This is a genomic window from Sphingomonas faeni, from assembly GCF_024273235.1.
Taxonomy (GTDB): Bacteria; Pseudomonadota; Alphaproteobacteria; order Sphingomonadales; family Sphingomonadaceae; genus Sphingomonas; species Sphingomonas faeni_A.
The window spans coordinates 1-51,304 of the sequence record NZ_JANBVH010000034.1; the positions used below are offsets into that span (position 1 = coordinate 1).

The following is a 51,304-nucleotide window of genomic DNA, read 5'->3' on the forward strand; positions in this document are numbered from 1 at the left end:
TAATCGGTACGCAAAAGATTGTCCTAGCGGGTGAGTTTGCGGATTACGTGGAGAGCTTCGACTTTAAGATATTTAAGTCCTTATCCCCGCGGGAAGTGATCACACAGCACCAAACGACTCCGTATTATTTTGAACGCTTCGGCGGAGATCTTCCTGCGCGACCTCTTCCGGAGAAGCCGCCTGAGGCCGTACAGGCGCATGAGCAAAGATACGTCGAGCATCTTCTGGCTGCGTACGCTGACCATACGAAAGCAGCAGTTGCGGATATTGCCGCGCTTAAGCAGTGGAAGCCGCTTGGCGAGCATTTTAATCGTCAACGCGAAAGCTTCTACCATGCCGAGGCGTTCAGGGTCTTTCTGCGCGAGAAGGTGGATCCAGGCACGTTCGAAAGCCTGCAAGATGAAATTCTGAGTGGCGTGATCGACACGGCAGAGGGGAAGCATCCCGACGGGTTTGAGCGAGTGAAAGCAGTCACTCAGGCTTCGCAGCATGTTCCTCTTGACGCTCACCCGCTAGGCTCGAGTGCATTCGTCAAAGACCGGCACGGCATATGCCACCAGCTTGCCAACGAAGACCGCCTTCAGTGGACGCCGCAATGAGCACAGGGTCACTGACGTTCAACGGACCGTTTGAAGCGGGAATGCGCGCGGTCGCCATTCTGGCCGCAGCATTTCCGCGTGAGATCGATATCCAGCGCCTGACAGCATTTGACTATTTGCTCGTTCACACCGAACTTCTTGGTGGACCGGAAGACCTACATCCTGAGACGCCTATTTCAACACCGGCCACTCAGGTCCGTCGAGGCATCGTATTGGACGGGCTTCATCTGATGATGACGCGCGACCTTGTGGCCCGATCTGCTTGCAAAGGGGGGATCGTCTATCAGGCGGGTGAGATGGCCGAGACATTCTTGGACTCGCTCCAGTCACCATATTCTACGGAACTCAAGACCCGTGCCGAGTGGCTGGTGCGTCATCTAGCACCATATAACGACGACGAGTTTGACCGTCTGATGCGCCGATTCTTCGACCAGTGGGTCATGGAGTTTCAGAATGTCGAGCAGAGCTTGGGCGGGGCTGTATGACCGCACGGCTGCGTCTTTGTGCATTGAGTTATCACGGTCCGTTCCGAAAGGCAGCGGTTGTAACCTTCAAGCCTGGCATGAACGTCATCTACGGCGCGTCGAACACCGGAAAGTCGTTTATTGTAGATACGATAGACTTCATGCTTGGCGGCAAAGGACCTCTCCGGGATATACCAGAGAGGGTTGGGTACAAGCACGTCCTTCTCGCCATGGAATCAACTGAGGGCGAGCAGTTTACCCTAGCGCGGGCTGTCGATGGTGGTCCCTTTGTGCTCTACGATGGCTTGTTCTCTGAAGAGATGCCTGTCGAAGAGGGCACGACGCTTGCCGACCAACACAACGAGAGACGGGTAGATAATCTATCCGCGTTCTTGCTCGAGAAGCTTGGCCTTGCGCATAAGCGGGTGCGCCGGAACAAGAAGGGCGACACAAACAGCCTGAGTTTTCGCAACCTCGCGCGCCTTGTTGTCATAAATGAAGAAGAGATTATCCAGCAGCGATCACCGCTTTCTGACGGCGGGTACGGCATGGGCGACACTGCAAATACGTCGGTGTTTAAGCTTCTGCTAACAGGCGTTGACGACACATCTTTAGCGGCAGCCAGAACTCGGTCGCCCGAGGACCAAACCCGGGATGCGCAGATCTCGCTCCTCGACCAGCTCATCGCCGACTACCGGAAGCAGGTGAAAAATCTTGCGGGATCAGAGGAGCTGCAGGATCAGTTGGATCGCCTTGAGGGCGCTATGGAGGGTCAGAGCGAGCAGCTCGCTATCTCGGAGACCAGTTTCCGAAAAGCTTCGACGGACCGTCGCGACATCGCCAAACGGGTAGAGGACGGACGGAACCGCCTTGCTGAGATCACGGTCCTTCTTGAACGCTTTACGCTCTTAGGTGCGCACTACCGATCCGACATAGCTCGGCTTGAGGCAATCGCCGAGGCCGGAACGCTGTTCGGGGCTTTAGGCCAAGTCGATTGCCCACTCTGTGGAGCATCACCCGAACATCATGCTCATAGGGATGATTGCGGTGGAGATGCTAGCCTCATCGCTTCTGCGGCCCGGGCCGAAATTGCCAAGATCGCTTCCCGACAGGCTGATCTGGAATCGACGATAAGTTCGTTGAGGACCGAGGCTGTATCGTTCGAACGAAGGTTGCCAGGGCTCGAGCAGCGTCTTTCCTCACTCGCAGGCGAGATCGACCGGGTTGTTGCTCCGAATCTGAAGCAGCTTCGTTCCAGCTACCGGCAGCTCGCGGATAAGACTGGCGAGGTTCGCGAAGGCATCGCTATTCATCGGGGGCTGCTCGACTTTGAAGATCGCAAAACTAAGCTTGAGCGCGAAACCGCCGATGGGGGCGGCGGGTCTGGCACAGCTGATGTAGATCTATCGACAAGCACGGCCGATAAATTCGCGACCGTAGTTCGCGGTGTGCTCAAAGCCTGGCATTTTCCCGATGTTGATCGCGTCCATTTTGATATGAAAGTCCGGGACCTCGTCATCAACGGAAAGGCTCGAACCTCATTCGGCAAGGGCCTTCGTGCCGTTACACAGACTGCCTTCTCCGCCGGCTTGCTCGAGTACTGTGTCACGCAGAAAACACCACATCCTGGCTTTATCGTCGTGGACTCGCCTTTGCTTTCGTACAGGGAGCCTGACGGTGCTGCGGATGATTTGCGCAGCACAGATCTAAACGATCATTTTTATTCCTATTTCGATGCTTGGGGTGACGATCGACAGATCCTTATCATCGAGAATACAGATCCGCCCGCCAACGTGATGGCCAGTCCGCAGGCTACGATGTTTACCGGGCTCCAGGGCGTGGGGCGTGCTGGTCTATTCCCAGAGCCGGACGTGTCGCACGATACGCCAGGTGCGACACCATAGGCGCTCGGGAGGTTGGTGTGCCACGTGGCACACCCCCTCAACCAAACCGACACCGGAATATGCATCCTCGCACAAAACCGTAAAGGCAGATGTAGATCGTTGAATGGTCGGGTTGTGACGTTTGGAGCGGACGTCACTGAAGTGCTTAGGCGATTAGCGCCACTTCGGGAGATCGATCTCACCTGGGCCAAGCAGGATCACTTCGGCTTCGTTATCTGACGCCGCGGTTTTGCGCTCCGCCCCTTCGCGAACCTTGTCCATGTTGTGCTGGACAGTGCCAAGCCACCCTCGCTCGACGCTTGTGCGCTGGACATCAGCAGGAGGTGAACCGAGATAAAAATCGAGTGCCTCACGCGTGACAATCACGGAACGCCTCTTACCCCCAATCTTGAGATCAACTCTCACCCCGCCCGTGACGATCATGGGCCGGCTAGGAGGGTCAGGCTGAAGGGCTTCGAAGATGTTCATTTATTTCTAATGCGCAAGGGCTGCTATGTATCCGCTGGGTAGCGCGTCTATCGGCCTCCAATCGAGCGCGACTTCTGCAATATCTGATCCTGCGCCATTTCGCGGACACGCTGCGCCTGTTGCTGCTTCACCTCGATGCCGGCGATCCACTCGCCGCGGCTGATCCGAGCCGCCACGTCCTCTTTGCGCTCAGCCACGAACTCGCGTTGCTTCACAGGCTGGCCCGGGAATCGCCCTTCTGCGACCGTCGTGGCGAACGCGACATGGCTTTGCGCCTTGCGCAGCTCGGGGTCTTTCGCGTTCTGGACGGCGGTCTGCCGGCGGAATCGCTCGGCTAGATCGACGCGCGGGTCGACCTGTTCTTTGCTATCACGAGCCTGGTTAGCGGTGCGGGGCGTCGGTTGCGTCACCCCCGACACCCCGGCCTGCCGGGCCTGTTCGCGATCGGCTGCGGCTTTGGTTTTCTCGTCGGGCTGATACCCGTCGATCCTGATCCCTTGCGCCGAGGCGGCAAGGTAGGCGGCGCGCTTGAACTCTTCGTCTCCGGTGATTTTGAGCGACGTCCAACCATTTTCCTTCGCGAGCCTCACAAGGTCAGGCAGTGACTCCGGACCCTTCGCCTTGATGCGATCGGGGGTTATCGTCGCGATCGGCTCTTTGTCGTGCGCGCTGCGATAGAGCTTGTTGCCGACGCGCAGGAAACGGGACTCGAGATCGGCCGGGACTTCCATCGGCCGCCTACGACGGTTGTCGCCATCGATGCCGGCGCCGGCAGCTTCGACCTTCTCAACCATGTCACCGCTCCTGTTCGATTACACCAACGACTTCGTTTCCGCGCTGCTCGGCCGACACGTCGATGAGCATGTCGGGATGGTCTTCCGTCACGACGCAATCCATCGCAAACGACAGCGGGTCCGGATCGGTGAGCTGGTCGAACGTCGGCATCGCGCACTCGGGAAGATCCTCGTCATCGCGAACCGTCTTCGGGATAGGTAGCACCACTGGTGCCGCCATGACGCGGCTGCGAAACAGGGCGTCCGCATAAAACCGTATCTTGTCCCCGTGGATTGGCGGGATGCCGCCTCGTAGCAACAGCAGCTCGCCGTCCGGAAACTGCATCAGTTCCTGCGGGAGCAAGAGAGCGCGGCGCTGGTCCGACATGGACTTGGAGCGGTTTGCCAGGATGCCGTGGATCGTAAGCGACTTTGTGACGGATTCCTGCCCGACATAGCCGATGCGCTCCGACAGTTCATTCGCAACGCGCAGCTCTTTCGGTGTGAACGCGACCTCGACACCGCAGTTGGCAACGATTTCGTTCGCGACATGCTCGCCATAGACCGCGCGCAGCTGCGATCGGGACTGAATGACCGGCAGGAGGCGGATGCCGTAACCCGCGACGTAGGAGAAGGCGCTGGCGATCACCTGCGCACGGCCAATCCGAGCGAACTCGTCGAGGATAACGAGAACTTGGAGCGGCGTTTCGCTATCCGGCAAATCACGCACGTTCAGGTCGATGAGCTGTTGGAACAGGAGATTGTAAAGCGGCGCGACGCGATCCAGCTCGTCGGGAGACACGCCCAGGTAGATCGACATGGGCTTGGTGCGCAGCTCGCGCAGATCAAAGTCACTTTCTTCGGTTGCGGCATCGACCCGCGGGTTGAGCCACAGGCTCAATTTCGACGTGACGGTCTGGACGATGCCGGCGAACGTATTGTCGGCTCCCGACGTGAAGTCGGCGAGAGCGTTCCGGCATCCTTGCGACAGATCGAGCGCGCGATCGTCGAGAACCTTGCGAAAATAGCCGCGCGTGTCGCCGGTCGTCATCAAGCGATAGATTGAGCCGATGGTGAACGGCAGATCGGCAATCGCAAGGTATGCGCCAACACCCACGAACGCGGTCCGCGCCGAATCCGTCCAGAACGGCTCCCCGCGCTCGGGCGCCACGAATAGCATGGTCGCAATCTTCTGTAGCTCGATCACCACCTGGTCGGGATCGGTGCGATCGATATAGCCGAGCGGATTGTAACGGGCCGTGCGGCCTTCCGGGTCGGTCGGGTTGAAGAGATAGACGGCCTGCCCGAACTTTTGCCGGAAGCCGGCTGTCGCGTCCCAATTCTCGCGTTTCACATCGAGGACGACGACTGATGCCTGCCACGACAGGAGGTTGGGGATGACGATGCCGACGCCCTTGCCCGAGCGGGTAGGGGCCTCGACGATGCAATGCTCGCTACCCCCGAAGGTCAGGAACTTCCCGCCTTTCTTGCCGACCACGATGCCGTTGTCGGCGCGAAATCCGGCGCGCCGGATTTCGCCTTCCTTGGCAAAGCGAGCGGCCCCGTGCAGCGGGGGCTTCTGTTTCAGGAGCCACCACAGCATGATCCCGGTCAGCACCAGGCCGACGACCATGCCGGCGCCGAACGCCTTCAACACGACCGGATCGTGCCGATAATACCAGAAGAACGCCGGCATCCTGAACGGATCGAACTTCGCGCTTGGAAGCCCGAGATAGATCCACGCAATGACGCTCGCGACGAAGAAGGCGAGGACGCTTGCCACCGGAATTCCGGCCGCGAGGATGGTGCCCCGTTTAGGCTGCATGACGGCCTGCAGGGTCATAATAGATTTCGGTCATGCGGAACTCGCCGTCGACCTTCTTCATCTGGACCACGACGTCGACGAGGATTTTCAACAGCGAGCGTATGTCGTCGCGGGCGAGGTCCGCGCCGCCCTCGCTTTCCTTCACGAGCAGCGTCAGTTGCTCGAACGCCAGCTCGGCCGAGTCCGCGTGAATGGTGGTGATCGAGCCGGGATGGCCGCTGTTGACGTTGCGCAGATAGAAGAACGCGGTGCCGTCGCGCAGCTCTTGGAGCAAGATGCGATCGGGCCTCATGCGCAGCGCGCTTTCCAGCAGTTCCTTGGCCGTCACCTTGGCAGTGCCAGTGCCGTCCTTGCTATAGATCATATGCACGACGTTCTTGTGCGGCACCACCAGCTCGCGCGTGTCCTCGATCGTCAGCAAGCGTTCGTTTTCGGGGATGAGCTGAATCAGCCCCTTGGAGAACGTCGTCTTGCCGGAGCCAGTCGCGCCGGAGATGAGGATATTGAGCCGGCTGCGCACGGCCATCTCGAAAAACTCGACATGCCGTCCGGCATGGAGCAGCCCGAGCAGGCGTTCTTCCACCGTGCTGACCCGCTTACTGGCAACCTTCGTATCCGTGAACAGGCCGCTCGCCTCGAAATCCTGCATCGACAGCGTCTTCGTCGACGGCTTCCGAACCGTGATCGACACGGTGCCGTCGGGCACGACGGGCGGCATGACGAGTTGGACGCGCTCGCCGGTGGGGAAAACCGTTGAGCAGATCGGATTCTCGCGCGTCACATCCTGCGAAGTGAAGGCAGCCGCAGCGCGCGCCAGTTGGTTAAGCGCATCGAGCGTCAGATCATCCTCGCGCTCCCAGGTCCACCCGCCGCGCCGTTCCACGCCGATCAGCGTCGGTTCGTTGATGACGACTTCCGTCACCCCTTCATCATCGAGATAGCGGCGCAGTGGGCGCACAGCATGATCGAGGATCGCCGTGTTGCGGAAGGCCGCAACGGTCATCGGAGACCGAGACCGTAAACCTGCGAAAAGTCGAAATCCTTAGCGACGGTGATCGCCATCTCGGTCCCTTGATTGACGCGGACGATCGGCCGGATTTGTTGCGTATCCTGTAGCACCGACGAGGTGGTGTCGCCGGGGGTGCGAAACACGGTCGACCCTTCCGGGCTGACAGCTTGGCCGGCAATCTGCCCGCCCGCGTCGAGGACGCTGAAAAGCAGCGCCGCCCCAAACCGCTGCCAGAAGAACCGATCGATCTTCCCGGTGATGCCGGCGCGGCCGAGGGAGTCCGACGCCGGCGATCCAATGTCGATCGCCACGCCCCGCGGCGTGACGGCTCGCGTCCACATCGCGAACAGCCGGTTTTGCCCGCGCTGCAATCCGCCCTGATATTCGCCGAACACGCGCGTGCCCTTCTCGAGCAGCACGACCCTGCCGTTATCCGAGTAGATGTCGCGGGGGATTACGCATGTCGTGTAGCCCGGGACGGTGCTGTCCATTGCGGTTTGAAGGGTGCAGGGAATAATCGCCCCGGCGGTGACGAGGTAATTGCGATCACCAATCATCCGCGCTGTGGCGGTGCCGATCGCCGAGGTTTGCTTGAGAGTGTCGAGGGCCGTTGCCTTCGGCGCGGCGTTGTCGCCATCGCCTTGTCCGGCCTGGGTGCCGGCGTTCCCCGCACCACCCAGGCCGCGGCCGACACCTTGATCGCCGTTGTAGGCGATCAGCGTTGATCGGCGAGCATTGTCGCGCAGCGAACGCGCTTCGTTCGCGCGGCGCTCCGCTTCGGTCGCCTGGCGGGTTTGCTGTTGTGACGCCGTAGACGACCCGTAGGGCGTGATCGGCTGACCATCGGGGCCGATCGCCGGGACTTGCTCGCCGGCGAGCTGCACGGGCGCGTTCGGATCGCGCGGTGCCGTCGCCAGTGTCGGCGCGATTACAGTATTCGGATCGTAGGGCGCTTCGACCGCAGCCGGCGCTTTCTTAGGTTGGATCGCTTGCTGGTTGCCCGAGCCCGTGACGAGCGTCAGCACCGTGAAGATACCGGCAGCGCCGAGCGCGGCGCCGACGATCACCTTCTTGTTATCCCATTGCGACGCGTTGAGGGACGGGATGCGGCTCGGCCGATCGGCTGCGGGCGTGCGATCGATCTCGCCCATGTCGGGCGTTGCATCGACGTCGAATCTCTTGTCGGACACGTCAGTTCTCCGTCGTGCGTTCAACGACTTCCGAGGCCGTGTCCGTCTTGGGATCGCGGCCGTAGAAGTTCGGACTTTCGTTGTAGATGCACAGCACCACCTTACCCCGGCGCAGGCGCATCTCTTTGTAGATGCCGTGGACGACCACAAACTCGTCGCGCACATCGAACGAAGCGGTTGCTTCGCTACCGTCAGGATTGACGGTGAAGATGGCGGGGATTTCGCGCTGGTTCGGGAAGCGGAGGACCGTGAATTGTCCGTTGTCGCTGACTTCGGAGGGTTGAAGCGCCGAGGAGCCTTGGACCTTGTAATTCAGGTTCCGCTTGCCTTCGAGAACGCCAATGTCGAGCGCTGCTTTGATCGCTCCATTCTGCGCGCCCAAGGCGGCCGTGAGCTGCGCGCGCTGCTGCGCGAGGCGGGCTTGCAGCGCCTCATACTCCGGGTAGCGAAGCCGCACCTTGAAAAACGTCCCGGCCGATCGCGCGCCGGCGACCGCCGAAAGCTCGAAAGTATAGTTTCGCTTAGTGCCCTGGAAATCTGTCACAACGATCAGGTTCGTCGCTCCGGCACGCTCGCGCGGCTTCACGAATAGGGAATTGTCAGCCGGCGCGACCTCCCACGACACGGTATCGCCCATCGCGACGAACTTAATGACCTCGCCGGGGGCGAACTCGATCTGCGTCGCCGTCCGGAACGCGCTCCGGATTTGGATCACGTTGCCATCGGTATAATTGACCTCGCGGATGCGGGCGTCGGCGCCGAGCGAACGCGGCGTCTGTTCCGCCAGCGCCGGCAGCGGAGACAGCGCGCCGATCGCCGCGGCCAGGAGCAGGATGAGTTTCATCGCGTCGGAACCTCCGCATCAGCTCGGTAGGATTTCACCTGAAACCCGAGCGGGTTGGCATATCGGCCGGCTTCCGTTTCCGGCTTCGACAGCACATCGAACGTGATCGTCGCGATGGCGGGCGTCTCGATCACCTGCTGGTCGCGCTGCAACCGCTTCACGAATCGGACCTGAGCGACGTTGGGCGAGATGAAGGCAACAGAGCGGATCGCGACGAACACCGCGTCGTTGGCGGTGAGCTGGTTTTGCGGCGAGTCAGGATTGTCCTTCTTGTAGAAGGACGTCCAACGGTTCTGTTCCTCGCGCGTCGAGAGGGCCAGCACCTTGCGGTAGAACTCTTCGCGTGCCTGCGGAATCCACCCCTCGCGCGTCCGCACATAGTCGGCGAGGAAATACTTACGGATCGCCTCGTCATAGGTGATCGACTTGTCGCCACGGAGCCCTTGAGCGACTTCGGTCGCGCCGGTCGATTTATCGACGGTGACGACGTAGGGAACGACGGTCTTGAGCGGCGAAAGCGCCATGACCGATCCGACGCTGACGATCGCCAGCGCGCTGGTCACGCCGGCCACGATCCAGGCCACACGTCGCGAGCGGGTTGCGGCGACGAACCGATCCCGATCCCAGCTTTCCGCTTCCGCGAAATACGCCTTGAGGTCTTCTTCTTTGTCTTTGACACCGATCGCCATGTCAGCAGCTCGCGTATGAGGTCGGAAGGGCCGCTGTGGGGCTGGCTCCAGGCCCTATGGCGCTGATTGCCGGCACCTTGCCGCCTTGCGACGTGTCCGGCCCTTGCAGAGCCGGCGTCGCGCTTTCCGGGGGGAACAGGTTGGTCGTGGGAGGGGCCGACGGAGCCGGCCCGCTTTGAGGGCTAGGTGTGCCACGTGGCACACCCGCCCCATTTGGCGAGACCGCAACAGCGGGGGCGGAGCGATCCGGCAGCGTCGGAAGGATTGTGCCGTAGAGATTTGCGGGCCGCTTCTGCCGCCCGTTGCAGCGAGGGAGCTTGTCATCCTTCGCCGCCGCGGCTGGAACGGATGGGGTGAGACTCGCGAGAGCGAGAACCGCCAGGGCAGAGCCGAACTTCATTCCCAATCTCCTGATCTAGCTTGTGCGGCGAAGAGTGCCACCCCCGCCGCCCCCAGCGCTGGCACGGCCCCTCGCAAATGCGGAACTCGCTATCCTGCCCGGCGCGGCCGATAGCGCCCGACCGGCGGCCGGGATGATGTTGCCGGTCGCGGCGTGAGCGAATTGCGTAGCAAGGGAGGCACCACCACCACCAAGACCAGCAGCGAGGCCCGGTATTTGAAGGAAGAAGAAGAACCCCAAGATGTAGAAGGCGATGGCCTTCACCGCGATTGCGACGATATCGGTATTACCCGCCGTCGCTTCCGTGATGAACGTCTCCCCGGTTTGCTGGATGAAGACGGTCAGAAGCAGCGCGAACGCCACGAGCATCACATAGCTAATTACCGATCCGAGCCAGGCGAAGAAGAACGACCTTGTGGACTCGAAAAGCAGGGCAGCAACGAACAGCGGGCCAACCACAGCGAGCAGCGCAAGTGCAAAAAGCGCGAACGCGCAGATCGTAAAGCCCAGGGCGGTCGCCAGAAGGGCAAGCACCATGATGACTAGGCAATATACGCCGGTGAAGAATATCTCGATGATGTTGTTTGGCATACCGATCAGGTTTCGACCCGCAGCAGCGGTCCTCATGTCCTGAATCTGTGTGATGCGATCGACCGTTTGTGCCGACCCCTTGACGATGTTGTCGAAGAAGCCGCCGAGGCCGGTGACGTTGGGACCACCCACGGCGTTGGCGACGTCCTGAGGAAGGCCGTTCATCGTGAAGAGGCTGATAGATGCGCCGTAGAGCGTGGTTACGGCGAACACTAGAGCCGCCAACTTCATTCCCCGGAACACGAACTCGCGGAATGGATAATCGACGGCACCTCGCAGGATCGCGATGCCAAGGAGAATGATATAGATGGTGACGCCGACCCGAAGCGGCCCGGAAATCCAGCCGACCATGCCGGAGTAAGCGGCAATAATGCCAGCAAGAGCATTATTCAGCGCATCGAACATTCGAGTAAAGACGTCATTACCCACGTCAAAGTCCTTAAAAACACGCCAAGGCGACGGGCTAGATGCCCATCTCCTTCCGAAACTTTGCTCTTTGCTCGGTCGATCGAATATATTCGTTCGCACCTTCCGCGTTGTTGCAGTTAGAGACGATGACCGAAGGCCATGATCCCACGGGCCGCTGTGATTGCTTCCATGCCGCGCAGACTGAATTGATCGTCTGCAACTCGGCCCGATGCGCGATCAGGTATTGAGTATCGCGTAGGGGAAGATCGGAGCGCAGCCCCGATGCGTCCTGATCTTTTTCTGACTGTGTGCAGGCTACCAGCCCGCATACGAGCGCGAGGGGGAGGGAAAGGCGCGGGAAACGAGCCATCAGTTCAGGCCCATGTCCCGACGGAATGCGGCGCGGCTGTCTTGCTGCGAAGCAAGATACTTCTGGTAATCGCCTTCCGCCTTCGCGCGCCGTTGAATCTCGATCGCCTGGAGCGCCAGTTGATCGTTCATCATTTGCGCCTGTTCGAGCTGGAGCCGCGCCGTCATATCGGCGCGCTCGGCTGCCGAGGTCGAACCATTGAGGCGGGTGCGAAGCTCTTCCAGGCCTTGGCGCCGGCTCGTCACGGCGTCGCCAACGTTGCTCGCAAGACCGGTAGTCACCGCCGCCTCTCGCGCACCTTGTTCTGATGCCGCGCGCTGCTCGGCTGTGGCCGTTGGCGAGACGCGGCCGATCAAATCCTGATAAACTTCGTTCGCCTTGCCGCGCAGCCCGCCTACTACGTTGAGATCGCCGCTGGTGTAGCCGCCAAGGCTGTTCGACGACACGTTGCTGGTGCGTAGCACGTCGCTCTTCAGGCGGTTGGCGATGTTGCCAATGTCGGTCGCCTTGTTGAGGTCCTGGTAGAGCTTCTGCGCTTCCTGGATTTGAGCGGCACCCTGCTGGAGAACCTGCACGCCCTGCCGGACCTGTTCGATCTGCTGGACGATCGACGATGTGTCGATGACCGGGATGCCCTGCGCGTGCGCCGACCCGGCGAGCATGGACGCTGATCCTGCCAGCGCGACGGCGAAAACCTTCAAGTTACGCATGTCCCTTCTCCTTCTCAGCTTGGACGACGACGTTTGTGGAATACCGGGAGCCAGGCCGCGGGATCGGGGCCGAACTCCGCTGCTGCCGCGACGGCGATCGACGTCGTTTCGGCGCGCCCTGACAGCACCGCCAGCTCGTCATCGAGTCCGGTCAGGTCCAGTTCGACCACAACGCTGTCATGGCCTTGCTTGACGAGGAACTTACGGGACTCCGGCGACAACTCTTCGCGGATGAGCTGATATTCCGCCTCGGTCAGCGAGAAACCCTCAACATAGTCGCGGCGCGCCCCCTTTGGATTGGGGAGCATCACCTGGGTCGCGACCTGTTCGAGGATCGAGTGCGCAATGTCGCTCTTGAGCGCATCGGCCGGCGACTGGGTGGCGAACACCATCATCGCGTTGCGTTTGCGGTATGTCTTCAAGCCGTCTTGCGCGAAGCCCCGAAATGCTTCGTCCTGTAGCGCCTTCCAGAACTCGTCGATGGCGATGATCGTCCGCTCGCCGGTTAGCATCTTGTCGATGCGATGGAACAGGTAGAGCATCAGCGGCGCGCGGATCTCGGCATTATCGAGGAAATCCGTCATGTCGAACCCGATGAACCGCGCATCGAGCGTCATTTCGTCCGCCGTGTTGTCGAACACCCACCCCATCGAACCGCGAGACGTCCACTTTTCGAGACGGGCGCCGATGCCGCCAGCGTCCGCCATGCCGAGCATGGTCCGCAGCGCATCTAACGAGCGATCCTCCCGAGGGAGCCGCATCACCGCGGCTACGCCCTCGTCGATCATCCGCTCTTCCTGGACCGTGATCGGGCGCTGCTCGGCCCGGACGAGCTGACGCACCCATAGCGACAGCCAGGCGCGATCCTCCGCATTATTTTCGAGTGCCTTGAGCGGGGCGAAGCCCGTCGGGGTGCCGTTGGCGAGCGTCAGATACGTGCCGCCTGAGGCCAGGACGAAAATCTGCGCGCCGCGATCCTTGTCGATGAATATCTGGCGCGCGCCCGTCTTCTCGGCTTGCGCCATGAGGAAGTTGACGATGACCGTCTTGCCCCCGCCAGTGGGGCCGACCACCAGCGTGTGACCAATGTCGCGCTTGTGGAAGCTGAAGAAGTAGGGGCTGCGCGCGCTGGTCTTCATCAGCGCGATCGCATCGCCCCAGTGATTCCCGACAGGGAGGCCGGCGGGGTAGGTGTGGAAGGGAGAGAACGCCGCGAAATTGAGCGACGTGATCGGCGCCGGCCTTGCCCGCCACGCGAAATTGCCGACGAGCTGGCTCCAATACGCGGCTTCCAGCGCAGCGCCCTCGCGCGCCGCCACCATGCCGGTGTCGGCGAGCGCGGCACGCGCGATCGACAGGTTGTCGCGCAGCCCCTTGAGGCTGTCGGAATAGACCGCGAGCGTGAAGTGATGATCGCCCAGGACGAAGCGGTTGGACATGAGATCGTCCGCTGCGTCGACGAGATCGAGCATCTGACTGACGGCGCGATCGTCGGCGTTCTCCATCTGCTTTTGGCGCAGCCGGAACCGCTCCGATGCCGCGGCGCGGCCGAGGAAGGTGAAGGATTGCGTCAGCACGAACCCGAAATCGACCGCCAGCAGGGACTCGAATTGGCGCGGCGTCGTGAACGCCGGATATTCGCGAATGCCGAAGATGCCCCCGAAGGCGCTGCGATCGGCGTCGCGAACCTCGACGGTCTCTCCGCCGAAGATCACGCGCTGGCGATAGAGGGCGCTGCCGAGGTGACCCCGGATGATCGGGACGCGGCGATGCCGGCCCGTCATCACCATTTCCGCGACCTCCATCGTCTCGGAAAACTTGAGGCCGTTGAACCCGTAGATCGACAGCCGGCGCGGCGAGCAACGATCTAGCAGCTTCTCGAAATCACGCGCCTTGTCCTCCAGCAGCTCCAGCAGATCGGCATCGACCTCATCGGCTGCAGCTCCCGCCTTCGCCTTGCTCTTGAAAAGCTGGACCAGCTTGTCGGCGCCGTGGATCGCGGGGCGCGCCACCAGCGTCACGAAGAAGCGGTTGATGAACATCCGCTCGCGATTCATGCGGGCGAAGTAGGCCGCATCAAGATCGCGCGCGAAGCGCGAGCGGAAGTTGCCGCCCGGATATTGCTCGACTCGCGCGCGGACAAGATGCGTCCAAATCGACAGGCGATCGTCATGCAGGTTGCGGAGCATCCCGTTGAGCTTCGAGTGCCAGTCGTTCAGATCGCGCACATCGGCCGTCTCGAAAGCACGACCTTGCAGCTCGAACGTCAGCATGATCGCGCCGGAATCCAGCGCCACCACCTCGTCGTTGACGTGCCGCGCATACGGTAGGAACTTGGTCGGCAGCACTTCCTTGAGCGCGACCTTCATCGGCACCTGGTCGGAGAGGCGGTTTGCCTTAGCCATTGCGGCCGAACCCCTTGCGCTTGATGCCTTTGAGGGGGAGCGGAGTATAACTTGAGCCGCCCCAATATGCCCGATTGCGGTTCGCCGCCTTGGTGCGGCCCCACAGGAAGATCAGTCGAAAGGCGTTCACGTCATGCCGCACGATCAGGCGTGAGAGGCCGAACGTCACGCCAGCGTTCACCGCGGCATAGACCGGATTGTTGAACCCGATCAGGATGCACACCGAAGAGATGAGGATCAGCACCGCCGCCTCGATCGGGATGCCGGCGAACAGCGCGGGGCGCGTGACCGCCAGGAATAGCGGGTTGCGCGCCATTGTCTCCCGATCCTCGTCCACGCTCGATACTCCACACGACAATGCGGAAGCGGGGCGCGGGCGCCCCGCTTCCTACGAAATCAGCCACCGTTGAGCTGATCGACGATCCACGGGGCCGAGAAGATCAGCGCGATGCCGATGATGACGGTGACGAGGGCGCCGGTGTTGACGCGGCCGGTCAGCCAGCCAAAACCCGCCGCGATGATCGCAAGGATGGCGACCGTTCGCAGGAGACCATTGCTCAGAAGGTTCAGCACCGACGTGCCAAAGCTCTCAAGATTGGTCTGTGCGAATGCCGGCTCCGCCGACAGCAGCGACGCCAGCGCCACCAGACCGAACATCGACAGTAGCTTGCCGACCTTGCGCTGGCCCGGCGTCATCGCCTCAACGCGCTTGGTGACTGTGGATCGAAGGGCGAGCGCCGGCCCACCGATCGAAGATGCGAGGTTCATCGTTCTTCTCCTTCTCCGGCGAGACGCGCTCGCTCATATTCCGCCCTCGCAAACACGTCCCACGATGGCGGGGGGTTGGGTGGCGCAGCTTGACGCTGCCCCGACGCGGACGTGTTTTCTGCCACCAGCGCGGCGAGCTGCGCTGTCGCGCTCGCAGGGCTGGAATCGTTTGAGCCGGAGAAGGCGGCCACCGTGACCGCTACGGGCCGGATGCCGTCGGAGATGCCGGCATTGCCGATCACCCTTCCGACATAGCCGTTGGAGAAGCCACGCGACTGCGACCCGGTGTTATACATGGATAGAGCGATGCGAAGCGCGCGCTGGGGGTGCAGGCCTTCGCGCACGCTCCGATAATTGCCGGAGATGACCGCCCCGGCCGCGGCGATGTTCGTGCAGGGCTCGAACACCGTGTCCCAGGTCAGGCCAAGGGCCCTCATGTTGCGGGAATTGATCTGGCCGAGGCCGAGATCGACCGAATAGCCTTTGGCGACGTAGAAGCGCGCCATCTTGATCGCTTGCGCGACGCTCGTCGGCTGCACGACCTTGCTGCCAAGCCCGTTGACGCCAATCGCCAGCTCATTGCCGCGGCTTTCCGTCTCGACGATCGCCGCGATGGTCGCAGGCGCTACATTCGGCGCGCATTGCGCCGCGAGACCCATGACGACTGCGGCGGGGAGCGTCATTACCGCTCCAAACTTCGCGAGCCGGCGAACGGGCCGGGTTGCGCCGTGGCCTCCGCCTGATCGATCTGCGAACTGGTCGGGACCGTGTAGCGCGTCCGCGTGCCATCCTGCATCGTCATGACGACGTAGCCAGGCCGACCGCTCTTCGGCTTGGTATAGTCCGCTTTGCGGACTCCGCCCGCGCTACAGGTAGGAAAGCCGCCACCGAGGCCGAGGTGTGTGATGAGCTTACGGATCGGTGGGACGCATTCCTTGAATTGCATCCACCCGCCCGGATTGCTGGCGCAAAGCAGCACTTCACAGGCCCAAGTGTTTTCGGCGCGGGCCGGCGCTGCCGCAAAAGAGGCCACTACCAGCGCAGCGACCGAGAGAGACGAACACAAGCGATTTGCCATGTTTTCACTCCTAGAGTGAGAACAAGCTAAATCGCTAAAGCGAGATTGCCTAGCCCGAAAATGACCGAAGCTTCACATTGGACCCAACGGCTTGGCGCGTCAGAAAGCCTTTTCGTCTCTGACGTCAGCGCACGGGTGAAGGTGGATCACATCATCATAGCCATATCCCAGGACGATATGGCGTATGGCCGAAGAAGCCTTTTTATACAGTCTGATACGCTTTTTGTCGTAAAGCCCCACGTGGAAAAGTGCCGTTCCGCGCCAGCTAACCCGGACGTTGATGTACCATCGCCCGCAGTCGCGCTGGCAGACATGGACGTCCGTGATAGACCCACCAGGGGGCCGAAGCGTCGTCAATTCGCGTTCGAGCAGCAGCTCCAAATCCATTCATTCCCCCAACAGTGATTACTATGCTTTTCGCTGGTGCTTTGCGCCACTCCCCGATAGCAAGTATGCGTCTTGAACCGGGAGTGTCTTAGATGGCGGGACGGCAGACGGCTACGATCGAAGACCAAGCCGACCGCATCGTGCGTCAGCTCGGCGGCAGATGGCAGGGCGACTTCGCCATGTGTCGATGCCCGGCGCACGCCGACGGCACCGCCAGTCTTTCCGTCCGCGTCGGCGAGCGCGCCGTGTTGTTTCATTGCTTCGCCGGCTGCACGTCCGCTGCGATCATGGCGGGGCTGCGCTCGGGTAAGATCCTTGCTCCCGTAGACCACGACCCAGGCCAACGGCAGGAAGGCAAGGCCGACCACAACAAGGTCGCGCTCGCTGTTTGGCGGCATGCCGAGCCTTTCGCCGGAACGCTGGCCGATCGCTATCTGCGTTCGCGCGCGATCATTCCCAACGGGATCAATGCCCGCTTCGATGCGCGCTGCCAGTTTGGCGCCGGTTCCGCCAAGGCATTCGCCCCTGCGCTGATAGTACCGATCGAGGAGGACGCCGGCGTCGTCGCGATCCATCGGACCTTCTTGCGTCCCGATGGGCGCGCCAAGGCCGAGATGGACGAGCCGAAATGGATGCTCGGCAACCCCGGCAGCGGCGCGGTCCGGTGGGGCGGCATACCGCTCGACGGCATCTTGCGGCTCGCCGAAGGTGTCGAGGACGCCGCGAGCGTGATGAACATGCTGGGCGACGGCTGGTTCGTGTGGCCCGTGTTGGGGATCGAGCGATACCAAGCCGTCGCGATTCCCGAGAGCGTCCATACCGTCGTGATCTACAGCCAGCATGGGGCCGAGGCGGCACGTGCAATCGCTCGCGCCACCCCGCACTTGACGGCCAACGGCCGCCAGCTCGTCAGCAAGCTGCCGCCCCATGCGGGCGACTGGAACGACCTGCTATGCGAGGTCCGGGCACTATGAAGCTCTTTCCCGGAGCGACGCCGTTTCAACGCTGGATGATGGGCGCGACGTTCGTCATCGTCGCAGTCTATTCGATTGCGCAGAACAAGGAGTCGATCGTCGAGGCGTCACAGACGAGGCTTACGTCGCCGAGTCCAAGAATTATCGATGGCGATACGGTCGACTTCACGAACGGACGGGTGAGGATCGTTGGGATCGATGCGCCCGACGACGACCTGCCGGTGCTGAAGAAGCTGTCGAGCGATGCATTGCGGGGTCTGTCATCGCGCGATGGTGGAATGGACTGTTCAGTGTCGATGTTCGACTACGCGTTGCGGCGTGAGAACCAGTGCCGGACAAACCCAAAAAGCTACGGGCGGCTTAACCTCGCGTGCCGTTTTCCAGCCAATAAGGCCAGTGTCGGCGCGTCGATGGTCGCGCAAGGGTATGCGGTCGATTACCGGGTATATTCAGGCGGTGCCTATGTCGATTTGATGCGTAAGGCGGCAGCACAACGAGTTGGACTTTGGGGCGTCGACTATGAGGGGATGCGTCAGCTTGCGATCCGACAGGCGCAGGTGCCGGAAGGGTGCAGCACAGGGACGATCAAGCGGTAATGGGGGCCTGCCTCCGGCCCGCGCTCTACTCCGCGCCGCAAGCGCGGCGCTCCGCGGAACCCCGCGAACGGGTTTCCGCCCATAGGGGTGACGATCGACTAGGCTGGCAAGGACCGCCCTTGCGGCCGGACGCTATCTGCTCGGATGGGCGGGCCGATGCTTGAACCCGGCTCCTCGGCTGCGGTCAGGCTGGGCCATTGGGGTCTTGCCGTCTCCCTCGTGATTGGCGCCGTCCTCGTGGGGCGCGTCATCCGCAAATTCCCTTACCTGCTCCCCAACCGCCTGCCCGGCCTTGTCCTCTACGAGTTGGGGCCTAGCCTTGTCCTCGCGCTCGCGATCGGGGCGGCTGTCATCATCACGCGCGGTAGCAGTCCTCGCTTCGGCATCCCCGCTCGGTTCGCGCTGTTCGCGCTCACCGCGCTGCTGGCGGGCACCGTCACGCTCGCGATCGAGTATCGCGACGCTCTTCAAGGCCAATGGTTCTGACGTCCGTGGAGGTGTGCCACGTGGCACAGCGCCGCGCGTACACAGCACGATCATCCTGGGCTATGATAACCCGATGAAATGGAAACCTCGCAATCTGCGCGAGCTGGGCCAGATGGTGGTGGGAGACGTTCCGCATTTCCATCGGCGCTCCAGCAAATACATCACCGAATTCTTCGAGGACTGCGACCTGGAGTTTGTCCATCGCGGCGAAACCCGGCCGACCTGGGCGGCAGAGCGGATCGAGGAGATCCTTGCGATGCCGCACGCGTCCGCCACAGCCATGCCCGACGCCTTTGTGCGGATGATCCAACGGTTGCTCGACAGGGGGGAGGTGGTTGATGACGATGCCGAGCGCAGCTTGGCACTCACAGCCCTGAACATCACGCTTGCTCGCGAGGGCTGGGAGGCTTTCTACGACGATCATGGCCTCGCGCAGATCAAGCACATCGCGACCAACACCATAGCGCAGATGGCGAATCCTCACCGCCCCTTCACACCGTCAGAGCTGGAGCGGCGTGACCAACTCCTCGCCTTTCTCGGGCGATGCTCCGAGGACGACCTAATCGAGGACGTTTTGCTACCGCTTTTCCGGCAGCTCGGCTTTCACCGGATCACCGCCGCCGGACACAAGGACAAGGCGCTGGAATACGGCAAGGACGTGTGGATGAAGTACACGTTGCCGACTCTCCACGTTCTCTATTTCGGCATCCAGGCCAAAAAGGGAAAGCTCGATTCCTCCGGCGTCAGCACCAGCAATGTCGCCGAGATCCACAACCAGATCACGATGATGCTGGGGCACGAAATTTTTGATCCGGAGCTAAGTCGCCGCGTTCTGGTCGATCACGCATTCATCGTCGCCGGAGGCGAGATCACCAAGCAAGCGCGCAACTGGATCGGGAACAAGCTCGACGCGAGCAAGCGGTCCCAGGTTATGTTCATGGACCGCGACGACATCCTCAACCTGTTCATCGTCAACAATTTGCCGTTACCCAAGGGTGCGCTTCCCGCGGCATCGCCGTGGGATCTGGACGATGACGTTCCGTTCTGACCGCCGGACGCGCTACGTGGCACAAGGGTATAGCGCAGATAAACCAAAGGCCGCCCTTTTGGGGCGGCCTCGGCCTTTTAGTTCCCTTTCGGGAAACGGACACTCCCCAGGGGGAGGCCGCGAGTGCTCTCCATGTAGAAACCTGCCGATTAAGATTCAACTAAAATCTGACTCCCCCGGGCGGCGCTCACGCCGCGGGGGTGGCCAAAGGCACCGCCCCCTACACTGCCGCCGGGGGCGCAGCGGGGACCGGCAGCCATGCCAGGACCAACCGCAGCATGTCGTCGAACTCCGCCTCGGGCATACGCATGATACCGCCCTTGTCGGGCACCAGCCTGCTCACCGCGACCGTGGACATCTTGTCGCAGATCGCGAAGGCGGCCCGCCCGTCGATCGTGGTCTGCAGCGGGAACGCCCACTTGTTGCCCGGCTGCGCCTGCGTCGAACATGGGACCACTGTCACCGCACCATGCAGCGTGTTCCTGTACGATAGAACGATCACGGGGCGGCGCTTCCAGAACTCCGGAAGCTGCGCATCCTGCGGAAAGTCGCACCAGTAGAGCTGCCGGATCTTCGGCGCTCCGGTGAGGCGTGGCGCCACTTTAGGCGGTGCCTCTTGGATATGCGCGTTCATCAGGTCTCGTCCTTGACGAGGCGCAGCTTGGGGGCCCCACGCCGGTTCTGACGAACCTTGGCGATCTCGGTCTTCTCCTTGATCTCCTCCAGCTTCTCGTCGGCGAACGGCTTGGCCGCTTTAATCAGTCCATCGAGATGATAGATGTTGGTCCGGCTGCCGACCTCGGTCCGCCGTTCCTCGCGACGAATGTAGCCGGCCGCTTCCAGCGACGCGATATGCTTCTGGATCGTTCGCGGATGGACATTCATCGCTTTCGCCATCGTGTTCTTCGATGGGTAAGGCTTTCCTTCCGCCGTCCACCACTTGCTCGCAAGATATACGACGATGTTGAGATCAAGCGGCTCGAGCCCAAGCTGCCGCTGGTTCTCGATGATGACGCTCGGCAATGCGGTCCAACCCGCATCCATCAGCGGCTTGGTCCACTTCTTTTCATTCGTTCGCAGATCAGAGCTGCTATCAGTTTGCGTCTTGGCCGCCATGGAGCTAATCCTTTCTCCAGCGGATATGCTCCTCGCGCCACAAGCGTTCAAGTTTGAGGGGGAGCCCTTAGCGCCGCCCCGGCAGGGCCGAAGCGCCGCCCCCCGGCTAGCCCCCTACGGCTTGGGCGGGAGCCGCAGGGGGCCGACAAAGTATAGGACAAAGTATAGCCAGTCCCCATGTAGACCCCGCACAGTGCATATCCCGTGGCGTATCAACCGAGTAACCGAAGGGGGGCGGCGCAACGGCCTCCCCCTCCCCGTCTCAGGCAAACGCTTCGTCGGCGGGGTTGCCGTCACGACTCTCGACGATCAGCGCGACGGTATCCTCCCGGTCGCGCGGATTGAACACCCGACCGACCACGGTCCAAATCGATCGGTTTTGCGGATCGTGCCTGTCGAGGCCTTGAAGCACTCCAGGGTTCAGGATGATGTCGCCGATCGCGGGCACCTGGCCGGCGAACTGCGCGAGATCATATTCTTCCTGCCCGTCAAAAATTTTGCCCGCAGGATCACGATGCAGGATGCGAATGCTGGTCACGTGCTGAAAGCTCCATCTCGGCGCTGATGCCAAATCATTCTCTGCAGATCGTCTATATCGAGCGCGCTGCCAAGAGTGTGTCGGGCAGCGCGTGAGGACGCGCTTGAGGCGCGACGCTCGTCCGTTGGCGCCGGAGCCCTCCCCCGGAGGCCCACTGCGCGAGGGAACACCAAGGGCGGCTGCCCTTTCGTTCCCGAACGACAATCAGACCACCCGTGTAATCCGCCAAGCGCGGCACCCGACGCCCTATAGGCGTCGGCCGCGCTAGGGCGGCTCGCCCGCGCCAGTGGTCAGATTCTCGCCCTCCCTCCCCATCCCGTTCCTCGCCGGAAAGGCAGAGCCGGTTGCTGTTGCGACCGGCTTTCAGCCTCAAAGGAAAGGACAAAATCATGGGACGGATCACCGACAACCGAGCCGACGTCTATCAGGAAATCACCGATCAGATGATCGCCATGATTGAGGCTGGCACCCGGCCTTGGTCGAAATCGTGGAACGGGAGCACCGCGCCGAATATCCCGCTCCGCTTCACCGGGGTTCCCTATCGTGGCATCAACGTCCTGACCCTGTGGGTTGCGGCGATGACGAAGGGCTATGCCGCCCCCCATTGGCTGACCTTCAAGCAGGCCATCGCGCTCGGCGGATGCGTCCGCAAGGGCGAGAAAGGGTCCGTCGTCGTTTATGCTAACCGGATCGAACGGGTCGAGGAGAACAAGGCTGGCGAGGAGGTCAAGCGCGGTATTCCCTTCCTGAAACGCTATACGGTTTTCAACGCCGAGCAGATCGACGGCATCGAGGCGAAATACCCCGCTCCCGCGCCGATCATCACCGCCACCAACCCCGACGAGCGGGACGCCGAGCTGGATGCGCTTTTCGGTCGCGTGCCCGTCACCCTTCGCCACCACGGTTCGCAGCCCTATTATCAGCCGAGCGGCGATTACGTCACCATGCCCGAGTTTGCGGACTTCCACACCAGCGACGATTACTATTCGACCTTGGCGCACGAACTGACCCACGCGACCGGCCACGTCGATCGCCTTGCCCGTCCGTCGCTCATTTCGACCAAGCGCGAGGACTATGCCCGCGAGGAATTGGTTGCCGAGCTAGGGGCCGCGTTCATTAGCGGCGCGATCGGCATCAAGCTCCACGATCGCGAGGACCATGCTGCCTATCTGGCGAACTGGCTCCAAACCCTCCGCAGCGACAAGCGGGCGATCTTCGCCGCCGCGACGCAGGCGCAGGCCGCCGCCGATTGGCTTTTGAGCAGCATGGCGATCGAGACCGCCTCGCAGATGGAGGAGGCCGCATGACCTGATCGAGCGCGGCCGCAGTGCCGCGCTCCCATCACTTTCGAAGAATCGACCCAAGAGCAAGAATCTGACGAAGATCGAACTTAGCTGGCACGACGAGAATTAGGGTCCGTTTATGCCGTCGCCGCTTCCGTAATTATGCGGGCACGTTCGATTGGAGCGAACGCTTCCACACCGACTAGCCCGAAATCGCGCGCCGCTCACCCGCCGAGCGGGGGAACGGCGCAACTGTCACCAGTATTTCGAGATTGCGCGAAACTCCTCGACCGCGACCCTTGTCCCCTCCCCCTCTTCGGCGTGAACAAGGCAATGATCGATATGGTCGTTGATGAGCGCACGCTTGGCGCTGGCAATGGCGTTCTCGACCGCCTGTAGCTGCTGCGCAATATCGACGCAGGGCCGCTCGCCCTCGATCATGCCGACGATGCTGCGCAGATGCCCAGCGGCGCGGTTAAGACGTTTGATGATCGCCGGGTGACTGGTGTGAGCGTTGTGCGCCATACTCCTATGTAGGGTCTCACACCCGGTCCTGTCGAGTATCCCCCCAGGGGGATAGACTCTATCCCCCTGGGGGGATAAGAGGCGCCATGCTTAGCGTGCTTGCCAACCGGACATACCGGCACCTTTTCCTCGCGCAAATCATCGCGCTGGTCGGAACGGGTCTCGCGACCGTTGCGCTGGGTTTGCTTGCCTATGACATTGCAGGAGGCAGCGCCGGCGCTGTGCTCGGAACGGCACTCGCCATCAAAATGGTCGCCTATATCGGCGTCGCGCCGATCGCCGGGGCTTTCGCGAATCGTGTCCCACGCCGCGCGCTGCTGGTCGGCATGGACGTGATCCGAGCCGTCGCCGCGCTGTGTCTCCCGTTCGTCAGCCAGGTTTGGCAGGTCTATGTTCTGATCTTCGTGCTGCAATCGGCATCGGCCGCGTTCACGCCGACCTTCCAGGCCACCATCCCCGACGTGCTGCCCGAGGAGCGCGACTATACCCGCGCGCTTTCGCTTTCGCGGCTCGCCTACGACATGGAGAGCCTGACGAGCCCGATCCTTGCGGCAGGGCTGCTCACGCTGATGAGCTATCACTGGCTCTTCTCCGGGACCGCGATCGGGTTCGTGTCGTCGGCGCTGCTGGTCGTTTCGACCGTCCTTCCCAAGCCGGCCCCGGTCGAAAACGAAGGTGGCATCTACGACAAGACGACACGCGGCACGCGCATCTATCTCGCCACCCCGCGGCTGCGCGGGTTGCTCGCGCTGACACTTACAGCGGCTGCGGCGAGCGCGATGGTCATCGTCAACACCGTCGTCATCGTGCGCGGAATGGGGCTCGGCCAGCGCGACGTCGCGCTGACCCTCGCCGCATTCGGGGGCGGTTCGATCACCGCCGCCCTAACCCTGCCGCGCATCCTTGACCGCGTTGCGGACCGCACCGTCATGCTGGCCGCTGCGGCGGTGCTGACTCTCGCGCTTGCTGCGTTGGCGGCAATCACCGCGTCAATGACACCAGGAGCCGCCTACTGGCACGTCCTGCTCGCCGGATGGCTGGTCCTAGGTGTTGCCTATTCCGCGAGCGTGACACCTTCAGGGCGGTTGCTGCGGCGATCGGCCAATGCCGAGGACCGTCCTGCCCTCTTCGCCGCGCAATTCGCGCTCAGCCACGTCTGTTGGCTGGTTTGCTACCCGCTCGTCGGCCAGCTTGGCGCGCGCGTCAGCATGACGGCCGCGTTCGGAGCGATGGCCGTCGTCGCGGCGATCGGCACGCTCGTCGCGGTCTGGATATGGCCGGCAAGCGACCCCGATGCGGTCGCGCACGAGCATGGCGATTTGGCAGCTAATGATCCCCACCTTCACATTCACGCGCAGGGCGATCACCCCTACGTCATCGATCGTCGGCATCCGCAATGGCCTAAACGGTGAGATGCTTGCTCCACTCCGACACGCCGCCTAGGCTTGTGCCGATGGCGCAACGTCGTTCCCAATCTGCATTTTTCGGCGCCATCCTCGCCATGATTGCCATGTTCGGCCTTGCTACCCTTTCAGGCTGGCATAGCGCGACCGTCCATGACCACGATCCGCATCATGCCGCATCGATCGAGCATGACCACGACTACGGTCGATCCAAGATGGGCGACCTCGATGCGCCGCTTCATCTGCTCGCCCACGCAGCGGGCCAATGGGTCGCGCCGGCGGGACCGTTTGCCGCACCGATCGTATCTTTCATTGCCGGTAATGCCTGGCCTGTTGTCGACGCCATTCTGAGCGCCGGGATCGATCCTTCCGAGCTGCTAAGACCTCCGCAAGGGTAAGCCTCGCCGGCGCGAGCGCGCTGACAGGCCCACCCTCCCGGAGAATTAATGATTATGAACGGCTATCTTGGCCGGCAACGCGCGCTCGCGTTGGCCGGGACGCTTGCGGCGCTGTCGCCCGCAGGAACGGCGTGGGCGCAGACCGCGCCACCCTTTGCGCAGCTCTTGAACCAGACCCGCGACACCCCTCGCGTTACCGTGCTGGACGCCGACGTTGCGCGCGCGCGCGGCCTTGCAGAGCAAGCCCGCGCGCGTCCCAATCCATCGATCAACGTCTATATTGAGAACTTCGCGGGCGACCTTACCCGGAACGCTCGCAACCAAGGGCAGACGACCTTCCAAATCGATCAGCCGATTGAACTGGGCGGCAAGCGATCGGCGCGGATCGCAGCCGGCGAAGCCGGTGTCGTCGCGGCTCAGGCCCGCAACCGCGACGGGCGCCTCGCCTACGCGACCGAGCTTGCCCGCGCCTATGCGGGTGCAGAGATCGCCGATCGGCGCATTGCGCTCGCCGAGGACGAGGTTGAGGAAGCCACCGCCGACCTGAGGGTCGCGCGAGCGCTCGTCGGCGCAGGCAAGGAGGCGCGGCTACGCCAGGTGCAGGCCGAAACCGAGCTGAACTCGCTCCAAGCCGAGCTTGAAACCGCCCGCGCGCAGAAGACCGTCGCGCTCGCGCGCCTGTCGGCGCTGGCGGGCGTGGCGACGCCGTTCACCGGCGTCTCGGAATCGCTGCTCGATCGGCTGAATGCGCGGGCCGTCACCGGGCCGCTCGATCCGATGCAGGCGACGACGGTGCGCGTGGCGGAGGCCGAGCGCGAGGCCGCGGCAAGGGCGGTAACTGTGCAGCAGCGCCTCGCCATACCCAACGTCACTGCCCAGCTCGGTGTCCGCCAGCTTCGTGTGGCGAGCGGTCCCGCCGTCGTCGCCGGCGTCTCGGTGCCGCTCCCGATCTTTGATCGCAATCGCGGCAACGTCGCAGCGGCGCGTGCCGACCTTCAGGGTGCCGAAGCGCGGGCCGCAGCGGCTCGGCTCGATGCCGAAGCCGGCACGCGGGCCGCGCTTGCGCTTGTCGCAGCGGCTGACAACCGGGCCGTCGCTGCCGAACGATCGATGGCTACTGCCGAGGAGGGCTACCGGCTCGCGCGCATCGCCTACGAAGCGGGCAAGTCGCCCCTGATCGAGCTGCTCGCCGCCCGACACAATCTCGGCGTCGCGCGCGGCGCCATCCTCGATGCTGCTGTCGCCCGTCTCGATGCTCGCGCCACTCTCGCCCGCTTGTCGGGCCTCACCATCACCGGAGAACCGGTCCAATGACCGACAGGAATCGTCTCTACACGGGAGCCGCCGTCGGGCTGGTCGGCGCTGCCGCGCTCGGCTTCGGGGCTGCGCGCCTGACCCAATCACCGGCGCCAGCGCCAGCGCCTATCCAGGCGACCGCGCCGGCCAAGCCCGCCAACGCGGTCGCGATGACCCAACAGGCCGTTGCGACATCGCAGATCACCGTCGCGCCTGCTACGTCCGGCGAGCTGGACGCAGCGATCCTGGCATCAGCCACGGTCGACTCCACGCCCGATGCCGAGGCGGTGCTGACTGCCCGCGCGCCCGGCACCGTCACGCGCATCTTCTCGCGGATCGGCGATCCTGTCCGCGCCGGGCAGACGCTCGCCTTGGTCGAGAGCCGCGATGCTTCGCAGATCGCCGCCGATCGTTCGGCCGCATCGGCGCGGGTGACGCTCGCGTCGCGTCAGCTCGCGCGTGAGCGCACGCTGCTTGCCCAGGGCGTCAGCCCCCGCGCGGACTTTGAGTCTGCCCAGGCGAACCTTGCCGTGGCGCAGGCCGACGCGCGTCGCGCCAGCGCCGCGGCCGGTGCGGCGCGAGTGTCCGGTGACGGCCGCTCCGTCGCGGTCGTCAGCCCCATATCGGGGCGCGTGACGAACGCCGCAGCCAATCTTGGCCAGTTCGTAGCGGTCGAAACCGAACTGTTCCGCGTCGCCGATCCGCGCCGGCTCCAGATCACCGCAAGCGTGCCCCCCGCCGACGCCCCGCGCATCCGCACGGGCGACCGGGTGGAACTAACCACCAGCGACGGCCGCTCAATCGCGGGCCGCGTCCGCGCAAGCACCGGCGTCGTCGACCCGCAGTCGCGCACCGCGACCGTGGTCGTGACCCCGACCGCAGGGACCAGCACGCTATCCCCCGGCCAGCTTGTACAGGCGCGCATCCTCGCCAGTGGCGGGGCGACCAAGAGCGGGGTGATGATCCCACAGGACGCGGTGCAAACGCTTGGCGATCAAACTGTGGTGTTCGTTCGCACGCGCAGCGGCTTTAAGGCGCAGCCGATCCGCATCGGGAGTCGGTCGGGCGGCATGGTCGCCGTCGCTGACGGCCTCGCGGCCGGCACGCCGATTGCCACCATTAACGCCTTCCTGCTCAAGGCCGAACTCGAAAAGAACGAAGGAGGCGCAGAATGATCGAGCGCATCCTATCGACGTCGGTGCATCTGCGCTGGCTTGTCGCCTTCCTCACCCTCCTCGTTGTCGGCTTCGGGGCGTGGCAAATCACCAAGTTGCCAATCGACGCCGTGCCCGATGTCACCAACCGGCAGGTGCAGATTAGCACGTTCGCGCCGACGCTCGGCCCGGTCGACATTGAGAAGCAGGTGACGTTCCCGGTCGAGACCGCGCTTGCCGGCATCCCCGGCCTAGAGATGACGCGCTCCTTCTCGCGCAATGGCTTCGCCCAGGTGACGGCCGTCTTTACCGACGCGACCGACATCTATTTTGCGAGGGCGCAAGTCACCGAACGGCTCGCCCAAGCTAAGGACAGCCTGCCCGCCGGCGTGCAGCCCAACCTTGCCCCGCTCAGCACTGGCCTTGGCGAGATCTTTTTCTATTCGATCGCCTTCCGCCATTCCGACGGCAAGGGCGTGAAAGCCGTCGACGGGAAACCCGGCTGGCAATCGGACGGCAGCTATCTCACTCCCGAGGGCGAGCGCCTTACTACCGAACTTGCCAAGGCCGCCTATCTGCGCACCGTGCAGGACTGGATCATCCGGCCACAAATGCGGACCGTGAAAGGCGTCGCCGGCGTCGATTCCAATGGCGGCTACGTCAAACAATATCTGATCGAACCAAACCTCAATGCGCTCGCCTCCTATGGTCTTTCGATCACCGAGCTGGCGGACGCAATGGAGCGGGCAAACCTGTCCGCCGGGTCGAACTATGTCCGTCGCGCCGGCGAGAGCTTCCTTGTTCGTGCCGACGCTCGCCTGAAATCGATCGAGGATATTCAGGAGGCCGTCGTCGCCACGCGCAACGGCGTCCCCGTTCGCGTGAAGGACGTGGGCCAGGTCGTGATCGGAGGCGCGGTGCGCACCGGCTCCGGCAGTCGCATGGGATCGGAGGCGGTTATCTCGACCGTGCTGATGCTCGTCGGCGACAACAGCCGCATCGTCGCGACCAGCGTCGCCACAAAGCTCACCGAGATCAACAAGGCGCTGCCACCCGACGTTTTCGCCGAGGCGGTCTATAACCGCTCTAAGCTCGTCAACGCGACCATCGCGACCGTCGAGAAGAACCTTATCGAAGGTGCGCTTCTCGTCATCGTCGTGCTGTTCCTGTTGCTCGGCAACGTGCGCGCTGCGCTGATTACCGCTGCGGTGATCCCCATCACCATGCTGATGACGGCAAGCGGCATGAACGCGCTTGGGGTGTCGGGCAATCTGATGAGCCTTGGCGCGCTCGACTTCGGCCTAATCGTCGACGGGGCGGTCATCATCGTCGAGAATGCGCTACGCCACCTCGCCGAGCGCCAGCACCGCGAAGGCCGGTTACTCACCTTGTCGGAACGACTAGAGGTGACGATCGCATCGGCCAAGGAAATGATCCGGCCGACCGTCTTCGGCCAGCTCATCATCTTCCTCGTCTTCGTGCCGCTGCTTACCTTCCAAGGCGTCGAAGGCAAGACCTTCGCGCCGATGGCGACCACACTGATGCTTGCGCTCGCTTCCGCGTTCGTCCTGTCGCTTACCTTCGTGCCGGCGATGATCGCGATCATCATCAAGGGCCGCGTCAGCGAGACGGAGGTGCGGCCGCTCCGCTGGTTCAAGGCGAAATATGCCCCGGCGCTTGGATTTGCGATCCGTCGACCCCTGCCCTTCATCATAGGCGGCATCGGCGTTTTCGTCGCTGCGGTGTTGTGCTTCGGGCTGCTCGGCGAGGAATTCATGCCGCAGCTCGACGAGAAAGACATCACCGTTACCAACTTTCGCGTTCCCTCCGCGTCGATCGACCAATCAACGCAGATGCAGCTCCAGATCGAGAATGCGTTAAAGACGCTGCCGGAGGTGGCGCTGGTCTTCTCCAAGAACGGCAACGCCGACCTTGGCACCGATCCGATGCCGCCCAATGCGTCCGACACCTATGTCATCCCCAAACCCGAGAGCGAATGGCCGTCCGACGTGCACAGCAAGGCGGACATCCTGCGCCGCATCGAGGAGCGCATGAAACCGCTGATCGGCAACCGGACGGAGATCCAACAGCCGATCCAAATGCGATTCAACGAGCTGATCGCCGGCGTCCGGTCCGACGTTGCGATCAAGCTCTACGGCGACGACCTCGACCAGATGACCGAACAGGCCCGGCGGATCGCCGCGGCCGTCCGCACCATCCCGGGTGCTGGCGACGTGAGCGCCGAGCAGACCGATGGGGCGCCGACCTTCGACGTGAAGATCGATCGCCAGGCGGTCGCTCGCTACGGCCTCACTGTCGAGGAGGTTGCGAACACCGTCGCCGCTGCGCTTGGCGGGCGCGAGGCAGGCTTGCTGTTCGAGGGCGATCGGCGCTTTTCGGTCGTGGTCCGGCTCCCCGACGCGCAGCGCGATGACGTCGATACGCTTGGCTCGATTCCCGTCATGCTGCCCGCTGCCGAGGGTCAGGTCGCACGTTCGATCCCGCTTCGCGAGGTCGCGCGGTTCAGCTACACCGAGGGGCTGAACCAGATCAGCCGCGAGAACGGCAAGCGCATGGTGATCGTCCAGGTCAACGTGCGGGGCCGCGACCTTGGCGGATTCGTCGAGGAAGCCCAGGCGAAGATCGGGCAGATGCAGCTCCCCGCCGGCATGTATACCGAATGGGGCGGCACCTTCGAGAGCCTGCAATCGGCCCGGCTGCGGCTGATGATCGTGGTGCCAATCTGCTTTCTCGCGATCTACGCCTTGCTCTACATGGCGCTTGGCGGCTTCATCCCCGCGGCGATCGTGTTCTCGGCGGTGCCGATGGCGCTCGCGGGCGGGGTGTTTGCCCTGCTGCTCCGCGGCATACCGTTTTCGATTACCGCTGCGGTCGGTTTCATCGCGCTGTCCGGCGTGGCGGTCCTCAACGGACTCGTGATGATGGGCGCGATCCGCAAGCACCGCGAGGAGGGCGAGGACGAGGATCAGGCCATCGCCGACGGGGCAATGGAACGGGTGCGGCCGGTGTTGATGACCGCGCTGGTGGCCTCGCTCGGTTTCGTGCCGATGGCGCTCGCCACGGGCACCGGCGCCGAGGTGCAGCGACCCTTGGCGACGGTCGTCATCGGGGGACTTATCACGTCGACGGCGCTGACCCTGTTGGTGCTGCCGGCGATCACTGCTTGGACGGCGCGCCTGATGGCGCGCCGTCAGGCGAAGCGCCCGGCAGTCATAGCTGACACCGTTCCGGCAGTAGGGCGCTGATGGCGTCCGACTACCGGCGCGACCAAGCCGAGGATCAGCGAATTTATCCCTCCATGCTGCGGATGATCGGGCAATCGGGGCGATCGTCGCCGTGGCAGCGGTCCACCAGGTCAACCAACGTCGATCGCATGGCTTCCAGAGCGCGAACCTTGCGGCCAAGCTCGGCAGCGCGGGATTCGGCTAACGCTTTTACTTCCGCGCTCGACCGATCGCGATCCGACCACAGCCCCAGCAGTGTGCGGATCTCCTCGATCGGAAACCCCAGGTCGCGCGCGTTGGCGATAAATCGCAGCCGATGGACGTCGACGTCGCCATAGTCCCGGTAGCTCCCGCGCCGTGGCGGCGCGGGGACGAGGCCGATCTTCTCGTAGTGGCGGATCATGCGTTGGGAGACGCCGCTGGCGTCCGACGCCGCCCCTATATTCACAGCTTCACCGCGTTCAACCGTAGTGCATTGAGGACGACGGTGAAGGACGAGAGCGCCATCGCCGCACCCGCCAGCATCGGCGATAGTAGGATGCCCGCGACGGGGTAGAGCACGCCGGCCGCGACCGGCACGCCAATCCCGTTGAACAGGAATGAGAAGAACAGGTTTTGGCGGATATTCCGCATCGTCGCGCGAGCGAGCTTGCGTGCCCGCACGATCGCCGAGAGATCGCCGCGGGTGAGCGTCATGCCGGCGCTTTCGATCGCCACATCCGTTCCCGTTCCCATCGCCAGGCCGACATCCGCAGCGGCGAGCGCCGGCGCGTCGTTGATGCCGTCGCCAGCCATCGCGACCTTGGCGCCGCTCGCCTTCAGCTCGCCGATGATACGCGCCTTGTCTTCCGGCAGCAGATCGGCGCGCACGTCATCGAGACCGCCCACGGCGCGCGCGACCGCATCGGCCGTCCCACGATTGTCGCCCGTGAGCATCACGACGCGCAGACCCTCTTTGCGAAGCGCGGCGATAGCGTCGTGCGCCGAGGCTCGCACTGGATCGGCGACCCCAAGCAGGCCGGCGAGCGCACCGTCGATCGCGACCAGGATGACGCCCGCCCCTTCACCACGATAACGATCGGCCGCGGCATCGAGCGGCTTGGGGTCAGCGCCGATCCGGCTGATTTGCGCCGCGTTGCCGATCACGACCGAACGGCCGTTTACCGTGGCGCTGACCCCCAGGCCGGTTTGCGAGGCAAAGTCCGCGACCGTGCCGAGTTGGAGCCCACGTTCCTTCGCGGCGACGACGATCGCATGGGCGAGCGGGTGCTCGGATTGCCCTTCGACGGCCGCGGCGAGCGCGAGCATGTCATTTTCCTCGACCGCGCCGACCGTCTCGACCGCGATCAGCTTAGGCTTGCCTTCCGTGAGCGTGCCGGTCTTGTCGATCACCAGCGTATCGACCTTCTCCAGCCCTTGCAGCGCTTCCGCGTTCTTGACCAGCACACCGGCAGTCGCGCCGCGCCCGGTGCCGACCATGATCGACATTGGCGTAGCAAGCCCAAGCGCGCACGGGCAGGCAATCACCAGCACCGCGATGGCATTCAGGATAGCATGGCCCATGCGCGGCTCAGGGCCGACCAGCGACCAAGTGATGAACGTCGCAATCGAGATCAGCACGACGAGCGGCACGAACCAGCCTGACACCCGATCGGCGACCGCTTGTATCGGGGCGCGGCTGCGTTGCGCTTCCGCGACCATGCGGACGATGCGCGCGAGCATCGTGTCCGAACCGACCGCGCGGGCCTCCATGACCAGGCTGCCGGTGCCATTGACGGTGCCGCCGGTGACGGCCGCCTCGACTTCCTTGAGGACCGGCGCGGGTTCGCCGGTAAGCATGGATTCATCGACCGAAGAGCGACCCTCGACCACAACGCCGTCAACCGGGATCGCCTCGCCGGGACGGACCCGCAGCCGATCGCCGGTCGCCACGTCGGCAAGCCCGACTTCCTCCTCAGAGCCGTCAGGGCGCAGCCGGCGCGCCGTTTTGGGGGCGAGGTCCATGAGCGCGCGGATCGCGCGCCCTGTCGCCGCCCTGGCGCGCAGTTCGAGCACTTGCCCGAGCAGCACTAGCGTCACCACGACGCCGGCAGCCTCGTAATAGACCGGGACCATGCCCCCGTGCATCCGGAACGTCGCGGGGAAAATGCCCGGCGCGAGCGTCGCGACCACGCTGTAGAGGAACGCCGCGCCGACGCCGATCGCGATCAGCGTAAACATATTGAGGTGCCGGGTGCGGATCGAGGTCCACCCCCGCTCGAAAAACGGCCAGCCGGCCCACAGCACGATCGGCGCGGTGAGCGCGAGCTGGACCCACGGCGAGACCGCAGGACCGACCACATGCCAGCCCGTCATTTCAGCGAACATGGAGACGATCAGCAGCGGGATCGTGAGTGCGCCCGCTACCCACAGCCGGCGCGTGAAATCGACCAGCTCGGGGTTGGGCGCGTCGTCGAGCGAGGGTTCTTCGGGCTCTAGCGCCATGCCGCAGATCGGGCACGTCCCCGGCCCTTCCTGGCGGACTTGCGGGTGCATCGGGCACGTCCATATCGCCCCCGGCGTCGCCATCGGCTCGGGCTTCGGCTTGTCGCCGAGATAGGCGTCAGGATTGGCGACGAACTTGGTCCGGCACCCGGCGCTGCAAAAATGATATTCATGGCCGGCGTGCGCGGCATGGTGCGCCGTTGTTGCCGGATCGACCGTCATTCCGCACACCGGGTCCGTCACCTTGGCCGCGTTGTCGGGCACCTTATTTCCCGAACAGCAGCCACTCGTTTTGCCCGGTTGTTCGGCTGCCACTGGCGCAGTCGACGCCCCTGAACAGCATGACGACGGCAGAGCAGCCGGTTCGGCTGATTGCTTCGTTGAGCAGCCGCAACCCCCGGCCTGGGAATGAGAATGAGGATCGTTCATGGCGCAATTCCTTCGACCCGAAGGCATGTAGGGTCTGACATCGTGTCAAGGTCAACCCCCGCCCCTTCTCACTTAGTGTTACGCGCCCGCGACCTGTTCCCCTCGACGGTCGCTGCATCGAGAACGGGTTTCAGCCCGCTCTCGATGATACCGGCCATGTGCCTCATTTTAAGGCACGATGCCTTTAACGAACGGGTCGCTCGAGTTCGACAATATCATGCAATTTCACGCCGCCAGTGAGCGGCGATGCAGTCGCAAAATGGTCGTTCAAGGTAGAATCAATGCGGACTGTGCCGATTTCGGTCCGCGTAAAGCTCGCGCCGCTACGCGGGCCGGGCCGCGACACATTGCGATAGACTTTGAGAACCTGACCGGCTTCGGCGCCGTCTGCCCGCCCGATGCACACGACAAGATTCTTGCCCGAGACATCCACCACGCTTCCGCGCATGAAAAAGGTATGGCCGATGCCGGGCGCGGCGATGGCCGGCTGCACTGCGCCCATCAGGGGCGCGGCGAGAAATGCGGCTGCAATCAAAAAGCGGCGTGCGGTCATGAAGAATTCCTTGGATGTGCGGGATCGCCTTGCAAGATTCTCGGTCCTTTGGACCGGCGACCGGACACGATAAAGGGTCGGAAACTACGCAGGCCGAGAATTTTTGCCTGCCGCCTTGCAGCGACGGTCGATCGCTACCCGTTCAAGTTGACGCGATGGCCTGGGCAAGCTCTGCAATTCGGGATCACTGCGGTATGTAAATCCCGAGTCTTTTTAGCTCGGTCTTGCGATCGTATCGGTGGGAGAGTGTCCCGGAACCATCGTCGAGGAATCCCGCTATGAAACATCACTTTCTCGCCGGCACCCTGCCGTTTGTCTAGAGGTGGCCCCGGTTGTCTGAACAGGCTCGCGGTCTGGATAAGTGGATCGCCGCTGGTTGATCATGCCGCTGCGAGAAGCGGCTGGTCGAAGTATACCTGGTCCGGTGTCCTGGTACCAAGGGCTGAATGTGGCCGGATGCTGTTATAAAATGCAAAGTATCGGCCGATGCCGGCGCGTGCTTCCGGGACTGAGGTGTATGCGTTGAGGTACACGTCCTCGTATTTCACCGAGCGCCAGAGGCGCTCCACGAACACGTTGTCGCGCCAGCAACCCTTTCCATCCATGCTAATGGCGATCTTCTCTCGGTGAAGGACAGCGGTGAAAGCCGCACTGGTAAATTGCGAGCCCTGGTCGCTGTTGAAGATCGTAGGCTTGCCATAACGGGCGAGCGCTTCCTCCAGTGCCTCGATACAAAACGCGACATCCATTGAGATCGACACCCGCCAAGCCAGCACCCGCCGGGTAAACCAATCGACGATAGCGACCAGATAGACGAAACCGCGCGCCATGGGCACATACGTGATATCGGTCGCCCAAACTTGGTTCGGCCGCGTCACCGCCAGCCTGCGCAGCAGATAGGGATAGATCTTGTGACCCGTCGCCGGTTTCGACGTGTTCGGACGGCGGTAGATCGCCTCTAGCCCCATCCGCTTCATCAGCGTCGCAACATGCCGTCGTCCGATGCTCACATCCTCCTGACGGAGCAGATCGCGCAGCATCCGGCTCCCGGCGAACGGATAGAGCAGATGAAGTTCGTCGATCCGGCGCATGATCGCCAGGTCAGCCGAGGATACAGGCCGCGGAAGATAGTAGATGCTGCCGCGGCTGATCTCGAGCTGCTGCGCCTGATGGGTCAGCGGCAACTCATGGTCACGGTCGATCATCGCTTTGCGCTCGGCAACAGACCGGCCTTCCCGAGCGCACCGGCCAAAAAATCGTTCGCCAGCGTCAGCTCACCAATCTTGGCGTGCAGCACGGTTATATCGACCGCTGGTTCGCTCGCTGCCGGAACCGCTCCGAACACGTCTGCCGCCCCCTCCAGCAGCTTGGACCGCCACTGGTTGATGAGGTTCGGGTGCACCTCATACTCCTGCGCCAGCTCGGCCAGCGTCTTCTCACCCTTCACAGCAGCCAGCGCCACCTTGGCCTTGAATGCCGGACTGTGGTTCCGGCGGGGTCGCTTGCTCATCTTGCTTCCTCTTCGCGGCCAGCATGGCCGCTGTCAGATCGGCAATCCACTTATCCCCGCTGTTCAGATTCCTAGAACCACCTCTACCAGCACCGGCCCGACGCCGCTTTACAGCAACAGCCTGTTGGCGGACCTGTCGCGCATCAAGACCAAGATCGTGCAGGAAGCGGTCGCGGTTGACCCGGCGCTCGCGCTCGACATCATGCTGGACAGCCTTGCGGGCCAGTTGCTTCACGGTGCGCACAGCCACCAGATGGCGCTTGAGGTTCAGGCCAAGACGATCACGACCACAGTCGCCGACGAGTTGATGGCGACCAGCGACGTTCGCCCGGTCGAGGAAATGATGGCGACGCGCTTCGCTTCCATCCCCGAAGAAGGACGGTTCGAGGCAATCCGCGAACTGGCGACCGACGACAAGATGGCATTGCTTGCCGGATTGGTGGCGATGACCGTGGACGGCACGGTGTTCGCGGGCGGCTCCCCCGGCAGGCGGCACTATCACTTCGAGCAGATCGCGCGGGCGACCGGGGTGGACATTGCCGCCCGTTGGTCCGCTCCCATCGCCCTGTTCGACAAGATGCGCCGTGCCGCGATGATCGACCTGTTGCGCGAGGAGGTTGGCGCACCGAGTGCCGAGAACTGCGCGAGCATCAAGAAGAAGGCTGACCTTGCCGTCAACGTGTCGGGACGGCTCCCCGCCAACTGGCTTCCGGCCCCGATGAAGATCGGCGCGTTCGACCAGCCCGAGCGCCAGCCGGAGGACTTCGACACCGACATGGAGGGTGACGACGGTTTCGATGGCAGCATGGACGACGAAATGGCCGACGACGAAATGGCCTGACACCTTGGGGGGCCGGTGAAGATCGGCCCCCTTCCCTTTTAGGCGTTCCGCCCAGCATCAGCCCCGTCGCCGGCGCGACAGCCATGCCTCGCATGGCCGTCGCGCCCGCTGCCCTTTCAGGCCCGCGGGCGCCGTCCGCCCACAAGGGACGGACGGCGCCGTAGCGACTTCACGCGATCGTGACCGGCGTTCCGTAGGTAAATATCGTCAGAGCGAGCGGTGATCGGTTAGGATTGCCCGAAAGTTTGAACCCGCCGGGTAGCAGCCCGACGGATTCAGGTAGTTCCGCAATCGACAATTACGAAACAGCAAGCTCCATATACTTCTTTCCGCGTCAGGATTCGATAGCGAGGTTCACCCCGCTACCAGCATGGCCGCGCGAGAGGATGTGCCACGTGGCACACCTCAGACGGGCGCGGCGTCGAGCAGCGCCAGCAAATCGCCGAGCGCCCGACGGCGATAGGCGTTTAGCCAGCGCCGACGCCGATGCTCTGCCGCGTCGTGGATCATATGGCACCGCTGGCAGAGCGCGGCGAGGTTGCGGCCTGCGTTGTCGGTCGGATCGTGATTGAGGTGCGCGCAGGCGATATAGACCCGCGTCATCCGGACGATCGCCGCCAAGCCCGCACTAGGCGCGCGCACCCGCCGCCCCCGACCGTCGCGCCATAGCCGACGATCGGCGTCCCACCACCGCCCGTCGCCGAGGTGGAACACGCGCGCGCCGTGTGGACGCCGACAATGTTCGCAGCGCCCACCCGCGCGGCCAAAGCGGATCAGCTTTGACAGCTCGGGCCAGTCGATTGGATAGAGCCAGCGATGTTCGGCCAAGATCGGCATGACGATTCTATGAGTCAGTCGAGTCGAGAACGAAAGCAGAAAATCGACAGCGGGTCGCCCTTGCGGGCGCGCGTTGATTTGTAGGCGGACGGTCAGTGTCCTCCCATCGTGAGGGACGCGGCGCACCGCCTCAAGGATCAGCGGTCCCCCCAATTTGCTGCGCAAATCGGCTCCCCCGCTGCCCGGCCAGCCGGCCGCTTGCGCGGTCCTGTGACCCGGCACGCCGCGCCCATGTGCATCGCGTGCAGCCGAGAATGATGCTATGGTTACACGTCGCCGACGATCTGACCGAGCATCCGGCGAGATTGGGAATCTCCAGCTTTGTAGGAGAACCGGTATGGTTCAGCCATCCGAAGCCGCATATTTGCGCCAACGTGCGCGGTTATCACACCGGGCCGCTCTCGAGGCGACCGACATCTGCGCGCGCAGCGCTCATGCTCGTCTAGCGACGGCTTATGACGATCGCGCCCGAGTGGCAGACGAAGACGCCGTGACGCTTACCGTCGGTTGTGAACGCGCCACCTCGGCAACCATATCGACGCCTTACCCGACCACTACGTCTGCCGCTCCTCCGGAGGACGATCATAAAAATCGACCTGCATTCGCATGGCCCCAAGCGGCTCGACAAAATGCGGCTGATCCGGGAGCGCGAGGCCAGGACGGGTCGGATCAAGGATCGTTTCGGAAACGGGATCAAGCACCCGATAGCGCAGCTTTCCTTCCAGCACTCGAATAACGCCCCATACGCCGGCCTTTGTGCGATGCTCCCTGCGCAGCCCGGCGGGTAGCGTGTTCTCATTGAATATAGGGGTGCTCTTGTAGGGCTCCGGCGCACTCATTGCGGCTGGATCGTTCGGAAGTGGACCGCGCGATCGACCAGATCGGTCATGTGATCCGCTGCCTGGGTCGTGAGAGGATGCTGGGTAAAGCCCGGTCGGGGCGAGATGTATTCTGCCATCTCCCGAGCAACCTGGACTTGTCGATCCGACCCTTCCGCCAAAACAGCGATCATTAGGTTTTCCAGCGTGATCACCCGAACTCGGAGCTGGACCAGTTCGGTGTTCGTCATGTTGGGAACATCCGCGTGCGTTCCATGCGGCACCGGCGCGAGGGCACCGCCTTCGTTGTCCCATCTCGAAAGCGCGCGTCGGCGAAGTTCGGACGGATCGAGCGAATTGGGATCTGACATCAGGGCTCCTTAGGGGCGCGGCGGCGACGGTTTGAGATCGATCATCGGTAGCCAACGCCCTTTACGTAATCCACCAGTTGCGCTTCTTCATATTCGGCGTCGCTCAGGAGGACGCGGAGGACGGCTCGCGCGGTGAGCACCCCTAATGGCCGGTTGTCGCCATCCACGACCGGGATGTTTTTCAGGTGCCGCGCCTTCATCAGCTTGGACACGTCTTGCAGAAGGTCCGTCCCGCGGCACAGCGCAACATCGCGCGTCATCACCGTCGAAGCCGGACACATGCAGGTCGCACCCTGACAGACGCTGATTTGCCTGACGATATCCGTCTTGGTCACGACGCCCCGTAAAGCACCCTCGCTGTCGCACACGACGACGAGATCAGGCCCGGAAGACAGGAGCTTGGCGGCTTCGATCAGCCTGGCATCCTCGGCGATTGTCGCGAGCTTTTCGCGCGCTACCTCCAACATCCCTTCGACGAACATCACTTGGTCTCCCGTCGCGTCGACATGCTCCACAAATGCCTCCGTGTCGCCGTTGGTGAGGGCCGCGCGCGACGCGCGGTAGCATTTGCGGATCGGCGCGCCCGCGCCTGCGCGGGCCGACGACCCCAGAGGAACACCAAGGGCGCCGCCCTTTCGTTCCCGAACGAGAATCGACCGCCCGAGTAATCCGCCAAGCACGGCACCCGGCGCTGCGCACCGGCCGCGCTAGGGCGGCTCGCCCGCGCCAGCGATAGATTCTCGCCCTCCCTCCCCATCCCGTTCCTCGCCGGAACGGCAGGGCCGCAGGCCGTGGCCTTGCGGCCCATGCCAGAAGGAGGACCAGTCATGTGCAATTCCGAACACCTCGACACCATCCGTCGCCTCAACGACGCCGCCCGTAGCAGCCCCGGCACCGCCTCGATCGCGAACGTGACGATCGGCTTTCAATCCCTCCCCGATGCGGACCGCTTTTCCGCGCTTGCGCAGATTGTGAGCTTCACGCACTTCGATGGCGACAATGACCCTTATGGTGAGCATGACTTCGGCGCGATCTACCGCCTCGCGAGCGGAGCATGGACGCAGGTTCGACCAAGCGACGAGAAGACCATTACCACGACCGTATTTTGGAAACTGGATTACTACGATAACAGCCTCACCTTCGGCAGCGACGCGCCGTGGGACGCGCAGCGGACCAAGCGGGTGCTGACGATCATGCTCGCTAGCGAGTATTAGGGTTTGGAGCGCCGCAATCCGCGCTTGCCGGAGCGCGGATTGCGGCGCGACGAGACCGCGCAGGGCAAGTGATTTGTTGTGAAATCGCCCTAGAAAGCGTAGGGTTAATGACGAAAGGGGATGACGTGATGGCCCACATCGACCTTGAAGCGCTTCGCGGACGTATTCGCTCGATGGCCTTCGAGCGTGGCACCCCGGAGCAGATCGCCCTTTGGCGCGACGACGTTTCGGAGTCGCGGGCCAACCTCGCCATCGAGGACATGACGCCCACCGAGGACGAGGATGCGATGTTCGCGATGATGCTGGACGAGGGCGTGCCCCCCGCCCTGATGCCGTCCATCATCCTCGACCTCTACCAGCCAGGAACCAGCCAGATCGCCGCCTAACCTTGGCGAACGATCCCTACACCTATCCCGGCACCGACACGCTTCGGAATCGGCTTGGAATCACCGACGATAAGACGCTGACCGAGGCGGAGCGGCGATTAACTCTGGCGCGCGGCGCGGAGGCCGCGCGCCTGTCCTTTCCGGAAACGGCAGACGGCTACCGCGCCCTCCATAAGCATCTGTTCCAAGACCTTTACGATTGGGCGGGCCAGGACCGCACCGTCGACACAGCCAAGGGCGGCGCGCGTTTCGCGCACGTGCCCTATATCGCGCGCGAGCTGGACAAGCTGTTCGCCGACGTGGGAGCGAAGAACGGCCTTCGCGGCCTTCCTCGAGACGAGTTTTTCGACCGGCTTGGCAATCACATTAACGAGATCAACGCCATTCACCCCTTCCGCGAAGGCAATGGTCGCACGATGCGCCACCACGCCGCGCAGCTCGCGCGCGACGCCGGGCATCCGATCCGCATCGCGTCGATCGACAAGACGGCATGGATGGAGGCTTCGCGGCACGGTTTCCTGACCGGCGACCATCGCGGGATGACCGCAGTTCTCGCTGGCGCGGCGCTCAGACGCGACCTCGCGCCCGAGGCGCGTATCGGTCCCGCCGGGATCGCCATGCTCCCCCAGCGCGCGCCGCCCGAAGGGCAACGCTACCGCGTGACGCTCGGCAAGGTGCGCGAGGAGCTAGAACGCTACCTGCCTGCCGCCCGCCAGCAGGCGGTTGATCGGTTACGGAGCTTGATAAAGGACGGCGCACCTACAGCCACGATCGCGAACGCGCGCACCGAGCTTGCCTATGTCCGGCACGCCAAGGGGCCGGTCTATCAATCCCACCTTCTCACCTATCTCGGCGTTCGACAGGTCGACGCCGTCATCAGCCCCCAGCAGACGCCGCTTGAGCGTGTGAGGGAGATCGGGGCGGCGCTAGGCGTTCAGATCAACACCCAGCAACCGGCCCATCTTCAACGTGCCGTCCGCTCGCTAGAGCGGCCTGCCCTTCCCCCCGGCCATTCGCCGGGACAAGCGCGGTTGGCGGAGCTGTTCCTAAAGAACACCCCGGAGAAGAACAACGCTGACTCGCGTCTCGCGCCCGCCCAGGCGATCGTCGACGCGGCCCTGAAAACGGCGCGCGATCGAGGGGAGAGCGCGCGCATGGTGGGCAGCGTCGGAGAGTCGACGCGACAGCTCGTCGCCGATCGGATCAGGTCGGGCGGTACACTGGACGCCGAACTCAGCCGCGCGGCACCAGCGCCAGCGCCCGCACCGCGCGACAAGGACCGGAGCCGGTAGCCGCGCAGCCGATCGGCACCGATCCAATTGCCAACGTAATATTAGAACAGCGCGCCCGAGACTGAGCCGGCTCTGCCGGCGACGATTAGCTGGCCGTTGGCGACGGCCATCAAGGATGCGAAGAATCGGCTTTCGCCGATCCTGATGACCACGCTCGCAGCCGCGTTGCGATTGCTGCCGCTCGCGATTGGCAGCGGCGAGCCAGTCCGGGAGATTGAAGGACTAATGTCGGTTGTCATCCTTAGCGGTCTATTTAGCTCAGCAGCCCTCAATCTGCTTATCCTTCCCGGGAAGGCGTTCCGGTTCGAGCGGTTTGGCAAGAGCATGAAGGAAATCGGCGCATGAGCGATCAGCCAATACAGCAAACGAATCCCGGCCTCGCATCGGCCGTGAAGTTCGTCGCCGCCGCGAATCTCGCTTACTTCGGCGTCGAGTTCGCCGTCGCGCTGTCGATCGGATCGGTATCGCTGTTCGCCGATAGCGTCGATTTTCTCGAAGACACGGCGATCAACTTGCTTATCCTCATGGCGCTGAGCTGGTCGCAGCTCGCGCGCTCGCGCGCTCGCGGATCGGGATGGTGCTCGGTGCGATCATCCTGGTGCCCTCTATGGCGGCGCTTTGGACGGCCTACCACAAGTTCAACGTGCCTGTGCCGCCCGCAGCTATTCCGCTCACGATCACGGGTTTGGGGGCGCTTGTCGTCAACTTCGCGTGCGCCATGCGGCTAGCGGCACACCGGCACGGGAGCGGCAGTCTCACCAAAGCGGCTTTTCTCTCGGCACGAAACGACGTGTTCGCCAATATCGCGATCATCGGCGCCGGCCTTGTGACGTTGATTTGGCGGTCAGCTTGGCCTGATCTCGCGATCGGCGTGGCGATCGGCTTGCTCAATGCGGGCGCGGCTTGGGAAATCTGGAGCGAGGCCAAGTCAGAGGCACGCTCACGCGACGTGGAGCCCTGATCAGCACCAGGTGCGGGATCGGAGGCCGTGTCCAGCAAACGGTCGTATTCTGGACATCGCAACGACGCTGGTTTCGACAACGACCTTCCTAGCGCGTTCGTGCTAGCGATCGTCCACCTTCCAGTCTAGGTATCAGCGTCTAGCCAACGTCGCATGAGATTGATTTATGGACAAAGGAGCCGGCGTAACGAGAAAGGCAGGTCCGATGCGGGTCGGCTACGCGCGTGTATCGACCGAAGATCAAAACCTGGCCGGACAACTCGACGAGCTGCGTGCCACCGGATGCGCCGATGTCTATGCCGAACATGGCAGCGGCAAGAAGGACGATCGGCCCGAGCTGGCGAACGCACTGCGCGCGCTGCGCGCCGGCGATACGTTGGTGGTGACGCGGCTTGATCGGCTCGGTCGCAACCTGCCCCACCTAATTGCGACCGTGAATGCCCTCGCCGCTCGCGGCGTCGGCTTCGAGAGCCTTGCCGAACGGCTCGACACAACCAGCGCCGGGGGCGAGCTGATCTTTCATCTGTTCGCCAGCATGGCGCAATTCGAGCGCCGGCTTAACAGCGAGCGGACGAGAGCGGGATTGAAGGCCGCGCGCGCACGCGGTCGCAATGGCGGCAGGCCGCCGATCCTGTCGATCTCGCAACTACGTCAGGCCAAGCGGCTGCTGGACGATCCGGAGGTGACGGCCCGCGAGGTCGCACACACGTTCGGCGTCAGCCGATCGACGCTCTACAACAATCTCGCGCGCCTTGACGCGCCCGCTGGCGAGCGCGTCACATGAGTTTATCCGCGAAAGCACGAATCCCTGCCCTGGAGGCAGGGTTGATGGGGTCCGCTCCACAGGCGGGCTCTCTGACTTCGTGCTTTCCCGGATCAATCCGCTGCGCTGGATTCGTGCTTTTGCGGATCAATGCAAAGCAGGCGAAGATGGGACCGCGTCATGGGCGCCATGATGGAGACGAGGCCGATGCCGCCAAACCAAGCTGATCTTTTCGCGCTCGACAGTCCGCTTATGAGTGAGGTGCGCGGGGAGCGATCCTTGATGGCGTTCCCGTTCTTCGCGCTGAGCAAAGGCAAGTGGACCAAAACGCTGTCCTACAAGACCGACAGCGTTTCGATCGAGATCGTGCCAACGGCAAAGGGGGTCGCAACAATCTACGATAAGGAGATCGTCCTTTATATCGCTAGTTTGATGGTCGCGAAGCTCGAAGCGGGCGAGGAAGTCTCCCAAGACTTCTACTTCACCGCACACGACCTATTCTGCGTTACTGGTAACAATCCATCGGCGCGGTCCTATACTCGGCTGTCGCAGGCGCTAGAACGGCTTCAGGGCACGCAGATCAAGACCAACATCGAGGCGGGTGGCGAAGGCGAAGAAGGGTATTTTTCGTGGCTGTCCGAGGCCAAGCTCTACTACACCAAGAACGGTGAGCGCCCCGGGGAGAAGCGCCTCAAAGCCGTCAGAGTCCGCCTATGCGACTGGCTCTTCCGTGCGATTTTGCGCGATCGTCAGGTCCTGGACTACGCCCCCGCCTATTTCCGGCTTGGACCAGTCGAACGGCGCCTATACGAAATCGCTCGTTCGACGTGTGTCGATGGCCCGTACGAATTGAGCCTTGACGATCTCCGTCTCCAGCTTGGCTATCAGAACTCTCTCGCCCATTTTCGTCATGCTTTGAAGGCGATATTAGAGGCCGATGCCATACCCGACTACCGGGTAATACTGTTCGATGCCCCGCCAAGCGGGGCTAAGACAGCGCCTCGACCCGGTAGAAAGACTGGATACTGCCAGGTTCTAATCGAACCGAAAGTGTTGAAGCTCGCGAACGCAGCCGTTCTCGCCTGATTCGCGGCAGCAAGCAGCGAATGCGAGGGTTGATCCGTGAAAGCACGAATCCTTAGACCTCATTGATCCGCGAAAGCACGAATCGCGAGGGAATTGATCCGGGATAGCACGAACGATTTCCGGCTTTGATCCGGGATAGCACGAACCGCCAGCGCTTCCGCACCCGCCTGAAATTTCGCAAAATGCTTGTGACCGGCAGCACGCCGGCGAGATCAGGGAAATAGCGGCTGTGACCACATAAACGAATGCCCGGCACGAAGGCCGGGCACCCTGGAACTTGATGAGCGATGCTTGGCGGCATCGATCGGGTCAACACACACCCTTCTCATACCTGTTCCTGAGCCTCGGTTCAAGGGAGCGCGCTTCGCGCCACGCTCTAGTTTTGCCTGGTCCCGGCCTCTTCAGAGGGGACGGACGATGGGAGCAGTTTCAGTCGCGCGCGCAAGTTTCATGGCGCTTGAGCGCATCACACGCGAGCAGCCAAAATCGCGTTCAGGGGCACCAAATCCGACGCGGGCGAAGGTACATCCGCATAGCCGGCGGGCCGGTACGTTCGAGGACGACTTCTTTTATACCTACGCCAAGGGCGAGACCGATCGGCTCTACCGTAACGCCGTCGAGCTGCTGAAGCGCAAGAACGCCGTCCGACGTCTTGCCCGTGCCGAAGCCCGGCAGCTTACCGAGGCCGAACGTCTCGTGACCCTGATAACGCCCGCGGCGGTGCGGGTATTCGAGCAGCTTACGCAGCTCGCCCGCACGTGCGCCGGAAAGGTCTTCCCGACCTGGGAATGGATCGAGACCCACACCGGCCTGTCCCGCGCGAGCGTGGGGCGTGGCCTCAAGATCCTCGCCATGATGGGAATGCTCGACAAGCAGCGGCGATGCGTTCCGGTCGAGCCGACCGCCGATCGGCCGAAGGCGCGCTATGAGCAGACGTCGAACGTCTATCGGATGCGCTTTCCAAACGGCCTGGCCCGGTTCCTTCCGCGATGCTTCCGCCCAGCCCCTTTGCCCGATGACGTGGTCCAGCGGGAAGCCGACCGGATCGAGGCGATCGAGGAAATGCGTCTGTGGCGTACGCCCCGGCAGGTTGTTGCGGAGGAAATCCAGGACGAGGGGTTGCGCCGCGTCCTGGACAGCCTTGCGATTGCTCTGGAGAAACAAGAGTCTCAAAAAAATGGTCAACCGCTCCTAGATTCATATATTCTAGGTAAAGATGGAGTTGGCCTAGTCGGCCAACGCTCTAATGCCTGACGGCACGACAGCGTTTGCCACAACCGCCACACCTCACCTGAAACGAAATACCCAGCCAAACCGTCGGACGCGCCTTCGGCGCGGTGCTCCCGGGAGGAGCATGCGGTTTCTGTTGCGCTCAAATGGCCTAGCTGGTGCCCGGTTGAAGCGTTTTTTCGCCATGAACACGACCGTAGCGTACGGTCCAAGCGAAGTCGGCTCGACTGTTGCCGGGCATCCATTCCCTTCTACCTGATCGACTCTCGATTTCGCCGCGGCCGAGCTGAACTGACGCCGATCGCCAATCTGCAACGAGACTCCAACCCAGCCAATATCGCCGGACCGCGAAAGACAGGGCCACCCGCGCCTCGACCAGCTATTCCTGACGATGGGAACGTGGGCGCTTGCCGCCTTCTACGATCAAGAGAATAACCGGCTGCGCCTACGGTTTCCGCCACGCGGACCCTCCGTTTTTTCTCTTGATCGCGGCGACAGCGCGCCCCTTCAATTCCCATCAGGAATTACCCTGATCGATAGAAGGGCAGGACCATGCAGAACATCGCAGAGTTTCGGATCATCGGCCGGGTCGGCAAGATCACCGAGCATGACAAGGTGACGAAGGTCAGCGTCGCCGCCAACTACAACCGCCAGGAGAACGGCGAGTGGATCACGGATACACACTGGAACGAGGTGACGGTGTTCGGCAAGCTGATCGAGCGCGCCGCCAAGTCGCAGAAGGGAGACTTGGTGCATATCACGGGTCGGGTTCGGCAGAACTCCTATGACGCGCCCGAAGGCAAGCGCTACACGGTGGAGCTGATCGCCGACGGCTTCGCAGTTCTCGCTAAAGGGTCGGAGGATCGCGACTAGGCGCGGCCAGGGCCGCCTACTGGCGGCCCTTCCCGTCTTCGCAATTCCAGCTCGACGGCCTCGCGGATGAAATCGGCTTGGTTCTCCCCTTCTCGCAGCACCGATTTGACCCGCACCAGCGTTCCGTCTGGAAAGCGTGCCATCGTCTGATCGGCGTTAATCCGCGGGCGACCAACCGTTCCAGATTTGTTAGAGACCATCTCGTGCCAAGCGCATTGTTGATACCACCTATTGACGCGATTTGAGATACCACTTATTACATGATGCGCCCTTCATCAAGCAACGGAGCCGAAGGCGATGGACTGGGATAATCTGCTAGTGATCGGACTTTTCGTCCTGATCGCGTGGGCCATCGCTAAGGGTGGGACCGGCTACAGAGGTGCGCGCACCTGGAGTGGCGACACTTCGGAGGAGGAAGGCCGTCGCAACACGCGAACGGATTCCAACTATCAGGGTCATGATCGCTGGACCGATAATCGGTCAGATCGTGGCTGGTAGCGCGTGAAAACGATCGCCATCAATGTCGAGAAGGGAGGCGCCGGCAAGACGACGATCGCCTGTCATCTCGCGTGGATACTGGCTGATGCTGGCCATCGCGTGCTGTTTCTCGATCTCGACCGCCAGTGCAACGCGACTGATGCGCTTGCTGAGTTCGAGAGCCTTGGCACCTGCAAGCCACTGTTCGAACCCGACTACACGCCCCCGACTTCCCCGCCTCGGTTGTCGATCTATTCGAACCGCATGGGGGGCGAGTATGATGCAGATTACACGAAGGCGCTCGCGAACATCCGGACGAATTTCCCGCGCCTAGGCCCTGTTTTCGATTTTTGTGTCATCGACACCCCTCCGTCTTGGTCGTGGATCAACTTCGCGGCGTTGATGGTGACGGACTCCTTGATAATTCCCGTAGAGCTTGGGCCGTTTGGTCCGGCGTCGACCAAGCAGGTGTCCGATTCGATTGCGACGGTGAACCAGCGAGCGCGAACGAAACCGATTCATGTCGCGGGCTTGGTCGCGAACCGAGTGAAGGCGAACGATCGAGCGCAAATGGAAATGCTCGCAGCGATCCGAGCGAAGGTCGGCAAGAACCTGTTTGCCAGCTACCTTCCTGATCGCGCGCATTACAGCCAGGCTCTTCAGGAGCGCGTGCCAGTGTGGCGGTTGAATAAGGATGTGCGGGGCTCGCTACCGGCGATGCGCGCCTTCCTTGAAGAGGCCATGACCCGGATCGGGAGGCAGGAATAATGGATTTCGACAATTTCGACGTATTCAGCGACAAGGCCAGCGTCGCAGATGCTGACCGCGTTTTGCTCCTCGATCACGAGCTGCTGTATCCCGATCCCGACAACGTCCGCGGCGAGATAGATCCGGCCAAGATCTACGAGATGGCCGAGACGATCAAGGAACGTGGCCAGCTTCAGCCCATCACCGTTGCTCCCAAGGATGACGAGGGGCGCTACCGGATCATGTTCGGCGAACGGCGCTGGCGAGCTTGTCAGAAACTCGGCGTGCAGGTTCGGGCGATCGTCAACAAGACCGACGATATTGAACAGGTCCGGATCGACCAGTTCATCGAGAACGATCAGCGCGAGGACCTGTCGACCGCGGATATGATCCGGTTCGTCACCGGGCAGGTCGCAAAAGGCCGATCTCTTGCCGAGTTGGCGCGCGCTACGGGGCGCAACCGCACGTTGCTGACCCGCTACCAGGGGCTTGCCAAGGCTCCCGATTATATCACCGCGCTCTTCGCCGACATTTCGATGCGGAGTGCTGTCGCGCTCACGCAGGCCGCCAAAGCGGATGATGCGGCTACCCGAGCCTTTGTCGTCGGCACTGCGGTCGAGGATATGACGGTACTGGCGTGCGAGCGGTTCGCGCGTGACGTCGGGGCGAAGAAGACAAACGCCCCTGCCCCCTCGCCAGTAGAACCGATCATGTCTGACGGCGTAGATGCGGGTGGTAAGATCGAGCTCGATGCGACGGGCGGTGCGGACTCGGCTTCCGCGCCGACAACGGACAAGATCAGAGACGACGAGGCGGACCGCGCTGTTGCCGAAACGCCATTCACCGCTTCGGAGCTGAGCGTAACGCCAATCGCGACCGACGCCCCTGCCCCACGGCCATCGCCCAGGATAAAGCCCGCCAAGCCGAAGGTGGAACGCCCAACGATCGAGATCGAGGGCAAGCGCGCGATGGTCGTCGAGGCGCTGTTGCACTTCGACGGCGAAGAGCAGCCGCGTATCGTGAGCTGGCGATGACAGCGCCGGCATAGCGGAGAGCGTCGACCGGGTTCGACGCTCGCGCTCAAAGCCAATCCTTCCTTCCGCGACTTCATCGCTTCTAAGTGGATTGCAGTGTGCCACGTGGCACACGTGGAGGCAGATTTTAGTGGGGGATGTAAGATGGCAGGATAGGTGTTGCGGCGTTCGTCGTATTACATTATCCATTCGGGGCATGTCATCCGCGCCGCAATTTGCATCCCCCACCAAAGAGCCAGCGATGTTGACGGCGCGCGTCGATCGCGAACTCTTGGCTGCGTTCGACGCGCTTGCAGAGGGCAGGGGAGGGCGAAGCGCCTTGCTACGGACTGTGCTGCAGCAGGCGTTGAAGCACGTCGCGGATGCGCCACGTATCGCGCCTCGCGCAGACAGCGCGGGCAACCGCGTTTCGCTTCGCTTTACCGATGCTGAGACCGCTGTTCTCGATCATCGTGCAGTCGAACGCGGCGTTGATCGCGCTGGCTGGATCAAGGCGCTAGTTCGCCGGCATCTCGCCTTGAAGGCCAACGTCGACGACGGGATGCGTGATGCCGTCGCGCCGATCCGGATGCAGCTGCAACGTATTGGTCGAAACCTGAATCAGGCGATGAAGGCCGGCAATGCGGCAATGATGGCCGACAGCGGCTTGCAGATCGATCGCGAGCTGCGCCGGATCGCCGACATGCGGGAAGAAATCAACGAGCAGATTGCGGCGCTGGGCGATGCACTGCGCGGAGACACCGCATATTGGCAGGTTGCCGACTGATGCCGTTCGGAGATCGTGAGGACGAGCTTTGGGAGGCGATGAAACCACGCTTTAAGCCGCGTACCGTAGGCGATCCAAACATCCGATATGCCCGGCACCTGATCAACGGCACGGGTCCCTTCGCCGCGTCCGCATCTAGTCCGACGCCAGCCCGCGACGTCAGGGGCACCCTCGCGCGCGTCGTCAGGCGCACGCCCGAGGTTGTGGTGAAAGTGACCGGCCGGAAGAAGGGTGCGGGCCATCTTGGCGCGCATCTCGACTACATCGGCCGCCACGGCGATATTGCGCTCGAGACGAGAGACGGCGAACAGATCACGACTAAGGCCGACGCCGCGCGGATCGCGGACGAATGGTCCGACGCGCTCTACTGGCGCCAAGGCACGACTGTATCAGCAGTGGCGATGGTATTTTCCATGCCGGCCGGGACCGATCCGGAGACAGTGAAGCAGGCGGTGCGCGATGCGGCCGAGAGCCTGATCGGCGACAACCACGATTATGTTATGGCGCTGCATACTGACACCGATCGACCCCACGTCCACCTGACCGTTCAGGCCGAAGGCCTGGACCGCAAGCGCTTTGATCCGAGGCGCGAGGATCTGTTTCGGTTTCGCGAAGCGTTCGCCGAGGCGCTACGCGGCCGCGGCGTTGAGGCAGAGGCGACACCCCGTTACACACGCGGCGAGGGCAGGGCGGGGACAAGCATGGCCCTCACGCAGTTGCGCGCGAGGATACGCAGCGGAGCGTCGCGTCAGCCGACCGAGGCTGATCTACGACAAGCCCGGGAAGCCATGCAGATCGCGCTTGGCAAGGCGCAGCAACCACCGTTCGTGTCGAAAACGCGTGATCGCTGGACCGAGACGAAGCGCACATTTGAAGCAGCTGCCGAGCGACTTGATCGCACTGGCAATCGGGAGGATCGCAGGCTCGCGCGAGATGTGCGGCAGTTCATTCAGCAGCGGGCCGACATAGAGACGATCCCCGATCGGATGCTACGAGATGCGGAGAAGCGGGTTAGGGACGCCCAGGCACGCGCTAAGCTCGACCAGCAACCCGGTAGGGATGTGCCACGTGGCACACCACCGCCGCCCTCTCGACGCCGATGATGAGCATCGCTGTTTTCAAGCGGAAGACAATCGCTGAAGCTTGCGCTAACTCTTCGGTATGGGCGGCCACAGGCTTGTTCGCCGGATGGACGCAGGGGCGGGAATGAGCGATTTCGTAGAGGTAAAACAGCCGCCGTTGCCGAAGACCCTGCCTAACGTAGCGCAGTTTCAAAGCGGCCCGCGTGTAGCCCCTATAGCTCGTTTGATGATCTACAGCCCGGACGAGTGGGAAAGCTTTATCGAGGAGTGGGTCTCAGCTGTCCTAAAAAAGTCCTATAGAACCGTCAGTAGATTCACGGGCAGCGGCGATAAGGGGATCGATATCGCCGGGTTTGTCGATGATAACGGGCTCAAGGGCGCATGGGACAATTTCCAGTGCAAGCACTATGCACAGCCCTTATCTCCAACGGTTGCATGGCCAGAGATCGGGAAAATTCTGTGGTTTTCGTTTAAAGGCCACTACGTAGCACCACGGGTGTTCTACTTTGTCGCCCCACGAGGCGTCGGTACTAAACTCAGCCTTCTACTAGCCCATGCCGCCAACCTTAAGGCCGAGATGAAGAAGGTTTGGGATAAGAGTATCTC

General features: G+C 62.8%; 57 protein-coding genes. 28 read left to right on the top strand and 29 right to left on the bottom strand.

The window, feature by feature from the left end; all coding sequences use genetic code 11:
• The 3 genes from NLI89_RS16345 to NLI89_RS16355 form a co-directional block, all read left to right on the top strand.
• The coding region (locus NLI89_RS16345) for an ABC-three component system protein (RefSeq protein WP_368077291.1) at positions 1-599 on the top strand (599 nt) is incomplete at its 5' end.
• Positions 596-1,084: an ABC-three component system middle component 2 gene (locus NLI89_RS16350; protein ID WP_254688001.1), complete on the top strand. Its 489-nt coding sequence runs from the start codon at positions 596-598 to the stop codon at positions 1,082-1,084. The genes NLI89_RS16345 and NLI89_RS16350, both read left to right, overlap by 4 nt.
• On the top strand, positions 1,081-2,967 hold the full coding sequence (locus NLI89_RS16355) for a hypothetical protein (protein WP_254688002.1): 1,887 nt from the start codon (positions 1,081-1,083) through the stop codon (positions 2,965-2,967). Before NLI89_RS16350 ends, NLI89_RS16355 begins: the two co-directional genes overlap by 4 nt.
• Positions 2,968-3,120: 153 nt before the next feature.
• Here NLI89_RS16355 and NLI89_RS16360 read toward each other — a convergent pair whose 3' ends face one another.
• The 16 genes from NLI89_RS16360 to NLI89_RS16435 all read right to left on the bottom strand — a co-directional run bounded on the left by NLI89_RS16360 (position 3,121) and on the right by NLI89_RS16435 (position 16,882).
• Positions 3,121-3,435 (bottom strand): hypothetical protein, encoded by a 315-nt coding sequence (locus tag NLI89_RS16360; RefSeq protein WP_254688003.1) that lies wholly within the window; start codon positions 3,433-3,435, stop codon positions 3,121-3,123.
• Between the two features lie 47 nt (positions 3,436-3,482).
• Positions 3,483-4,229, bottom strand: a complete 747-nt coding sequence (locus NLI89_RS16365; protein ID WP_254688004.1) for an LPD7 domain-containing protein — start codon at positions 4,227-4,229, stop codon at positions 3,483-3,485.
• 1 nt (position 4,230) lies between these two features.
• On the bottom strand, positions 4,231-6,051 hold the full coding sequence (locus NLI89_RS16370; protein WP_254688005.1) for a type IV secretory system conjugative DNA transfer family protein: 1,821 nt from the start codon (positions 6,049-6,051) through the stop codon (positions 4,231-4,233).
• Positions 6,023-7,036 carry a P-type DNA transfer ATPase VirB11 gene (gene virB11 / locus NLI89_RS16375; RefSeq protein ID WP_254688006.1) on the bottom strand — a complete coding sequence of 338 codons (1,014 nt, stop codon included), beginning with the start codon at positions 7,034-7,036 and terminating at the stop codon, positions 6,023-6,025. Before virB11 ends, NLI89_RS16370 begins: the two co-directional genes overlap by 29 nt.
• Positions 7,033-8,232 carry a type IV secretion system protein VirB10 gene (gene virB10, locus NLI89_RS16380; protein ID WP_254688007.1) on the bottom strand — a complete coding sequence of 400 codons (1,200 nt, stop codon included), beginning with the start codon at positions 8,230-8,232 and terminating at the stop codon, positions 7,033-7,035. The genes virB11 and virB10 overlap by 4 nt, the downstream gene beginning before the upstream one ends.
• A gap of 1 nt (position 8,233) precedes the next feature.
• A complete protein-coding gene (locus NLI89_RS16385) occupies positions 8,234-9,076 on the bottom strand; it encodes a TrbG/VirB9 family P-type conjugative transfer protein (RefSeq protein ID WP_254688008.1) in 843 nt (280 codons plus the stop codon).
• The gene (locus NLI89_RS16390; protein WP_254688009.1) at positions 9,073-9,765 is read right to left on the bottom strand and encodes a virB8 family protein; all 693 of its coding nucleotides are present in this window, start codon (positions 9,763-9,765) and stop codon (positions 9,073-9,075) included. The genes NLI89_RS16385 and NLI89_RS16390 overlap by 4 nt, the downstream gene beginning before the upstream one ends.
• Positions 9,766-10,180: 415 nt before the next feature.
• Positions 10,181-11,161: a type IV secretion system protein gene (locus NLI89_RS16395; protein ID WP_254688010.1), complete on the bottom strand. Its 981-nt coding sequence runs from the start codon at positions 11,159-11,161 to the stop codon at positions 10,181-10,183.
• 58 nt (positions 11,162-11,219) lie between these two features.
• On the bottom strand, positions 11,220-11,534 hold the full coding sequence (locus NLI89_RS16400) for a hypothetical protein (RefSeq protein ID WP_254688011.1): 315 nt from the start codon (positions 11,532-11,534) through the stop codon (positions 11,220-11,222).
• Entirely contained in the window at positions 11,534-12,244 is a 711-nt protein-coding gene (locus NLI89_RS16405; RefSeq protein WP_254688012.1) for a type IV secretion system protein, read from the bottom strand. The genes NLI89_RS16400 and NLI89_RS16405 overlap by 1 nt, the downstream gene beginning before the upstream one ends.
• Before the next feature lie 14 nt (positions 12,245-12,258).
• The gene (locus NLI89_RS16410) at positions 12,259-14,649 is read right to left on the bottom strand and encodes a VirB4 family type IV secretion/conjugal transfer ATPase (RefSeq protein WP_254688013.1); all 2,391 of its coding nucleotides are present in this window, start codon (positions 14,647-14,649) and stop codon (positions 12,259-12,261) included.
• A complete protein-coding gene (locus NLI89_RS16415; RefSeq protein WP_439144530.1) occupies positions 14,642-14,986 on the bottom strand; it encodes a type IV secretion system protein VirB3 in 345 nt (114 codons plus the stop codon). Before NLI89_RS16415 ends, NLI89_RS16410 begins: the two co-directional genes overlap by 8 nt.
• A 59-nt stretch (positions 14,987-15,045) precedes the next feature.
• Positions 15,046-15,417 (bottom strand): TrbC/VirB2 family protein, encoded by a 372-nt coding sequence (locus NLI89_RS16420; protein ID WP_254688014.1) that lies wholly within the window; start codon positions 15,415-15,417, stop codon positions 15,046-15,048.
• Positions 15,414-16,076 (bottom strand): lytic transglycosylase domain-containing protein, encoded by a 663-nt coding sequence (locus tag NLI89_RS16425; protein ID WP_254688015.1) that lies wholly within the window; start codon positions 16,074-16,076, stop codon positions 15,414-15,416. The genes NLI89_RS16420 and NLI89_RS16425 overlap by 4 nt, the downstream gene beginning before the upstream one ends.
• Positions 16,077-16,099: 23 nt before the next feature.
• Complete coding sequence (locus NLI89_RS16430) at positions 16,100-16,495, bottom strand: hypothetical protein (protein ID WP_254688016.1); 396 nt, start codon at positions 16,493-16,495, stop codon at positions 16,100-16,102.
• A gap of 99 nt (positions 16,496-16,594) precedes the next feature.
• The gene (locus NLI89_RS16435) at positions 16,595-16,882 is read right to left on the bottom strand and encodes a hypothetical protein (RefSeq protein WP_151992091.1); all 288 of its coding nucleotides are present in this window, start codon (positions 16,880-16,882) and stop codon (positions 16,595-16,597) included.
• 92 nt (positions 16,883-16,974) lie between these two features.
• On the opposite strand from NLI89_RS16435, the gene NLI89_RS16440 reads away from it, so the two are divergent.
• The 4 genes from NLI89_RS16440 to NLI89_RS16455 all read left to right on the top strand — a co-directional run bounded on the left by NLI89_RS16440 (position 16,975) and on the right by NLI89_RS16455 (position 19,986).
• On the top strand, positions 16,975-17,856 hold the full coding sequence (locus tag NLI89_RS16440; RefSeq protein WP_254688017.1) for a DUF7146 domain-containing protein: 882 nt from the start codon (positions 16,975-16,977) through the stop codon (positions 17,854-17,856).
• Complete coding sequence (locus NLI89_RS16445) at positions 17,853-18,452, top strand: thermonuclease family protein (RefSeq protein ID WP_254688018.1); 600 nt, start codon at positions 17,853-17,855, stop codon at positions 18,450-18,452. The genes NLI89_RS16440 and NLI89_RS16445 overlap by 4 nt, the downstream gene beginning before the upstream one ends.
• A 219-nt stretch (positions 18,453-18,671) precedes the next feature.
• Positions 18,672-18,938: a hypothetical protein gene (locus NLI89_RS16450; RefSeq protein ID WP_254688019.1), complete on the top strand. Its 267-nt coding sequence runs from the start codon at positions 18,672-18,674 to the stop codon at positions 18,936-18,938.
• A 73-nt stretch (positions 18,939-19,011) separates the two neighbouring features.
• Positions 19,012-19,986, top strand: a complete 975-nt coding sequence (locus NLI89_RS16455; RefSeq protein WP_254688020.1) for a restriction endonuclease — start codon at positions 19,012-19,014, stop codon at positions 19,984-19,986.
• Between the two features lie 220 nt (positions 19,987-20,206).
• Here NLI89_RS16455 and NLI89_RS16460 read toward each other — a convergent pair whose 3' ends face one another.
• The 3 genes from NLI89_RS16460 to NLI89_RS16470 form a co-directional block, all read right to left on the bottom strand.
• Positions 20,207-20,620: a type II toxin-antitoxin system PemK/MazF family toxin gene (locus tag NLI89_RS16460; RefSeq protein ID WP_254688021.1), complete on the bottom strand. Its 414-nt coding sequence runs from the start codon at positions 20,618-20,620 to the stop codon at positions 20,207-20,209.
• Positions 20,620-21,102, bottom strand: a complete 483-nt coding sequence (locus NLI89_RS16465; protein ID WP_254688022.1) for a helix-turn-helix domain-containing protein — start codon at positions 21,100-21,102, stop codon at positions 20,620-20,622. Before NLI89_RS16465 ends, NLI89_RS16460 begins: the two co-directional genes overlap by 1 nt.
• A gap of 262 nt (positions 21,103-21,364) precedes the next feature.
• The gene (locus tag NLI89_RS16470; protein ID WP_254688023.1) at positions 21,365-21,640 is read right to left on the bottom strand and encodes a hypothetical protein; all 276 of its coding nucleotides are present in this window, start codon (positions 21,638-21,640) and stop codon (positions 21,365-21,367) included.
• Between the two features lie 389 nt (positions 21,641-22,029).
• Between NLI89_RS16470 and NLI89_RS16475 the strand changes: the two genes are divergently transcribed.
• Positions 22,030-22,947: an ArdC family protein gene (locus tag NLI89_RS16475; protein ID WP_254688024.1), complete on the top strand. Its 918-nt coding sequence runs from the start codon at positions 22,030-22,032 to the stop codon at positions 22,945-22,947.
• A gap of 231 nt (positions 22,948-23,178) precedes the next feature.
• Here NLI89_RS16475 and NLI89_RS16480 read toward each other — a convergent pair whose 3' ends face one another.
• Positions 23,179-23,448 carry a metal-sensing transcriptional repressor gene (locus NLI89_RS16480; RefSeq protein ID WP_254688025.1) on the bottom strand — a complete coding sequence of 90 codons (270 nt, stop codon included), beginning with the start codon at positions 23,446-23,448 and terminating at the stop codon, positions 23,179-23,181.
• An 86-nt stretch (positions 23,449-23,534) separates the two neighbouring features.
• On the opposite strand from NLI89_RS16480, the gene NLI89_RS16485 reads away from it, so the two are divergent.
• Genes NLI89_RS16485 through NLI89_RS16505 form a run of 5 tightly spaced genes read left to right on the top strand, consistent with a single transcriptional unit; the run spans position 23,535 to position 30,965 of the window.
• Positions 23,535-24,860 (top strand): MFS transporter, encoded by a 1,326-nt coding sequence (locus NLI89_RS16485; RefSeq protein ID WP_254688026.1) that lies wholly within the window; start codon positions 23,535-23,537, stop codon positions 24,858-24,860.
• 41 nt (positions 24,861-24,901) lie between these two features.
• Entirely contained in the window at positions 24,902-25,249 is a 348-nt protein-coding gene (locus NLI89_RS16490; protein ID WP_254688027.1) for a hypothetical protein, read from the top strand.
• Positions 25,250-25,303: 54 nt separating this feature from the next.
• A complete protein-coding gene (locus tag NLI89_RS16495) occupies positions 25,304-26,563 on the top strand; it encodes a TolC family protein (protein ID WP_254688028.1) in 1,260 nt (419 codons plus the stop codon).
• A complete protein-coding gene (locus NLI89_RS16500; protein WP_254688029.1) occupies positions 26,560-27,720 on the top strand; it encodes an efflux RND transporter periplasmic adaptor subunit in 1,161 nt (386 codons plus the stop codon). Before NLI89_RS16495 ends, NLI89_RS16500 begins: the two co-directional genes overlap by 4 nt.
• The gene (locus NLI89_RS16505; RefSeq protein ID WP_254688030.1) at positions 27,717-30,965 is read left to right on the top strand and encodes an efflux RND transporter permease subunit; all 3,249 of its coding nucleotides are present in this window, start codon (positions 27,717-27,719) and stop codon (positions 30,963-30,965) included. The genes NLI89_RS16500 and NLI89_RS16505 overlap by 4 nt, the downstream gene beginning before the upstream one ends.
• Before the next feature lie 43 nt (positions 30,966-31,008).
• On the opposite strand, the gene cueR is transcribed toward NLI89_RS16505, so the two are convergent.
• The 4 genes from cueR to NLI89_RS16525 all read right to left on the bottom strand — a co-directional run bounded on the left by cueR (position 31,009) and on the right by NLI89_RS16525 (position 35,920).
• A complete protein-coding gene (gene cueR / locus NLI89_RS16510) occupies positions 31,009-31,392 on the bottom strand; it encodes a Cu(I)-responsive transcriptional regulator (RefSeq protein ID WP_254688031.1) in 384 nt (127 codons plus the stop codon).
• Complete coding sequence (locus NLI89_RS16515; protein WP_368077292.1) at positions 31,389-33,692, bottom strand: heavy metal translocating P-type ATPase; 2,304 nt, start codon at positions 33,690-33,692, stop codon at positions 31,389-31,391. Before NLI89_RS16515 ends, cueR begins: the two co-directional genes overlap by 4 nt.
• Positions 33,693-34,041: 349 nt before the next feature.
• Complete coding sequence (locus tag NLI89_RS16520) at positions 34,042-34,410, bottom strand: hypothetical protein (protein ID WP_183937209.1); 369 nt, start codon at positions 34,408-34,410, stop codon at positions 34,042-34,044.
• Positions 34,411-34,790: 380 nt separating this feature from the next.
• Positions 34,791-35,920 (bottom strand): IS3 family transposase gene (locus NLI89_RS16525; RefSeq protein ID WP_254688032.1). Its coding sequence is split into 2 segments (ribosomal slippage): positions 34,791-35,659 and positions 35,659-35,920, totalling 1,131 coding nucleotides; the frame shifts between segments, so codons are not numbered across the junction.
• Between NLI89_RS16525 and NLI89_RS16530 the strand changes: the two genes are divergently transcribed.
• Positions 35,880-36,761, top strand: coding sequence for a hypothetical protein (locus NLI89_RS16530; protein ID WP_254688033.1), 882 nt, complete (start codon positions 35,880-35,882; stop codon positions 36,759-36,761). The two genes, NLI89_RS16525 and NLI89_RS16530, sit on opposite strands and share 41 nt — an antisense overlap.
• A gap of 405 nt (positions 36,762-37,166) precedes the next feature.
• Here NLI89_RS16530 and NLI89_RS16535 read toward each other — a convergent pair whose 3' ends face one another.
• The 4 genes from NLI89_RS16535 to NLI89_RS16550 all read right to left on the bottom strand — a co-directional run bounded on the left by NLI89_RS16535 (position 37,167) and on the right by NLI89_RS16550 (position 39,269).
• Complete coding sequence (locus NLI89_RS16535; protein ID WP_254688034.1) at positions 37,167-37,598, bottom strand: hypothetical protein; 432 nt, start codon at positions 37,596-37,598, stop codon at positions 37,167-37,169.
• Positions 37,599-38,152: 554 nt separating this feature from the next.
• Positions 38,153-38,437 (bottom strand): DUF1971 domain-containing protein, encoded by a 285-nt coding sequence (locus NLI89_RS16540; RefSeq protein WP_254688035.1) that lies wholly within the window; start codon positions 38,435-38,437, stop codon positions 38,153-38,155.
• On the bottom strand, positions 38,434-38,787 hold the full coding sequence (locus NLI89_RS16545) for a hypothetical protein (protein ID WP_254688036.1): 354 nt from the start codon (positions 38,785-38,787) through the stop codon (positions 38,434-38,436). The genes NLI89_RS16540 and NLI89_RS16545 overlap by 4 nt, the downstream gene beginning before the upstream one ends.
• 41 nt (positions 38,788-38,828) lie before the next feature.
• Positions 38,829-39,269 carry a CBS domain-containing protein gene (locus tag NLI89_RS16550; protein WP_254688052.1) on the bottom strand — a complete coding sequence of 147 codons (441 nt, stop codon included), beginning with the start codon at positions 39,267-39,269 and terminating at the stop codon, positions 38,829-38,831.
• A gap of 345 nt (positions 39,270-39,614) precedes the next feature.
• Between NLI89_RS16550 and NLI89_RS16555 the strand changes: the two genes are divergently transcribed.
• The 9 genes from NLI89_RS16555 to NLI89_RS16595 all read left to right on the top strand — a co-directional run bounded on the left by NLI89_RS16555 (position 39,615) and on the right by NLI89_RS16595 (position 46,592).
• Entirely contained in the window at positions 39,615-40,001 is a 387-nt protein-coding gene (locus tag NLI89_RS16555) for a DUF3768 domain-containing protein (protein ID WP_254688037.1), read from the top strand.
• A 128-nt stretch (positions 40,002-40,129) separates the two neighbouring features.
• A complete protein-coding gene (locus tag NLI89_RS16560; protein ID WP_254688038.1) occupies positions 40,130-40,387 on the top strand; it encodes a hypothetical protein in 258 nt (85 codons plus the stop codon).
• A 2-nt stretch (positions 40,388-40,389) separates the two neighbouring features.
• Complete coding sequence (locus NLI89_RS16565) at positions 40,390-41,679, top strand: Fic/DOC family protein (protein ID WP_254688039.1); 1,290 nt, start codon at positions 40,390-40,392, stop codon at positions 41,677-41,679.
• A gap of 96 nt (positions 41,680-41,775) precedes the next feature.
• On the top strand, positions 41,776-42,024 hold the full coding sequence (locus NLI89_RS16570; RefSeq protein ID WP_254688040.1) for an efflux RND transporter permease subunit: 249 nt from the start codon (positions 41,776-41,778) through the stop codon (positions 42,022-42,024).
• Positions 42,025-42,253: 229 nt separating this feature from the next.
• A complete protein-coding gene (locus tag NLI89_RS16575; RefSeq protein WP_254688041.1) occupies positions 42,254-42,640 on the top strand; it encodes a cation transporter in 387 nt (128 codons plus the stop codon).
• Positions 42,641-42,845: 205 nt separating this feature from the next.
• On the top strand, positions 42,846-43,424 hold the full coding sequence (locus tag NLI89_RS16580; protein WP_254688042.1) for a recombinase family protein: 579 nt from the start codon (positions 42,846-42,848) through the stop codon (positions 43,422-43,424).
• Positions 43,425-43,583: 159 nt separating this feature from the next.
• Complete coding sequence (locus NLI89_RS16585) at positions 43,584-44,489, top strand: replication initiator protein A (RefSeq protein ID WP_254688043.1); 906 nt, start codon at positions 43,584-43,586, stop codon at positions 44,487-44,489.
• A gap of 450 nt (positions 44,490-44,939) precedes the next feature.
• Positions 44,940-45,743 carry an RNA replicase gene (locus tag NLI89_RS16590; RefSeq protein ID WP_254688044.1) on the top strand — a complete coding sequence of 268 codons (804 nt, stop codon included), beginning with the start codon at positions 44,940-44,942 and terminating at the stop codon, positions 45,741-45,743.
• 528 nt (positions 45,744-46,271) lie between these two features.
• The gene (locus tag NLI89_RS16595) at positions 46,272-46,592 is read left to right on the top strand and encodes a single-stranded DNA-binding protein (RefSeq protein WP_185210377.1); all 321 of its coding nucleotides are present in this window, start codon (positions 46,272-46,274) and stop codon (positions 46,590-46,592) included.
• Here NLI89_RS16595 and NLI89_RS21920 read toward each other — a convergent pair.
• Positions 46,589-46,792 (bottom strand): YlcI/YnfO family protein, encoded by a 204-nt coding sequence (locus tag NLI89_RS21920; RefSeq protein ID WP_368077293.1) that lies wholly within the window; start codon positions 46,790-46,792, stop codon positions 46,589-46,591. The two genes, NLI89_RS16595 and NLI89_RS21920, sit on opposite strands and share 4 nt — an antisense overlap.
• A gap of 301 nt (positions 46,793-47,093) precedes the next feature.
• On the opposite strand from NLI89_RS21920, the gene NLI89_RS16600 reads away from it, so the two are divergent.
• The 5 genes from NLI89_RS16600 to NLI89_RS16620 form a co-directional block, all read left to right on the top strand.
• A complete protein-coding gene (locus NLI89_RS16600; RefSeq protein WP_254688045.1) occupies positions 47,094-47,837 on the top strand; it encodes a ParA family protein in 744 nt (247 codons plus the stop codon).
• A complete protein-coding gene (locus NLI89_RS16605; RefSeq protein ID WP_254688046.1) occupies positions 47,837-48,850 on the top strand; it encodes a ParB/RepB/Spo0J family partition protein in 1,014 nt (337 codons plus the stop codon). The genes NLI89_RS16600 and NLI89_RS16605 overlap by 1 nt, the downstream gene beginning before the upstream one ends.
• A gap of 196 nt (positions 48,851-49,046) precedes the next feature.
• Positions 49,047-49,616, top strand: a complete 570-nt coding sequence (locus NLI89_RS16610) for a hypothetical protein (protein WP_254688047.1) — start codon at positions 49,047-49,049, stop codon at positions 49,614-49,616.
• Positions 49,616-50,719, top strand: coding sequence for a relaxase/mobilization nuclease domain-containing protein (locus tag NLI89_RS16615; protein WP_254688048.1), 1,104 nt, complete (start codon positions 49,616-49,618; stop codon positions 50,717-50,719). The genes NLI89_RS16610 and NLI89_RS16615 overlap by 1 nt, the downstream gene beginning before the upstream one ends.
• A 103-nt stretch (positions 50,720-50,822) precedes the next feature.
• A partial coding sequence (locus tag NLI89_RS16620; protein WP_254688049.1) for a restriction endonuclease occupies positions 50,823-51,304 on the top strand: 482 nt, incomplete at its 3' end.

Excerpts from the sequence above, each read along its gene's own strand:
- virB11 (WP_254688006.1), bottom strand. The coding sequence starts at position 7,036 with ATGACCGTTGCGGCCTTCCGCAACACGGCGATCCTCGATCATGCTGTG.
- NLI89_RS16580 (WP_254688042.1), top strand. The coding sequence starts at position 42,846 with ATGCGGGTCGGCTACGCGCGTGTATCGACCGAAGATCAAAACCTGGCC.
- NLI89_RS16610 (WP_254688047.1), top strand. The coding sequence starts at position 49,047 with ATGTCATCCGCGCCGCAATTTGCATCCCCCACCAAAGAGCCAGCGATG.
- NLI89_RS16420 (WP_254688014.1), bottom strand. The coding sequence starts at position 15,417 with ATGAACCTCGCATCTTCGATCGGTGGGCCGGCGCTCGCCCTTCGATCC.
- NLI89_RS16435 (WP_151992091.1), bottom strand. The coding sequence starts at position 16,882 with ATGGATTTGGAGCTGCTGCTCGAACGCGAATTGACGACGCTTCGGCCC.
- NLI89_RS16395 (WP_254688010.1), bottom strand. The coding sequence starts at position 11,161 with ATGTTCGATGCGCTGAATAATGCTCTTGCTGGCATTATTGCCGCTTAC.
- NLI89_RS16355 (WP_254688002.1), top strand. The coding sequence starts at position 1,081 with ATGACCGCACGGCTGCGTCTTTGTGCATTGAGTTATCACGGTCCGTTC.
- NLI89_RS16540 (WP_254688035.1), bottom strand. The coding sequence starts at position 38,437 with ATGAGTGCGCCGGAGCCCTACAAGAGCACCCCTATATTCAATGAGAAC.
- NLI89_RS16545 (WP_254688036.1), bottom strand. The coding sequence starts at position 38,787 with ATGTCAGATCCCAATTCGCTCGATCCGTCCGAACTTCGCCGACGCGCG.
- NLI89_RS16485 (WP_254688026.1), top strand. The coding sequence starts at position 23,535 with ATGCTTAGCGTGCTTGCCAACCGGACATACCGGCACCTTTTCCTCGCG.
- NLI89_RS16365 (WP_254688004.1), bottom strand. The coding sequence starts at position 4,229 with ATGGTTGAGAAGGTCGAAGCTGCCGGCGCCGGCATCGATGGCGACAAC.
- NLI89_RS16560 (WP_254688038.1), top strand. The coding sequence starts at position 40,130 with ATGGCCCACATCGACCTTGAAGCGCTTCGCGGACGTATTCGCTCGATG.
- NLI89_RS16350 (WP_254688001.1), top strand. The coding sequence starts at position 596 with ATGAGCACAGGGTCACTGACGTTCAACGGACCGTTTGAAGCGGGAATG.
- NLI89_RS16500 (WP_254688029.1), top strand. The coding sequence starts at position 26,560 with ATGACCGACAGGAATCGTCTCTACACGGGAGCCGCCGTCGGGCTGGTC.
- NLI89_RS16480 (WP_254688025.1), bottom strand. The coding sequence starts at position 23,448 with ATGGCGCACAACGCTCACACCAGTCACCCGGCGATCATCAAACGTCTT.
- NLI89_RS16550 (WP_254688052.1), bottom strand. The coding sequence starts at position 39,269 with ATGTTCGTCGAAGGGATGTTGGAGGTAGCGCGCGAAAAGCTCGCGACA.
- NLI89_RS16615 (WP_254688048.1), top strand. The coding sequence starts at position 49,616 with ATGCCGTTCGGAGATCGTGAGGACGAGCTTTGGGAGGCGATGAAACCA.
- NLI89_RS16440 (WP_254688017.1), top strand. The coding sequence starts at position 16,975 with ATGGCGGGACGGCAGACGGCTACGATCGAAGACCAAGCCGACCGCATC.
- NLI89_RS16495 (WP_254688028.1), top strand. The coding sequence starts at position 25,304 with ATGAACGGCTATCTTGGCCGGCAACGCGCGCTCGCGTTGGCCGGGACG.
- NLI89_RS21920 (WP_368077293.1), bottom strand. The coding sequence starts at position 46,792 with ATGGTCTCTAACAAATCTGGAACGGTTGGTCGCCCGCGGATTAACGCC.
- NLI89_RS16370 (WP_254688005.1), bottom strand. The coding sequence starts at position 6,051 with ATGACCCTGCAGGCCGTCATGCAGCCTAAACGGGGCACCATCCTCGCG.
- NLI89_RS16430 (WP_254688016.1), bottom strand. The coding sequence starts at position 16,495 with ATGGCAAATCGCTTGTGTTCGTCTCTCTCGGTCGCTGCGCTGGTAGTG.
- NLI89_RS16490 (WP_254688027.1), top strand. The coding sequence starts at position 24,902 with ATGGCGCAACGTCGTTCCCAATCTGCATTTTTCGGCGCCATCCTCGCC.
- NLI89_RS16455 (WP_254688020.1), top strand. The coding sequence starts at position 19,012 with ATGAAATGGAAACCTCGCAATCTGCGCGAGCTGGGCCAGATGGTGGTG.
- NLI89_RS16465 (WP_254688022.1), bottom strand. The coding sequence starts at position 21,102 with ATGGCGGCCAAGACGCAAACTGATAGCAGCTCTGATCTGCGAACGAAT.
- NLI89_RS16535 (WP_254688034.1), bottom strand. The coding sequence starts at position 37,598 with ATGCCGATCTTGGCCGAACATCGCTGGCTCTATCCAATCGACTGGCCC.
- NLI89_RS16520 (WP_183937209.1), bottom strand. The coding sequence starts at position 34,410 with ATGACCGCACGCCGCTTTTTGATTGCAGCCGCATTTCTCGCCGCGCCC.
- NLI89_RS16445 (WP_254688018.1), top strand. The coding sequence starts at position 17,853 with ATGAAGCTCTTTCCCGGAGCGACGCCGTTTCAACGCTGGATGATGGGC.
- NLI89_RS16385 (WP_254688008.1), bottom strand. The coding sequence starts at position 9,076 with ATGAAACTCATCCTGCTCCTGGCCGCGGCGATCGGCGCGCTGTCTCCG.
- NLI89_RS16590 (WP_254688044.1), top strand. The coding sequence starts at position 44,940 with ATGGCGCTTGAGCGCATCACACGCGAGCAGCCAAAATCGCGTTCAGGG.
- NLI89_RS16460 (WP_254688021.1), bottom strand. The coding sequence starts at position 20,620 with ATGAACGCGCATATCCAAGAGGCACCGCCTAAAGTGGCGCCACGCCTC.
- NLI89_RS16400 (WP_254688011.1), bottom strand. The coding sequence starts at position 11,534 with ATGGCTCGTTTCCCGCGCCTTTCCCTCCCCCTCGCGCTCGTATGCGGG.
- NLI89_RS16360 (WP_254688003.1), bottom strand. The coding sequence starts at position 3,435 with ATGAACATCTTCGAAGCCCTTCAGCCTGACCCTCCTAGCCGGCCCATG.
- NLI89_RS16555 (WP_254688037.1), top strand. The coding sequence starts at position 39,615 with ATGTGCAATTCCGAACACCTCGACACCATCCGTCGCCTCAACGACGCC.
- NLI89_RS16575 (WP_254688041.1), top strand. The coding sequence starts at position 42,254 with ATGGTGCTCGGTGCGATCATCCTGGTGCCCTCTATGGCGGCGCTTTGG.
- NLI89_RS16475 (WP_254688024.1), top strand. The coding sequence starts at position 22,030 with ATGGGACGGATCACCGACAACCGAGCCGACGTCTATCAGGAAATCACC.
- NLI89_RS16595 (WP_185210377.1), top strand. The coding sequence starts at position 46,272 with ATGCAGAACATCGCAGAGTTTCGGATCATCGGCCGGGTCGGCAAGATC.
- NLI89_RS16410 (WP_254688013.1), bottom strand. The coding sequence starts at position 14,649 with ATGGCTAAGGCAAACCGCCTCTCCGACCAGGTGCCGATGAAGGTCGCG.
- NLI89_RS16405 (WP_254688012.1), bottom strand. The coding sequence starts at position 12,244 with ATGCGTAACTTGAAGGTTTTCGCCGTCGCGCTGGCAGGATCAGCGTCC.
- NLI89_RS16505 (WP_254688030.1), top strand. The coding sequence starts at position 27,717 with ATGATCGAGCGCATCCTATCGACGTCGGTGCATCTGCGCTGGCTTGTC.
- NLI89_RS16605 (WP_254688046.1), top strand. The coding sequence starts at position 47,837 with ATGGATTTCGACAATTTCGACGTATTCAGCGACAAGGCCAGCGTCGCA.
- NLI89_RS16585 (WP_254688043.1), top strand. The coding sequence starts at position 43,584 with ATGGGCGCCATGATGGAGACGAGGCCGATGCCGCCAAACCAAGCTGAT.
- NLI89_RS16425 (WP_254688015.1), bottom strand. The coding sequence starts at position 16,076 with ATGGGTCTCGCGGCGCAATGCGCGCCGAATGTAGCGCCTGCGACCATC.
- NLI89_RS16390 (WP_254688009.1), bottom strand. The coding sequence starts at position 9,765 with ATGGCGATCGGTGTCAAAGACAAAGAAGAAGACCTCAAGGCGTATTTC.